The organism is Methanococcoides sp. NM1, assembly GCF_900774285.1.
Taxonomy (GTDB): Archaea; Halobacteriota; Methanosarcinia; order Methanosarcinales; family Methanosarcinaceae; genus Methanococcoides; species Methanococcoides vulcani.
The window spans coordinates 115343-173013 of sequence record NZ_CAAGTW010000004.1; the positions used below are offsets into that span (position 1 = coordinate 115343).

A 57671-nucleotide genomic window follows, 5' to 3' on the forward strand; every position below is an offset into this window, starting at 1 on the left:
GACTTGAGGTCAGCCTTGCATATGCTATCTGGTCAGGGATCGGTACATTGAGCATTACTGCGATCGGCATCTTCTACTTTGATGAAACACTGACTGCCCTTAAAGTAGGGTCTATTGCCCTTATCATCATAGGTGTAATCGGGCTTAACTTAAGTAGCGGGATGCACTAAAAAGGTAAAAGGTTCAGCTCTTTCTCAAGGACTCCACAGGATCAAGCTTTGAAGCTTTATTCACAGGATAGACACCTGCGATCAGACCGACAACAACAGCAATAGCTGAGAACAGGGATAAATAATATTAAAAGAATAAATGATATCAAAGGGATATTATGGGTAAAATAGTTCATGTGGGTTCCAGAAAAGCAGGTGTTGCTCCCGGAACATTGATTCATATTGGGAAAAAGCAGCTAACAGAGCCCAAAATAACTGTTATTGATTATAATGCAGATAATTTCCAGGAACTGGTAGCAGAAAATATCGAGGAAGTATATCCATTTAAGGATAGTGAAAACGTTTCCTGGATCAATATTCACGGAGTACATCAGGTCGACCTGATCGAAAAGATAGGTATTCATTTTGGAATACACTCCCTTGTACTTGAAGACATCGTCCATACTGATCAACGACCTAAAGTAGAATTCTTCGATTCCTATATCTATATAGTTCTGAAGATGCTACAATATGATAAGGACAAAGAAGAACTTATAGCTGAACAGGTAAGTATTATCCTCGGCTCTAATTTTGTTATTTCGTATCAGGAAGTTATCGAGGATACTTTCGATCCGGTAAGAGATCGATTAAGGTCCTCAAAGGGCCGTATTCGAAAACAAGGTCCTGATTATTTGGCTTATGCACTTCTGGATTCTATAGTTGACAACTATTTTGTTATGCTTGAAAAAATAGGTGAAAATATCGACGCACTTGATGACGAGCTATTAGATAAACCTACACCAAAAACGCTTGAGGACATCCATCACCTAAAGAAAGAACTGATCTTTTTAAGAAAATTCATCTGGCCTTTAAGGGAAGTTGTTAGCAGTTTACAAAGGGAAGAGTCATTTTTTATCAAAGAGTCAACATCAATTTTCCTAAAAGACGTCTATGATCATATAATTCAGGTAATGGATACAATTGAATCATACAGGGACATCCTCTCCACGATGCTCGACCTTTACCTTTCGACTGCAAGCAACAAAATGAACGAGATAATGAAAGTACTTACTATCATAGCGACTATCTTTATTCCCCTCACTTTTATTGCAGGAATATATGGAATGAACTTTGAATATATGCCAGAGCTGAAATGGCATTTGGGATATCCTGTGATCTGGGCACTAATGATAACTGTAGCTCTTGTGATGCTTGCTTATTTCAGAAAGCTAAAATGGATCTGAAGAAATATTAAAACTGGATTCAAGTTGGCAATGCGATCATGCCCAGATAAATTCCCCAGATACCACTGGCAATCATAGTTACTGAGATCGCACCCAAGAACAGACCGAATAACCTGGTAAGTACCAGCATTCCATTATATCCCATTTTTTTGTGTATTCTCCTCGAAAAGAGAAATGTTACCATGGCTATTGAATAGGTCAGTACTGTTGCGAGTATTATCAGAAACTTTTGCTGAACCACTTCAGCAGTTTCTGTAAGAATTATAACGGTTGTAATGGTAGCAGGACCTGTTAGAATAGGCATTGCGATGGGGAAGATCCAGATATCTTCACGATCCGCGGATGCATCTATCTCTTTATCAGTAATGCTTTCTCTTGAAATCTTGGCCTGCATCATATCAAAAGCTATCGTGAAAAGTAACAGTCCACCTGCAACTTTCAGTGAATCAAGACTGATCCCAAGAATATCAAGAATAATGTTTCCCGTGAAAATGAAGAATATGGCAATAACAAATGCCAACAAAACAGATTTCTTTGCGATCACGTTCTTTGCATCTAGAGTGAGGCCATTGGTCAGCGTTATAAAAGTAATTACTCCGGTAATAGGGCTTACAATAATAAATAAAGTGATAAAAGAATAGATAAAATACCCGATAAGGTCCATTAATTAGTAAAAGGCATAGTATTTTAAAAAGTATGCGATTGAGTAATGCTCTTTGGATTAATAGAGTTAAGGACCTCTTCATTTAATAAATTTTTCTTTGTTAACACTATTAACATAAAGTTTAAGTTGTATGCTATTTATTATTACAAAAATTAAAATTAGTATTAATAGATAAGTTAAATAGATTATAACATAGCATTAGATTGTTACAGATGATCATGCCAATAGAACCTTAAAAGAAGAAAAAACTTAACCATACCGGGGAATAAACCTAAAACTTCGGGTTCTGTGCATGAAGATCATTTGTAACATCATATCAGTGGTGTTAACAAAATGAAAATAAAAACATATAGTGGAATACTAATTATCCTCGTACTGATACTGTCCTGCATCGGTGCAGGTTGCCTTTCGAGTTCCGGGCAGTCAACAGAAGACAATATAGAAGTGCAGACCATTACCGATGGACTTGGCAGGGAAGTAACGGTTCCCGTTAATCCTGAAAGGATCGTCTGTCAGGGACCAGGGGCATTAAGATATATTTGCTATCTTAATGCACAGGATGCAGTTGTTGGTGTGGAAGACATTGAATTGAGAAAAGATGAGAATAGAAGACCCTATGCTATTGCCAATCCTCAGTTCCAGGATATGCCCCTGATCGGTGAATACAGGGGTAATACTGACCCAGAAAAGATCGTTACTGTTGATCCGGATGTGATTTTCTGGACATACGTCCAGTCAGCTGATGATGCAGATAAACTCCAGGCAAAGACAGGGATCCCTGTTGTAGCTCTTAATTATGGAGACCTTGGGGCCTATCGCAATGATATGTACCTGTCACTGCGTATCATGGCAGAAGTAATGGGGAAGGAAGAGAGAGCTGAAGAGGTTATTGGGTTTTTCGATATGACCATTGAAGACCTCGAGTCCCGGACATCAGATATTCCTGAAGACGAAAAGATATCGGTCTATGTTGGCGGTATAGCATACCGAGGTCCACACGGATTCCAGTCAACAGAACCCTCTTACCCGCCATTTGCCCTGATCAATGCAAAGAATCTAGCAGCTTCACTTGGGACCGAACATGCTGATGTGTCAAAGGAAGCTATCATTGAATGGGATCCGGAGATCATTTTTGTTGACCTTTCAACATACCAGACGACACCTTCAGCAGTAGATGAGCTGAAAACTGATCCTGCCTATACATCCTTGACAGCTGTAAAGAACGGGAACGTCTATGGAGTACTACCTTACAACTGGTACACCACAAACCATGGTTCAGTCCTTGCTGCAGCTTACTACTCAGGAGAAGTTATCTATCCTGAAAGGTTCCAGGACATCGAACCTTCCGACAAGGCAGATGAGATCTATGTATTCCTCCTTGGGGAACCAGCTTATGAAAACCTGAGATCCGGATTCAGTGCCGGATTCGGCCAGATCGAACTTGATGAATAAAGATCGAATTGAGCCTGAAGAATATCGGAGGAAAATATGGAATTTATAGAAGGTAAAATGGATGAGCTAAAGGAAGATACACTTCCTTTGGCCTATACAGGTTACATCAGAAAGAAGATCTCCTTCATGATCATCTCATCGATCCTTCTGTTCCTGTTACTCATCTATTCCATAGCCGTAGGTGCTGCAAATATTTCTTTCACAGATGTTATGGCTGCACTGTTCGGCTACGATGTTGGAAATGTTTCCACCATCATATGGAATATACGCCTTCCTAGAGCACTGACAGCCATCGTTTCAGGCATAGGACTATCGGTTGCAGGTGTAGCACTCCAGTCCATCCTGCGAAACCCGCTTGGATCGCCTTACACACTGGGAATATCACATGCTGCTGCATTCGGTGCAGCATTCTCAGTGATCGTTCTTGGCAGCGGCAGTATGCGAAGCACAGGAGCAGATGCGGTCATGCTTAACAACCCCTATATGACAACGGCGGTTGCTTTCTGTTTCTCTATGATAGCTACATTCATCCTGATAGCTATCGCAAGATACAGGAGTGCTTCCCCGGAAGTTATGATTCTCACAGGAGTTGCACTGGCATCACTTTTTACTGCAGGTACAATGTTCCTTCAGTATTTTGCAGATGATGTTCAGCTTGCAGCGGTCGTTTTCTGGACCTTCGGGGACGTTGGTCGGGCCGATTGGGGAGATCTTGGAATACTAACAGCCGTAACGATACCTTCAATGGTCTATTTCCTGCTCAACCGCTGGAACTACAATGCGATAGACGCAGGAGATGAAACAGCTAAAGGGCTTGGTGTTAATGTCGAAAAAGTTCGTCTTTGGGGCATGCTGGTAGCATCCCTTATGACCGCTTTTGTCGTGGCGTTCCTGGGTGTGATCGGTTTTGTCGGGCTGGCCTGTCCGCATATTGCACGCAAGTTCGTAGGTGATGAACAAAGATTCCTCCTGCCGGCATCCTGCCTTACAGGTGGCCTGCTGTTACTTAGTGCAGACACCGCTGCACGTCTTATGCTCGCACCCCACGAACTCCCGGTAGCTATACTGACCGCTTTTATGGGTGCTCCGCTATTCCTTTACTTGCTTATCAGGGGGTATCAGCACTAATGTTGAACGTAGAAGGGCTTGGGTTTAACTATAAGACCAGAAAAGTACTCGAACAGATCAACTTCGGTCTAAAACCCGGAGAGGTCCTTGCTATCCTTGGTCCCAACGGTGTTGGAAAATCGACACTTCTCAGATGCATCAACACCATACATCCGCCTGCCACAGGAACTATTTTTGTTGATGGTGAGGAGGTCCTTTCTCTTGAAAAGCATGAGGTCGCAAAGAGAATCGGTTATGTTCCACAACGTTCTGAAGCCGGAAAGCTAACTGCCTATGATGCCATCCTGCTTGGAAGGAAACCGCATATTGGCTGGAACATTAAAGAAAAAGATCACAAGATCGTCGAGTCCATCATTATGAAGCTGGGACTTGATAAACTTGCACTCAGGTACATCAATGAAATGAGTGGCGGAGAACTTCAAAGGGTTGCAATAGCAAGAGCACTCGTTCAGGAACCAAAGCTGTTGCTTCTTGACGAGCCGACCAGCAGTCTTGACCTTAAGAAACAGCTGGAGATACTGCGTACTATCAGGCAGGTTGTGAAAGATAACAGAGTGTCTGCCGTCATAACAATGCATGACATTAATCTTGCACTCCGATTCGCTGACAGGTATATTTTTCTGAAGGATGGAAATATCTTCGCTCATGGGGGACACGAGATAGTTGTGTCTGAGACTATTGAACAGGTATACGGTGTTTCTGCAACTGTAGAAGAATTGAATGGATTTCGTATAGTTGTACCAAATGAAGAATAAAGCGTAATAGTAATTAATTACTTGACGGAGAAAATTCATTGGCATTGTGGTCAGGCCACAGGATCTAGTTTCGAAGCACGTCTTGCAGGATAGACTCCTGCAATGAGGTTCAGGATAAAAGCAAACCCGGCAGCATAAACGAAATTGATGGCTTCTATTAACGGAAGAAGATAGCAGAAAATAAGGATAATGGATGTAAAAGGAAGTTAAATCACACCCATCCACCCTTTTATCAGCTATTGATCAATAAACAATACTCTTAGCAGAAGCACACTCGGTCTGGGTTGCACAGATGTGGTTTTTGATATTAAATCCCAGAAGGAAAGAACCAACGCAATACTTTTTGTCGCGAATCTGTGCTCTTGATCTTATGTATTCATCCGCAAACATGGAAGGTGAAGCCATAAGAGCATCGGAGATCCCGGGAATATGTTCTATGTAAGGAAATGGTTTTGGATTGACGACCATACAGACAGAATCAGCACAGGATCTTATTTTTACAAATTTATCAAGTGCTATTACGATGTTTCCAAGAACACAGTAACCTGAATGTTCCTGATACTCCTGAAGCTTGACAGGATCAGTTACGTCCCCACCTATGATCTGATCACCATGCATCAGCTTGATATTGTTTGCTGGCCATTCAAAGTATTTATTCGTCATGAACGCTATCATCACATCACAATCAAGGACCTGTTTTACCCCCAGGTTCTTCTTTTTACCGAAAAGAACTGATTTGACCTTTTCGTCCTTCTTTTCAAGTTTAATAATATTCATTCGGTCTACAGCATTAAGAAATAATATTTGCTCAATGCCTTTTGTGGAATCTAGCTCCACAATTACCTTGTCCATTGTATCTTCGTATGAAATACGATTAACCCCCCATAAAATGAATTGTAGTTTATTAAAAAACACAAATCAATGTATATTGTTATAATTCAATGTTATTTAAGTTTACTTTTATTAGCATTAGAATGGCATAAAAATTTAAAATATAAAATATAAAATTCCCGATAATATTTTGTCAAAAAGAGAAACGATCAGAAAAAAGACAAAACTGAAAATGAAGAGAAGAATAGAAAAAACTGGTGGAAATATTACTCCACCTTTTTAACAATACTTTGTTTGCTCAAAAGAAGATTGTATGCATCTTTAGCTTCGTTGTATTTAACAAGAACGTTATGCAGCTCAAGAACATTTCCATAACTTTCCTCTTTGAGAAGCGCATTTTCATAAACAACATTATGCGAAGGTAATACAGCATATACCTGTTTTTTTGAAGTTCCATCACATACCTTATAGACGGAGTATTTATTATCACCAAGATCTCCTGACATAAGGGAACAAACAACATTGATGCGCTTGCCAACATACTTTTTCATATCTGACAATCTGGCAAATTTCGCTTTTAGTGGTACCTTGTAGCTTACTTTTGACAAATTGTCCTTTCTCATTATAGCATATGAATATTTGATATCAGTGTTAAGATACCTGAAAGGCTCCTCGCATTCCGCAAGTTTTGACATAAGGAGAGGTGGCTTGATATCCTCTTTCTGCTCAAAGCTCCAGCACTCGTCGGGATTACAGCCTCTGCACCAGATAAAGGAACATGGACTATATATCCCAAGACCAAGATGCTTAAGAGCAAGGGTCAGCTTCCTGAACTCGGTTGAATTTACCCTATCTGCAGGTTCGATAAGAAGAATGTTGCCATCGTCTGTGAGCTTCTCGGACAGTTTTTTAACAAGCTCTGCCTTCTGCTCAATTGTAAGCTCCCGGATCTCATTGAGAACATTGGAAAATACCATTAGGTCGATCTTGTCAGGAATATCCTCGGGCTTAAGGTCCACGATATTAGCCTTAATGGGTTTTTCCACGGATACCCTTGCTTTGTTCTTTGCATATTCCGGTACGATGGAATCATATGCCCCGATGTTCTCATCGTAGAGTTCAACGCTATGGATAGCTGCTTCTGCCACGTCAAGTCGCTTGTAGAAGTCAATAATAGAAAGCGGGACTGTACCCGGACCGGTGCCTATGTCAAGGATCTTCATCCTGGTCTTCAACATGCCCTCAAGTGCCATGCTGTAGAGGATATGTTCGAACTGTACGAAATAGACCGGAAACTGATAAGCAAGATAGGCAAGGATGCTATAGCCTTTCTCATAAGAGATATTCCTGGACTTCCCAGATTTCCAGTAGGAATTCTTCTGGGCTACTACCGCTTTTCTTATTTTTTCCAGAACCAGAGGGTCATCCCAGTCCTTTGTCGTCTTATATTTGATGTACTGCTCAATGGTCTTCTGGAGTTGTTGTGATACAACAGGAGACCTGAAGAATGACCTGGTTCTTCCCTGCTCCTCAACTGTAAGCTCCAGCTTTTCCTTACTGAGAGCGCGGGTCATCCTGAAATCTTCATCCTGGGGAGTTGCATTGATCTTAAGATCGAATAAGAATGGTGATACGGCTTTATAGATGTCCTGTGTCGACATCTCTTCTTCTATGTAGTCCTTTATCTCCGATAGCATGAACTCTTTTTTCATGCGTGAAACGTACTTCAGTACGGAGAGTATATTATTTTTGGGCATCTTTTGAGAGGAAGGATCGCAAGTAATTAAAGCATTTTGGGAAAAGAAGAAAAAAGAACAGAAATGAAGAATTGGATGGAATAAAAGTTCATCGAGATCTCAAGATGATATGATATCCTTCGAACTTCTTCCACCGATACTTAAGGATAAAGATCAGCTCCTTGCAAGGGAGTATTCGGCAAGCACCTTCAGGTATTCATCATCCACTTCCATCAGTGCTGTCTGAAACATGGCCACATGGATCATTTCTTCTCTTGCGACATCAAGAAGTATCGCTCTGAGCTCGTCATCGTCGGTTAGGGAAGCCATTTGTTCATAAAGGTTGATAGCATCAAGTTCGGCTATCATGGAAAGTCTCATGAGCTCCTTGTCAATATATTCCTTATTTACTATAACCTGCTAATTTCACTTCTCGAAAATCCGCATCAACCCAAAAGTATTTACTTTAATAGTATCTTTAGCGTCATCAATCGGATATGTTGAAAGTAAAAAAAGCATCCGATAAATGGAGCCCGTGGTAATTATCGCATCAATAACCTGATTTATTTGATCCGGATCTTAAATAGCCACAGGTCCCCTTCATACATTCTATGTTATTTCTATGGCGATGTTACCATCTTTCGATCTCGTGCTTCATAAATCAAAAAATGAATAGATTTAAAGACTTGATCTAATGACAACTGAACATAAAATAAAAATAAAAACATACTTTGAAGAATCATTCTTGAGCGATCTTAAAGCAGGTTTCATAACTGCGGTCGTAGCGCTTCCACTTGCAATTGCATTTGCGCTGGCATCCGGGGTAGAACCTGTAATGGGACTTTATACTGCAATAATTGCAGGTGTTCTTGTATCCTCTTTTGGAGGTTCGCGATACTCTATATCGGGGCCAACAGGTGCTATGACCGTTATCATCCTCTCAACGGTCAATACTCATGGTGTAGAAGGGTTATTGCTTGCAGGATTATTAGCAGGTATCTTCCAGATACTGTTCGGCATAATGAATCTGGGTAAAGTGGTAAAATATATCCCATTGCCCGTAATCTCCGGATTTACAAGTGGTATCGGTGTACTGATATTGATAGGCCAGTTATCCAACTCTATTGGTCTTGTGCTGCCTGCCCGTGAACATGTATGGGAAACCCTCTATGATATATTCGCAGGTATTGGGGTGGCAAACATTACAGCTGTCCTCATCTTTGCCGGTACCATTGTGCTGATGTTATTGCTTCCGAGGATACTATCCGGATCAAGATACCTGAACAACGTCCCGGCATCGATCGTAACATTGATTATTTCTGTCGTTCTTACGTATTACCTCCATCTTGAGGTTCCCATAGTAGGCGACATTCCTGGAAATATTCCGCAGTTTCACATGCTGGAGTTCGATCTTGAGCTCCTATACGCAGTTCTGCCTGCCGCCTTCACGATAGCTTTACTGGGAGCCATTGAATCGCTTCTTTGTGCTGTAGTTTGTGATGCAATGACGAATACAAAGCATAACAGTAACAGAGAACTCATCGGCCAGGGCATTGCAAACGTGCTTCTTCCTTTCTTTGCAGGTATCCCCGCAACAGCAGCAATTGCCAGAAGTGCGGTGAATATCAGGGAAGGTGCCAGAACACGTATGTCCGGAATAGTACACTCTCTGATATTATTCACAATACTCATATTCTTCGGACCAATTGCAAGGTACATACCAAAGGCATATCTTGCAGGTATTCTGATATTGGTTTCCATAAAAATGATCAACATCGAAGAGATAAAAACTACGATGAGGATCAGTAAAATGGATACTTTGGTCCTGATCTCGACCTTTGCACTGACCGTGCTGACCGACCTTGTATTTGCCATTCAGGCAGGAATGTTCCTTTCCATGATCCTGTTGTTCATACGGCTGACAAATATAATTGATATTCAGACCATGGAGAACTACGGCCCTTCAGAAGGAATCAATGCTACGATCCTTTCCGATCCCTATCTCCATGATAACGTAGCAGTCTACACAATAAACGGTCCGTTCTTCTTTGGTGCAATGAACGTATTCGAGCACAAGGTCGATGAACAGATAAAGATGAGTAAGCAGCATATCGTGATCAGAATGCGTTATGTTCCTTTTGTAGATACTACGGGTATTGAAAGGTTGAAGAGCTTTATTATGACCCGCAAGAAGATGGGGGAAATGGTCTATCTGACAAGTGTTCAGCCGGAAGTAATGACTGTTATCAACTCTGATGCGGCTCTTAATGAAATGATACAGGAGAAAGATGTCATCATATTCCAGAGGACACAGGAAGCTCTTGGTTACCTGAAATCCCTTGGAGAGGGTGAAAAGTGATCTTTCATCAGATAATTCAAGGATCATTATAATGTTGGATTTTTGATGTATATTTAATGTAAAACTATTAGGGTGGAATATGAAGAATCACCTCATTCCACCTGCTTTTTTATACTTGTCCGGGATGTCCTGAATATCCGGAAAGCTTGTAATTGTCATCACATTTTCACAGGTTTTCTCAAGGTCATCAACCCTTTTCTGATTATTTAATAACTTTAATATAATATTAAAACAAAAATCTATATTTCTAAAAGGGGGTATAGAGATGTTACAAAAGACAATCCTAATTTTATTATTATCAATATTCCTGATATCGTCCGGTTGCACGAGTTCCACGGAAGACCTTGCAGGGTCTGTGGATGAGATCTCTACGGCTGCAGCAGAGGCATCAGGCGCTATAGAAGAGATAGGATTCGAACTTAACGAACTTAACGAACCGAACGAACCTGTGGGAAACACTCCCTCTGATGTGGATGATGGTAAAGGAACACCTGCAATTGACGATTCAACATCTGATATGGAAGATCTTCGCATAGGCGCTTTCAACATACAGGTATTCGGTGTTACTAAGGCATCAAAACCTGATGTCATGATGGTACTTGCAGATATAGTTCGCACCTATGATATCATTGCTATTCAGGAGATCCGGGATTCATCGCAGACCGCACTTCCTGCACTTGTGGATCTGGTGAACAGTGATGGTTCACAATACGATTATGTTGTAAGTGAGCGCCTTGGAAGGACTTCCAGTAAGGAGCAATATGCCTATATCTATGACACCTCCGCTGTTGCACTTGCAGGTACACCTGAAACATATCCTGAGCCTGAAGGTACCGATCCGTTCCACAGGCAGCCATATATCAGCTCTTTCAAAGCTTTAGATGGTGATTATGATGCTGTCCTTATGGTGATCCATACAGATCCCGATGAGGCTAACGAGGAGATCAATGCTCTTGATGATGTACTTGAATATGCAAAACGGTCCTATCCTGATGAGGTGGATTTTGTCCTTATGGGTGATTTCAACGCTGATGGGAATTACTTTGATGAGGACTCTTCCAGTGATCTCGATGATCACTTCTGGCTGATCGATGATAGCTGGGATACTACCACTAAAAGTACTGATTATACTTACGACAGGATAGTGCTAACTGATGCTTCTGACCTTAGCGGGGAGCATGGTGTTTTCAGGTATGATCTTGAATATAGCCTTTCCGAAGAAATGACAGTTGCTGTGTCAGATCATTATCCGGTCTATATGGAGGTCAGCTGCTACGGGGATAGTGACCTGTGAATATCTGTGCTAGAAAATTTCAGGCTATTATCTGTGAGATATATGGTAAAGCAAAAAAGTGAGATAAAGGCAGAAGAAAAAAAAGTAACCGCTGGTAATAGATGGATCATTATTTCTAATGGTCTGCTTTACCAGACTTCTTTTTTATTAAGAAGTTAAAGGATCAACAATAAACTACCAATTTCTACAGAATTGGTCGTTTTTGGTAGTAATTCTTTTTTGAAAGTTACGCTGCTTTCTATTACGTTTAATACAAGAATACCTTCCTGTCTTATTGATCTTTGGGGAATTAATCTCTTCTGGCCATTATACAAGTAAGGAATTCATGATCATGCCTACAATGATCAGTACAATGGCACCTACTATCCAGAACTTAATGATCTCCATAATTGGTAATTTTATTGCTATCGGCTCTGCAATACTGCATTGTGGCATTGCCTGTGGAACAGCAGTTGAATTTGAAGATGTTGCTGCAGTTTTACTTCCTGATGCTTGTACAGCTGGCTGGCGTGTGGTCTGTTCCCTCACAGGAGTAGCCACTTTCTGCTCAGTCTGCTTTTTAACAACAACTGGTTCCGGTTTTGCTCTTGTAGGACTCTCTTCCGGGACACTGGCTGGTGTGGTTGGAATAGCTGGCTGATCTTCAGTTTCGTTTAGTTCTTCCACAACGACATTCGTTTCCTGTTGAGAGAATGATGCTGCACTTGTGCTGAAGCTCTCTTCCTCTTTTTTAGCTTCATTTTCCTTTGCTATCTCAAAAATAGCCCACTTCTCTTTGTTTGAATTGGATATTTCGCTGCCCGGGTCAGTTTCGGTTACAGGTGTTTCAAAGCCCATATTCCTGTTATTTTCAGGTGCTGAGAATGTGGATTCTTCCACGAATTTCTCTTCCTCTTCTACAGCCATGGTATCTGAGGTAAAGCTATCGGAACCAAATGCATTGTTCTCTGTATAGCTTCCGGGTTCCTGGCTGAACATACTGGATGAGCCTTCGATGTCATCTGCCCTTGCACGACTTCCCATAGCAGCATCTATCATACCAAGTTCTTCCTGTGTATCTGCCAGAAGTCTCAATGCCTGTACGTTTTCCGGCTCTATCAAGAGGCATTTCGTGAAGTACTGCACTTTTTTATCCAGGCTTTTTGTTTGCACACCAAGGTCGAACCAGTTCTTAGCGCTCTGGTCTTTTTGTTTATCCTTAAGCTTTTCAATAAAATCCATCTGATTACCTCTATAAGGGCAGCCCTCATGTCATCTCCACAGCTCATCTGCGAAAACACCTGCCCATTATAATAATATTTGAAAGCTATAAATATATGTGCCCTTATGACCGCTGATGTCCGGTTCATATGTGGTCTGCTTGACTCCCATTAATAAATAATCTCATTCTGACCTGTATTCTAAAAATGAAGTGGGTAACCCAGTTTCAAAATAAATACAAGCAATACAAACAAATATTAAGCCGGAGAAAATAATATAATATCCATAGCAGGCAGAGTACCTGTATCAGGAGATTTCTTGTGTTCGAGTTAAGCATAGCAATGCGTCATATCAACTCACGCCGGCGGCATACTCTATTCTCTCTTCTCGCCGTTGCACTGGCAGTTGCTACTATAGTTGTCCTCATGTCAATGGTCTCAGGAGTTCAGGAGGAACTTATCGAGATCACCATTGAGAACGCTCCACATATTGTTGTCAGCCCACAGTCAGATGCTGAAGAGGATCTCCATTTGTATAATTACCTGATGGATGTCATCATACAGAAAGAGGGGGTTGTTGCAGTGTCACCTTATCTTTCAGGTCAGGCGGCTTTGAAATATAAGGACAATGCAGAAGGCGTATTGCTCAAAGGTATAGAACCACATGCAGAAGAGCGCGTGATGCGTGTAGGCGACGACATTGTAGCAGGAAGTTTTGTAGATCTTTCCCTTACTGGACATGGTATTGTCCTTGGTGACGAACTTGCAGAGAACCTCGAAGTAGGTATCGGGGACAACGTCGAAGCTGTTTATCCGGGTTCTCCGACAAGATCATTCAAGGTTGTCGGTATTATCAATACCGGAACAGCCAGTGATGAAAGTCTCGCATATGCAAGGCTTGGGACCCTGCAGGATCTCTTCCGAAAGAACGGGGTTGTGACCTCTATTGGTGTCAGAGTGCTTGACCCTTATCAGGCAGAAGATATAGCGATTTTAATTGAGGATGAAATCGGGGCTGATGCGGTTAGCTGGACCGAGGCCAACAAGGCCATCCTCGACCTGCTCAACACACAGAAGGTGTTCGTATGGATATTCTATGCTCTTATCTATGTGATTGCAGGCTTTGGCATTGCTAATACCCTTATCACAGTAGTGATGGACAAGAAAAAAGAGATAGGTATGCTTAAAGCAATGGGAGTTTCCAGAAAAAGCATAACCTCGATATTCCTTTTTGAATCAGCCTTCCTTGGAGCATCCGGTGTGGTAGTGGGCTGTATAATAGGATATCTGGCATCTGTAGCGATTGGGGCTTATGAACTTGAGCTGCCAAGTGAGATGTATCTTGGCCTGACCACAATGCCAATGAAAATAGAAGCCATCAATTTCGTTTATGCTGCCGGATTTGCTTTTATATTGAACCTCATTGCAGGAGTTTATCCTGCAAGACGTGCTTCAAAACTAGATCCTGTGGAAGCAATTGAGAATGACTGATCTTGCTGGCTGAGATTTTGATGTATCTTATCTTTTGATTGTGATCTGTTTACTATATGGGTTAACGATTGTGGGTAATGATCGTGTGTTAATGATCGTAGGCTACTGACTATAGGCTAGTAATCGATCTTAACGGTTGGATATCGCATACACCGGGTCAAAACTTGCTGCTTTTCTGGCAGGATATAGTCCGGCCACAATGTTCAGTATAAATACTCCTATAACTACAAGTAAGACATCTGTAGCCCTTACTATGACCGGAATGGAGGTAAAGCCATATGTGTCGCCCATGCCCCCGATCTCTATATCGCCTATCATGGACGAAATTATGATCCCTGCAGAGGCTCCCAGGATCGCACCGGTCAGTCCCAGCAGTCCGCTTTCCAGAAGGAAGATCGTCCGTATGCTTGAAGGGGAAACTCCCATTGCCATCATGATCCCGATTTCCCTCATCTTTCCCATGACCATCATATTAAGTGTGCTCACAACACCAAATGATGCTATCAGTAGTAACAGGCCGTAGATTATGTAGTTCTCTGCAGTCTCTATTGCCATAGTCCTCAGTATCTCCGGGTTCGTCTCGGTCCATCCCTGTGCATTGTAGCCTTTCTGCTTGATCATTTCTGCGATTACCATGTCCTGGTGGATATCTTCTATCCTCAGTGACATTCCGTTTATCACATCAGTTGTATCAAAGAATTCCTGTGAGGTCTGGAGGGAAGTGTATGCAAGGGATGTGTCATATGGGGTTCCTGTGTCATAGATACCTACAACTTTCAGGGATATTGTCTTTGCATTTGGGAATGAAACATCAATAGTATCACCGAGTACAACTTCGAGCTCTTCTGCAAATTCATCTCCCAGAATAATGGATTTCCTTGAATACACCAATCCGAAAAGGTCTCCTTCAACGATATCATCTGACAGGTAGGAAACAGCGTCCTCCTCAGCTGGATCTATCCCTTTCAGTATAGCATTCCGGCTCAGTTCGTCATTACTAAAGGTCGCCGTCCCTATCAGGTACGGGGAGGCAGCCACCACACCCTCAATGTTGAGTATGTCTTTCAGGACATTGTTATGGAGGTGTATGTATTCCTCATCCTCTTCCGGTGATATGGTCACATGGGGTAGCTGGTCTATGGTCTTGTCATAGAGCTCATCTGTAAATCCTACCATGATGGCCTGTGAAACAGAAAGCACCATAACCGCTATGGCTATGGCTATGATGGATAATAACGTCTGCCTTCGTTTTGACTTGATATGTCTTACTGCAATAAAGAGTTCATAGCTCATTAGTTTCAGTTAAAAATAAACTCTAATGATATTTATATCAAATGCAGCAGGTCTTTAAGGCCTTTAATTCCTCACAGGATGTTCGTGATCTCTGATATGTAAGGGACCATGCGGAAGAACATTGAACCTGAAAGGATCAGAATGAACCAGATAAACGGCTCTCCGGCTGCAAAGAGGTAGCTCTTATGGTCTTTTCTTGACTTGTCGACCTTATCCAGATAGTTCTGGGCATAGAACATTACCGGTACGATCATCAATGCAGTGTATGGGAGGCTTCCGATATATGTTTCGTAAATAAGGAGTATGACCGTTATGAAATTGATAGCAATGAGGGTCATAAGGCCTTTCCTGTATCCGTAGATCGCAGGTAATGTCCGCAGCCCCTTTTTCTGGTCACCTTCAATGTCCCTTATGTCAAAAAGGATCTGTATCCCGATCATTCTCAGGAATATAAAAGCAGAGATGATCAGGGCTTCTGATGTTATTGGATATGAGTAGTAAATGAACATGACGTACACAAGTATGGCCCAGACCAGCGAGACAAAAATGTTCTTAAATGCCGTTATTTTTTTTGTCAGTCCCTTAAAATATGCCTGGTATGTTACTCCTAGTGTAAGGATCGCGAATCCTATCAGCATGTTCTGTATGTCACTATATAGCACGTAGATGATGGCTATAGAAATGATGGATCCATATAATATGTAGGTTATTGTCTTTGAATCGTTTTTCCGGAAATAATCTGCACGGGTTGAATTTGTTTTCTGGTCATCTTCTGTTCCATTGAAGTAATCGTACAGGTAGATTATGTAGAACATAAGGTATATTATGACTAGGAAATCCCATGTTACGGGGATAGCGAACAGGATCGAGCACATGAATGCAACACAGATTGCACCAAATGCAAAAAGATGTCCCCCATATATGAAATCACTCCACAGTTCCTTTATAGCACCTAAAGTTTCTCTACATATTCTGTCATTTTCTGTTATATAATCTACTTTGTTCATATTTCCCCTCTAAAAAACAATACATGTTCACGAAGTAGCAATATATGTTCATCAAATAAATTTTATGTAAACAAAAATATAATTTGTGGCATTATATTTCAAAAATATGAACTTGCAATGGGTTTTTAGAAAGGATATAAAAGCAGTATTTTTTCGTCCCCGTCTTTTTTATCGAAGGGCTGATAGGAAATAATTTAAAGATTGAATTCAATGACACCTGAAAAGGTGATTATCTCATGAAATACTGGCAGCCAAAATTTGAAACAATGGAGCACAATGAACTTCGGGAACTGCAACTTAAACGTTTAAAGAAAACGGCTGCTGCAGTCTATGATAATGTTCCTTTCTACAGGGAGAAGTTCGATTCTTTGGGCATAACTCCTGATGATATCAAGTCCGTGGATGACATTAAAAAACTGCCAACTACCCGAAAAACGGACCTTCGTGACAACTATCCTTTCGGTCTTTTTGCTGTTCCAAAAAAGGACATTGTTCGTATCCATGCATCTTCCGGTACAAGCGGCAAGCCTACTGTGGTCGGCTATACTGCCAATGATATCAACACCTGGGCAGACATGATGGCACGTAACTTCACAATGGTTGGGCTTGATGCAAATGATACTTTCCAGAATGCTGTTAACTACGGCCTTTTCACAGGTGGTATGGGCTTCCACTACGGCATTGAGAGGCTGGGTGCCATGGCAGTTCCAAGCGGAACAGGAAATACAGTCCGCCAGATCGAGATGATGGAGGATTTTGGTGTTACTGCTATCCACTGTACTCCTTCTTATGGCCTTTACCTTGCAGAAACAGTCAGGGAAATGGGTATCGTTGACAAATTATCATTACGTGTCGGCTGCTTCGGTGCAGAACCATGGTCTTCCAGTACAAGAAAGGAACTTGAATCTGCTTTTAATATTAAGGCATATGATTCCTATGGTCTTTCTGAAATGATGGGACCTGGCATCGGATTTGAATGCCAGGAGCAAGATGGTCTTCACATCTGGAGTGATCACTACATTGTAGAGATCCTTGATGAAAATGGTGAAGAGGTTGCAGAAGGCGAGAAAGGAGAAATTGTGCTCACTTCCCTTACAAAAGAAGCACTCCCTGTTATCAGGTATCGTACCGGAGATATTGCCAGGCGCCTGAAAAGTGAGTGTGCCTGTGGGCGTACCACTGACCGTATCTCAAGGATCCTTGGAAGAGCGGATGATATGCTCATTGTAAGGGGCATTAATGTATTCCCATCCCAGATCGAAAACGTAATTGTCAGGATCGAGAAGATCACTGACCAGTTCGAGATCTATCTTGACAGGAATAAGAAGAAACTGGATGAGATCACTGTAAAGGTCGAACTTGATGAAGATGCTTTCACCGACGATATACAGGATCTTGCAAAAGTCAGAAAGGTTGTAGAAGGCGAACTCAAAAGCGTCCTGAACATCAGGGCCAATGTGGAACTTGTGGAAAAGGGTACGATTCCCAGAAGCACAGGTAAGGCCAAGAGGGTCTTTGACAGAAGGGAAGCTATCTAAACCCTTCATATTCTTTTAGAGGTTCAAATATGCCACACGTTATGGAGATCCTTGGAAAAACGAGGGTTGTGGTCGAGGACGGAAAGGTTGTCGAAGTTGGAGAGCCACAGCTTCAATGGTGCCCTCTTTTTGAAAAAGCAAGAGGTATCAAAGAGATCACCTGCGAGGCTGTAAAGGAGAACATGGAGTTTCGCATAAAGGATTTCGGTCTTTTTACTGAAGATCGTAAACTTGAGATGGATGTTTTTGTGGGGTTTGGCGCTTCTGAAGTGATGATGACCGGCCTGAACCGTGACCTGCTGGATACTACAATAACCGTGTGCGATGGAGCCGGAACTGTAATTAGCAATAATCCAGCTCTTGTTCAGGGAATGGGTGCAAGGATATCTGGTCTCGTAGAGACCGAACCCATTGACAAGGTGATCAACGGTATCGAGGACAGGGGTGGCATCGTGCTCGATCCTTCAAGTGCAGCGATTGACCCTGTAGGCGGTGTTCTGAAAGCCAGTGATCTTGGCTTCAAGAGGATTGCAGTTACTGTGGTCGACCCTGATACTGCAAGGACCCTTCGTGAGATCGAGGAAGAGAATGACCTTGAGCTTATGATAATCGGTGCGCATACAACAGGTCTTGGCAAGGAAGAAGCTCTTGAGATCATCAAGCATCTCGACATTGTCACTTCCTGTGCTTCAAAGAACATAAGGGATGCAATAAGACCTCTGGCACAGGTAGGCACTGCTGTGCCTTTATTTGCACTTACTCAGAAAGGAAAGGAGCTTTTGCTTGAGCGTGCCAAGGAAGTAGAAAGCCCGATACTTGTAAACACAATGCCTTTACCAGTGCTTCCTGAAAAGAAGCAGCCGAAAGATCTGGTCTGATCCTTTCGGCAAAATATTTTTTGACGAGCCTTAACGACTACTTGCGAAACTAATGACAAAAAACTGACAAACATTGGATATCAGGTCTCGATATCAAATATCATAAGTGGTTATCTTCTCGTCCTTTGCATCAGAGATCGTTGCAGTTATCATCTTGAACTTTGGTACTCCTGTACCGTCGTCAGCGGACACAAGTGCATTTGACCATGGGCTGTTGGTCATGTAGGCAATACCTTCATGAGCTTCCTCATATTCGGATAGCTGAACAGAAATCACGATCCTTGCAAAGCTGTTCTTCAGGATAACGTTACTTTTCTCCTTGAATCCCATCTTCTTCATGTCATTTACATCTATCTTTATGACTGCTGAACGGTTGAGGTATTCCTCTCCGCCTCTTGAGGACTCAAGGGCAGTGTTCTGGAATATATCCCTGTAGGTTATGATCTTGAGATCATATTCAGGAGCTGCAAGAAATTGGCCAAATCCCATTATAATGCCTCCATGATGCGGCTAAGTATCTCTTCATCGCTCAAATTGTCAGTAGGTATCATTGGCTTGAACTCGACCTCAACACCGTCCATTCTTATAGCAGTGCCTCCACATTCAGCACCACTGGTAACAGAAGCTATTGCTACCTTTGCTTTTTTGGATGTCATTGTCATGCAGGGGTCTATTGTTATCACAGGGATGTCAAGAAGTTCTTTAGCAATACTTCCAGGCAGGCTAGACATTGGATCAGATCCTATTACAAGGACTGCATCCACACTTTTTGTTCTCAGTAATTCAACAATTGAGCATTGCGGACCATGTTCAACACCACTTTCCCGGAATCGTGCACGATTGACGTATCCCGTTTCTTCATGCAGGTTATGGTCAAATCCACGCATGTTGTACTGGCCCACCATTGGTATGAGGTGGAAATTAGAAACATCGTTGAGCTTGTTCATCAACTTGACAAGAGGTTCAATGTCAGAAAGGGAATAGATCAACCCAAGACCTACACAGATAACGCCGAACTTTGCTTTCTTTAATAGGTTTGCAAGTTCCAGTATCTTTTTTGGTCCCATTCCAAAGGATACTTTTGGGACTTTCCCTGACAATGCACTGACGAATGCATCAATAAGTTCTTCATCTGCCTGTGGAGGTATCTGGTAGAACTTATCCCCGCATATGATAGCAGTGTCCGATTTTCTCACATCGATGCAGATAGCGGTCCTGTCCTCTTCCCAGCCACGTTGCCTTTCTTTTCCGCGAGGGAAGTATGTGTATTTTGAAAGATGACGTGGATGTGAGTTCGAAGGGTCTGCACCCCAATAGACTATAACATCAGCATAGTCTTTCACTTCATCCAGTGTGCATGTCCTGATCCTCTCCCCAAGGATAGCCTCAATAACAGGTCCCTGGCAGAATGAAGATGTATCGTCAATGTATGCAGTTGTCCTCTTTGCAAGCTCTATAGCTTTTTTCTGGGCACCGGTGGTGGAATTGCCCATGCCGAATATCAGGGGATTGGTAGCATTTTTAAGTATGCTTGCTGCTTCTTTTATAGCGTCATCTATGTTGACATTGCTTCCATCAACTTTACACTCTGCGGGTTCAGCACACTCTTTGAGGCGGGCCACACCTTTTAAGCAGGCGTTGTTCACTTTTGAGAGTTTGTTATCAGTTACTTCTATTTCGATATCATCACAAAGAAGTGCACAACCTGTACAAACGTAATATTCCTGTTCCACTTATCTCACCACATTCTTCAGACGAACTCTATTGCTTTTGTCGGACATGTTACTATGCAGCCGTTGCACATTATCTTGTTCTTTCCAAAACGGCGGCACTGATTTACATTGGAGAGGCGCACAACACCATCCTCCACACGCAGGATGACATTTTCACTTGTAGGGGCTTTTCCTGAACCTGCACCATAAGGATCTTCTGCAACATTTACAGGGCAGGCGACCACACAATTACCACATCCGATGCATTTTTCCGTATGGACGATCATCCCGGATTCCGAGGCCTCGCCTGAAGGTGTTATCATCTGCGAGAGCTTCTCATAGTTTTCCTTGAACTTGTCCTCTTTCAGGGGCGGGCAGTCATCTATGGTAACTTCTCTTGAAAGAAGAGCAGCTCCAAAAGCCATGCATGTGGCTTTCCCACATTGCTTACAGTTCGTTTTTGGGAGAAGCTGATATATCTCCAATGCATTTGTCATAGGTTCACCTGATAAATATTCCCATATCCGTAAAAGATAATAAATATGTTCAATTTTAATCTTCGTCTGTATCTTCATCTTTCTTTCTGAAGAACAGGTCACAATGACAGGAACCATCGGATTCAATCTCATCCTTATGGTATATGCAGGGACAAATTATCTTTTTGTCTTCGATCTCATCGCCCGTTACTATCCTGCAGGGACAATAGTTCTTTCCATGAGTGTCCTTGTTCTTTGCTATTCCTTCCAGAACAAGCTCCCTCATTTCTTCATCAGGGTTAAGCATATAGCCTGCTTTATCTGCGTATCTGGAAGTCCATGCATGGACTTCATCTTTTGTAGTTTTACGTTCGCTCATAATTCTCACGTTGAATCGGGGGTTCTTAATACATCATTCCAAAAGACTTTCAAGTTTCTCTTTCAGCTTATCTTCTTCGACAAATCCAACTACGTTCGTCACCATGTCCCCACTCCTGAAGAATAAAAAGGTTGGTACGCCTATGATCTTGAACTGCTTTGCAATCTCAGGTGAGTTCTTGAGATTCATTTTTACGAACTTGATCTTTCCGTCATATTCTGCGGCTACCTTTTCAAATATCGGAGCCATTTTTCTGCATGGTGGGCATGTCTTTGTAAAGCAATCCACTACAACAGGTAAACCGGAGTTTACAACCTCATTCTCGAATGCAGCTGTATTTATCTCGTAGAGGTTCGTACTTATTTCCTCTACTGCCGGTTCGTTGCTTGCAGTTGCCTTTTCTTTCCCAAACAGGTTGCTGATAAAGTTTCCCAATCCCATATATTACACCTTCTTGCTTCAGATCCAAGTTTAAGATAAAGTTGTCTTACAAGTAAATTTGTCCACCATGTCTGATAGTAGCTCTGATATCATTAATATTTCACACTTTCTTCTATAGAATATAAATAAAGCATATCTGAAAGTACATATCTATTTCGATATTGATCCAATGGATGAGCTCATGACATTAAGTAGCAGGCACTCAAAATAATTTTTAAGAATTCTATATAGTTAGTATAGTAGTTATTCTAACATAAACATAACTACAAATTTACAGAAATCATTTTACGATTTTATTATAACCGATCATAAAAAAGTTTATAGCAGGTAATAACATAACTTAACAGGTTCATCATCATAATGCACTCTAATAATATGGGAGAGATGTATACGACACACGAAGAAGAAAAACTCATTGATATTGTTTTGGATTCAATATTATCAGGTGTTGTGATCATTGATAACAAAGATCATGTTATAGTTGATGTGAACGAAACAGCTGCTAAGATGATCGGGCTGGCAAAAGAAGATATTATTGGTAACGTGTGTCACAAGTATATCTGCCCTGCTGAGATCGGACAATGTCCTGTTTTTCATCCCTGGCAAAATATAGATCGATCGGAATGTGTGCTTTTAAACTATAAGGGCGAATCAATTCCGATTCTAAAGACTGTCAAGAAGATCAAGAAGGACGACCATCTATACTTGATCGAGAGCTTTATAGATATTTCAAAAATTAAAGAAACAAAAGAGGAACTTTTAGTAAAAGAAAAGGCTATCGATTCATCGATCAATGCTATTGCTCTTGCTGATCTTGAAGGGAATCTGACCTATGTTAATCATTCTTTCCTTGAATTATGGGGTTATGGTGATGAAAAAGAGGTTCTTGGGAAACCCTCTGTAGAATTCTGGCAGGATGAAAGTAAAGCAGAGGAAGTAAAAAATGCACTATTCTTTGAAGGTAGTTGGGTTGGAGAATTACTTGCCAGAAAAAAAGATGATACTGATTTTTTAGTAAATTTATCAGCTAACATGGCATCTAATGAATTCGGGAAACCGGTTTGTATGATGGCTTCGTTTGTGGATATCACTGACATCAAAAAGGCAAACTTGCTTATCAAGCGAAAGCTCGAAATTGAAGAAACCGTGGCATCGATCTCTTCTATGTTCATATCTCCTAAAAATATTGATCAGACTATTAACGTCGCTCTTGAGAAGATCTGTGAACTATGTGGATGCAGCAGAAGTTACATTTTCAGGTTCAGTAATGATGGAACAAGAATGAGCAATACTCATGAATACTGTCCGGAAGGCGTTTCTCCACAAAAAGGCAATCTTCAGGACCTACCGGTCGAGATGTTTCCCTGGTGGATGGGCAAACTCCATAATGGTGAAGCAATCCACATCAAAGACGTTTCATCGCTGACAGAAGAAGCATCTGCAGAAAAAGAGATCCTTGAGATGCAGGGTATAAGATCCCTGATAGTTTTGCCTCTCTATACGAATAGTGAACTTACAGGCTATCTTGGTCTGGACAATGTTCTGAATACAGGGGAGTGGGAAGAAGAAGATATCAACATTCTCTCTCTGGCATCTCAGATCACAGGGGCTGGTCTTGAACGCAGAAATGCTGAAGATATGCTTATGAATGCGAAAATTGCTGCTGAAGATGCTAATCTGGCCAAGACCGAATTTATTGCAAATATGAATCATGAACTGAGAACTCCTCTCAATTCGATCATCGGATTCTCGGATGTACTGTCAAGTGAAAACTTTGGTACCTTGAACGATACACAAAAAAAGTATCTGTCCAATGTTGTTGTAAATGGGCAACATCTTTTGAGAATAATTAATGATCTTCTTGATCTTTCAAAGATCGAAGCTGGTAAGATGGAGCTTTTCCCTGAAAAGTTTGTTATCCTCGATGCCATCAATGGAATAAAAGCGACAATGATGCCTCTTGCAAAGAAGAAGGACATTGACCTGAAATGCAACATAAATATAGGGAACCCCCTTATAGTGGCGGACGCATTGAAGTTCAAGCAGATTCTCTATAACCTTGTAAGTAACGCTATTAAGTTCACCGATCAGGGAGGGTCTGTGACAATAGGGGTGAACACATCTAATGAGCTGATTTCAGTTTTTGTAGAAGACACCGGTTTAGGTATCGCACAAAACGACCAGGGTAAACTTTTCAATCCTTTCAGTCAGGTGGATTCATCAAACTCAAGGGAATATGATGGCACAGGGCTTGGTCTTGCTCTTGTGAAAAATTATGTTGAGATGCATGGTGGCAAGGTCTGGGTTGAAAGCGAAGTTGGAAAAGGCAGTAAGTTCACTTTTACAATACCTGTTGAGAACCAGATCACCAGGGCATAATTCTGCTTTAATTAATTTTTTGATCCCAATCTATATTTTTTAATAAGTTTTAACGAATAAAGATCGATAGTATCTGTTTCATTTAAGTACTATCAGTATATTAGAAGACGACTATTATGTCAATGAGCGATATTTCCAGAAGACAGGCACAGTATGCAGGCTACATTTTTTTCGTTCTGGCTTCCGTAGCAGTGGCACTCCCATTGATGGTTCCACTTGGGTTTAAGGTGCTTATCCTTATACCAATAGCCTTTAGCATTGGAATGGTAGGTTTCTGGCTGGGTGGTTTCATCCACAAAAAGCTGCAGGATGAGTAATTTTAAACCTTAATAATATCACGTAATATTGCAGCATCAGATGAAGTCCGGTTCTTTAAGTTCAACATCAAGTACCGGAAGTTCAATAGGTTCCCCATCACCATTATAGCATTGCCAGCTGTTCTCATCATAAGGGGCACCTACAATGATGTGATAGCTTCCTGTTTTCCCAAAAAGTCGGAGGTCAGCGTTAGAAGGAGTTATGTTCGGTCCGGGGTGGCTATGTACCGATCCTACGGATGAGACGTTTGGCATCATGAATAACTTGATAACAGCATTCTGCTCGCTGGACTCGGTACCTGGAAGTATAAGGACCTCAGCGATCACGCCGTTCTCTACCTGTAAAAGTCCGGCGAATTCTTTTGGGGCCATGGACTTACTGACACTCAGGATGAACTCCAGCGTTTCACGTGCAATGCCATTTACTTTCATAATAGGAAATTGTTTTTGAAGATAATATAGTTTTGCTGAAGTTTAGTTCTGTAGTACTATCTGCAAAGGTCAGAAAAGCAGCAGATAGAGTCCTGCAGATATAATAGCACCTATGAAGGTGGCTACAAAATTGACACCACTGTTTGATAATAATCCTCTACTCTGGAGTGTAGCACCCAGAAGACTATCAACATTCGTGCCTAAGAAACCACCTGCAATTGTTATGACAAGGGCTGCAGTAACATTGTCAACCATGCCGAACATCACTGCCAGAATAGCAATTACAGCCGATCCGCCTATGGAGGAGAGTTCACCAAGCAGGGTAACACCTCCATCGATGCCGGTCCTGACAGGTTTCAAATTCGTTATCATCCTTGGCTTCTGGTTCGAGGTCGTACCTATCTCACTGGCAAGAGTATCTCCTGCAGCTGTTGCTACTGTTCCAAGGTAGGCAAAGATGATCAGTTCGCCATGTTGCGGGTAGATCCCGTATGCGATGGCCAGTATAAGGGCGGCTGTACTGTTGCTGAAAACATTCTCATATGTGCGCACACCACCCTTTGATTCTGCAATACCCAGTGATTCTTTCAATTTATACTTGTACTTGGTGAACATGCCTCCAAGTATGAAGAATGTCAACAGTAAAACGAACCAGTAGATATTGCTGAATGCGATGATGAGGACACCGATCAGGGTGGCGCTCAGGGATGCGGATATGTCTGCTATCTTTGCATAATAGGCAAGGTATCCTAAGAACAATGCGAACAGAAGGGCGAATATTATCTGTTGCGGGGGCACGGAATACCCAAACGAGAAGAAAAGCCACATTGCCATTCCTGCACCAAGTGGGATGGAAATATTCTCATCTATCCTGGAAGGTATGGATTCGAAAAGTGCGGCTGTTATTGAACCTATAACTGCTACAAAGAACACCAGATTGTAGGATATGCCCGGATCCTGCCAGTAGACTATCCATGCACCAGCGATCGATGCAACGATAACTCCTGTGATAAGCATTGAGATGCTTGATGGTATGAGATTCAGGCTGTTCGGGTCACCCTTGTATTTTTTTGAAGGATATTTATTCTTTGTAAGAGATGCATACTTTGACTTCATGTGGCAGCGAACGATAGTTGCAACACCTAAGCCCATGGTCGATATGGTAATCGTCTGTCCTATCACAAAGAGCGGATAGGTAGCAGAGAACAAGTTCAGCACAAAGCTTACCAGAAGCAGAATAAAGATCGAGACTACCAGATACTGTGGTGATCTTATCTTCAACATTGGCTCGAAAATTCTCAGTGTGCCAGGTCTGTCCTCAAGAAATCTCAGGGATAAAAGTAAAAAGAAGAACAGGCCGATAAGGATCTCCCAGCTGACGAATGGGAACAGCAGGAACATGAACATGAAAGAAAGGGATAGTAGCAACTGACCATGTGCCTGAGGTTCAGCCTGGATTATATGTTCCGGTATCAGTTTCATATTCATCGTTTTTGTTCAATATATTTATCGGGCATTTAAGTTTTATTTGTTTATATATGTTCTGAAACATCAAGATTCATTTTTTCAGCCAGATAATTGACAACCTCCACAAGATCATCGTACTTATTCTTTGCAGGGTTATCCAGGGGAGTTGGCATGTTATTCACTATTACAAGATCCCCGCCGTTATCAAGGGTGTACAACGGAAGCGAAGCAGCCGGCTGGACCACCAGCGAAGACCCCAGCACGATTATCAGGTCGGCCTTTGAGCTTTCGTCAATGGCTTTTTGGATCACTTCATGCTCAAGCATCTCCCCATAGAAGATCACATCCGGTTTGATGAGACCCCCACACTCATTGCACATGGGAATCTCTTCATTCTTAACAAGATCTGCAACGTATTCAAAGGAATATTTCTTTCCGCATGCAAGGCAGGTGTGGTTCCGTGATGAACCGTGAACCTCAATAACGTTAACTGATCCTGCTCGCTGGTGTAGCATGTCGATGTTCTGTGTGATGACCGCCTTGACGATCCCTCTCTTCTCAAGTTCTGAAAGAGCTTTGTGAATGATGTTCGGTTCCTTTTTGTCAAGCTCGTATATCAGTTCCCTGGAATGCGTGTAAAAATAAGACGGGTCCTTGTTGAAGTATTCTAGTGAAAAAATAAGGTCTGCATCGAACTTGTTGTATATGCCATCCTTTCCCCTGAAATCCGGGATGCCTGAGAGGGTGGATATTCCTGCACCTGTGAGGATCACGCAGTATTTTGAATTTTGCAGGAGGTTGAGGAGTTCTTGCATGAATAGAATGGATTTCTTATTGTATAAATATACCATTGAAAGTATCAGTTGATCGATATGGCCGAATGTTTGTTAAAAAAGTTCATATGTCATTGTCCTATTATCGCAAATTATGTGAACTCTGAATAAGCTTATCCAAAAAACAATGCCTTGTGAACAGCATCAATTGGATCAGCATAAAATGCAAGCTGGAACTTGCTCAACAGGTCAGCTGGCACAGTTCCAAGTTTTGATGTAGCTGATGCAGGAATCAACACTTTCTTGGCTCCGGCATCGAGGGAGACTTGTAGAAGTTCAGAGAGATTATCTATATTCAATATAGAGCCACCTATGGTCATAGTTCCGATGATGGCTGTCTGTTCCTGTATTGGTCTTTCTAATGCTCCTGAACACAGACTGATAAATGCAGCCAGCGATAAACCATCAGAGATCCCAACTCCATAGACATCCTGCAGACTCATGAAATAGTCAGTTTCTTTAGTGGAGATCGATTGGCTTATGGACTTGGCGTTGGCCTTGAAATAATTGATCGCTGTCTTTACGGATTCCTTTGCTTTTGAGTTTGAATTAAGGCCGGATGCTTCGTATTTGCCAGAACCCGATACAACCTGAAGTTCAGTCTTGTAGATGCCTATCTTTCCAGAATCCGTTGCAGCTACTGCATAGACCTGTCCGGGTTTTGTAAGACCTGGTGGTATTATTTTGTTTCCTCCACTCTCCGGGACGCTAATGAAATATTCTTCCATATCATCGTTGTCGATATAGGAGAAATTCACATCGAAGAACTCCATGCCTCCAATCTTTTTCAATTGTTCTTTTACCCTTCGCCTTCCCACAAGAGCATATTCAAGTATTTCCTGAGCATCTTCTTTCGATATATTCTCATCGGGATGGATAAGCTTTGCAAGTCCTGAAAAGGTTTTTTTGACCGCAATAACGTCCCTCTGGTTCAGGTTGTTTCCAACAGTGAAGTACTTGAATATTACATCACTGTAAGAACGTTTCCGCAGCTCTCTTAGGAATTCTGCCAGGTAATCAACGATGAAACCGTACCTGTCAGTGAAATGTTCCGGCCTGAACTTTGGAACTTCCCATCCTGGTAAGTAGTAGTGTATCCTGTCAAAGAATGCACTGTCATTGTTCATTGCCTCAGGGAATGGGGAGAAGAGATGAGATGTCTTAAGTAATGACGATATGCTCTGGTTCACATTACCCACAAATACAACGGATGCATTGGCGTTGATCTGGTCCTTGCCCCTTGCAAAGGAGCCGGAAGCCATGAAGTCCTTCAGTATCTGGATTCCATCCTTGTCCTTGAAGCGGATCCCTGCTACCTCGTCAAAGGCTACAACGTCCCAGAGTCCTACAAGGCCTACCTGTCGCGTGCCCATGTTGTAGAACAGGTTCGCAACTGTGGTCTGTCCTCCGGATATTAGTATGGAATTGGGGGATATTTCCTTGTAGACGTGGGATTTTCCTGTGCTGCGAGGTCCAAGCTCACAGAGATTATAGTTATTTTCTACAAGAGGTACAAGGCGCTCTAACAGATGCCATTTGGCAGGAGTTTCCAGTTGTGTTGGTTCCATACCTACGGACCTGAGAAGAATATCTATCCATTCATCTTTGGTAAAGTTCTTGCGTTGTTCGATAATTTCGGAGATATTAATGTTTGGGATCTGTATGGGTTTCAGGCTTGAAATTACAAAAGGAGACGGCACCATTTCTGCGCTGTATTCCATCTTGATTATACACCAGATACCACCGCCTAGGAGTTTATCGTATCTTGTGACATATTCCGGGTCTACCTGCACCTTTGACAGGCCAAGGTTGGAGAAGAGAGCCTCGTATATATCCCTTTTTTCGTTAAGTTTGACAGAGACCTTATCGATGATGGTGTAGTAGCCTGTTTCCCGGATCTTCGATTTTATCTTCTCTGCTTCATCGGGGCGGACGTAGTTGTCTGACAATATGCTTTTGACCTTCTTGACACCCTGCTGTATCAATTCTTCATCATCGGTGGCACAGTTGGCACCCAGAAGGTATTCCAGAACGTATACCGGGACATTGTGGCCTACCTTCACCAGTTTAGTCAGGTCCTTCCTGACAACTCTCCCCTGGAAATATAAGTTCAGTTTATCGTCAGTTCCAATGTCTGTGTCATTTGTCAGCATGATATCCGCTCAATGTATGCATTATTTCAAAAATCATCCACTATCAACAGGTCAACTTCAAAGGGCATGGGATCGATGATGTCCTTGTTGATCTCAGTGGGGTCTTCATCTATTAGTCTTACATAGTATATCTTGTTCTCAATATCACCGGTCAATGTGAGAGTCACTTTGTGCTGTCTGTCGGAGGCTTCATCGGATGTGTCTTCGGCAATGACAAGCTTCTCATCGCTTACCTTGAACTCATCACCGTCCCTGTCCCATAAAGCGACCTTGAACCTTCTTGGGAGTAACTTCTCAGTTACCTTGTCTGTCTGCAGGATATTTATTGAGAATGGACTGCTTGTTATCTTCCGGTTCGGATTGGTGATTATTGCACCTACTTTGCCGTGCTTTATACCTTTTCTGTCAAGATCGGCCGTTTGATTATATTTATACTTAATAAGTGGGATTACAATTTCCTGGGGAGCAGCTCCACCATGTACGAAATTCTTGTTGGGACCCTGCATCGTGAACCTGAGATCGGCCTGGGGAACGTATGCGAACATCTCATTTTCAGTTTCGGAGTTGACCACGTAGTTCATGTTGAACTTATGGACATTAATGAGATCGATGTTCTCTTCGCTTAAAATGAAACGCTTGCTTGATGCTATTATTTTATCCTTGTCAAAGCCGTTAGTTTCAACTTTATCGACACTCTCCAGTTCATCCCTCTGATAAATGAAACCGTGGTCTGCTGTGACTATAAGATTGTCTAATATCCGGAAATTTGTAAGTTTTTCAATGATATTTTTTACATCTGAAATTGTATCTTCAGCTGCATCGAATACGTCATGCTCTGATGCCGAGTGGTCGCCTCTGGCATCGATCTTATCATGGTATATGTAGAACAACCTTATGCCTTTGAATTTTTCACGGGCTTCATCTCTTTTTATGTCCATAAGGTCTTCGTAATTGATGACAATAGAGTCAGGTGTCATCTTCTCCAATATCTTGCCCCGGTTCGCTATTCCTTCTGTGCTGATGCCATCTGCAAAAACGCTCTGGTTTCTATATTCTAGTTTCTGATGAGGGAGCAGGCTTGCCATACCCAATTTGGTATATGATGGTATGGAGCCGGTCATGTACTTTAGCTCAACTGTGCCCCTAGTGTCCTTGTTAAGGACCTCCTGAAGCTCTGCAGCGACTTCATAGCGCATTGCATCAGATATGATGACTGCTATCTTGTCCTTGTCATTGCGGCTTATGATGTTCTTTATGTAGAGTTTGTAGAACTCATCCTGGCGGTCGATGAGTTCTATGTTCCATCGACTGTCCATTTCCTTGGATATGAGTTCACTCCATCTTGTAAGCAGTTTATCGAGGAGCCTATTATTGTAGAGTTTTTCAATGCCTTCTCTTGTTGTTTTTAGGCTCTCTTTTTGCTTGTCTTTGTCATAGTGATAATAGAACTTGCGATAGTAATGATCCATTAAGTAGTAACGTTCCGTATAGTTCCTGAAGAACCGGTTCAAGTTCTGGTCGCTGAGGTTCTCTTCACCAAACTCTTTTGCGAACTGATGTAATTTCACGGCATATTCCAGAGCACTGTAGAGATTCTCAAATTTGGGATACCAGTGTTTTGTCTTCCTGTTGGCTATCCAGTCAAGATAGTTATCAAAGTCCTCTTTGTCATTACCCAGTTCATCAACTAGCTTGCGGATGATACTTTTATCGAAGATGTCAAGGGATTCTGCTTCGAGGTACTCGGTCACATCGTACTTTGGGATCTCAGTGTTGAGGTACTTCTTCAACTTACTGTTATCTTCAAGCAATTGCTCGTAATACTTGTCAAAGACCGCTGAATCCTTTGAGTTATCCATCCAGCCTTTAATGAAGATCTCACACTCGTTGCTCAGGGAATTGCTGTAATCTTTGTACTTCTTGAGGTTGATGTCCGTATTCCTGGAGATGTGCGTGATCAAGAAGCTCAGGAATAATTTATTCAATGTGGGTTCTTCGGACTGATAGCCGAAATATCTTGTAACCAGGTCCCAGAACTCTTTGACCAACTCGAACCTGACAACATCCTCCCATACTGTATTGGAGGTCTCCTTCAGTGAGTTGATCAGTATCTTCCTTATGATCTCTTTGAGGTCAGTGGTAGTGGAGCCTGAAAGCACCCCCAGGAACCCAAGCAGGAACTCCTCATCCTTCCAGTCAGGCTGGTACATTCTCTTAAGTGGCACAACCCTCTTCTTGCTTGCAAAGAACTGCTGGTGCTTTTCCAGGAACCTGTCCAGGTCATATCCCACGATCTCAAACTCGCTCTTGATATCCGAGATTCTGCTGTTCTCAAACCTCGATGAATACAACTGAACGTCCACCAGCCAGTTCAACTCCGGCTCCCTTTCCCCTTCATTGGAATAAATAAGATAGCTGGACTCCGTATCATCCTTTTCCAGCATCTTCTTCGTAGCAAAGAAATTGTTGTTCAGGACATGCAGTTTAATTCCCCTCTCAACCAGAGCCTCCCCTATCTGTGCAAGCCCTTCCTCATCGGCGGTCCCGTCCTTATCATACCAGAAGACGATCTTCCTCTTCTCGAACTCGTCAAGTGTGTCGAATTTCTTAAGTATGCTCTGGGTAGTCTTTTCAGGGTTTAACATGGTTGAGCGTCCTTTGTCAAGTATCTAATTTCCCATCCATTTCCATGCAAATATTCTTCCTTATTTTTAATACTATCTTGATGTGCTGCAACACACAATAAATGAGTAGGCCGGGTCATACCAACATAGCACATTTTTAATGATGTTAAGGTAATGGAATTGGGAGAACTACTTGGTTTTTGTAAGTGGTTTAGGATTCTTCCCACATCATAGCCTCTTTTATGGTAGGTTTCTAAATAAAGAGTGGCTGTATGTGTTTCTCCTTTAACACTATGAACTGTAGCTATTTCTATTTCTATTTCTATACCAGAATCATCTACATAGGCATTTTGTTTGCTTTCACAATTCTCATCAGAGTTTTCAACAGGTTGATTATCAAAAAATGACTCTAAACTGCTAATATTTGGTATTTCAAAAAATCCCGAAAAATCATTTTCAATAAATCTTCTCAAATCATCTGTAATATCTGTTCCATTCTGAATTTTTAAACACCATTGCGTCAACTTTAGGTTGAATTGTTCATTAAATTCAATATCATTTTCTCTTATGTGTTTAAGAAATGAACTCACTGTATAATAGCGGGATTTTTCATTTTTTATATTATATGTTCTCAGAATTTTAAGTAAAGCTTCAATTATGGCATTACGATAAAAATCAACACCTTTAATCTTGATTTGCTCATCATCTGCTATTTTTAAATATTCACCTAGAGTAGCATAATTAGATTTATTAGTGGCTTTTTTTTGATAAGAAGGAAAATATGAAGGGATTGTCCTTTTTCCCTCTTTTACTTGTCCTACCCAACCGGCAGCTTTAAAGGTATTTTCATTACTTTGAAGTCCTTTTTCTTCAATTATTTCTGAAAAATAATGTATGACATCTCCGATTGTATCGTCATCATAAGTAATGACAATTGGAGAAATATTCTCTCTAGAAGTGTTTCCAATAATTTCATGAGGATCTTTGCAAACATGCTTAACGCATGAAGCTATGGATTCTGAAAACCTTTTGCTTCCATTAATACATAAACAGCTTTCGTCTATATCCCATACAGTTCCATCTATTGTGGTATCTTCATATATGGATTGATTAGAGTCACCTAATTTTTGTACAATTATATTTGTGTCATTAAAAATTAAATCAAATATTTTGTTTTGATGACAGCTTGTATCTTGCATTTCATCAAGGAAAACAAAAGCAAATCTTTCTGAAAATATGCTTTTTAAAGCTTCACTGTGGTTACGTAAGTACCAAAATGATAATGAATATGCATCATCAAAACAAAGAATCCCACTTTTTAATATATCGAGCTTAATCTTATACAGAGTTTTATATGTATGTGTGGTTCTAGTTTTTAGATTAGCTACATTTTCTAATAAATTAATATCTGAAGAACTAAATCTAATAGATTGCATAAATTGCACTGGATTATGCTGCCTATCTACCCAAGCTTTAGTTCTATAATTTAGATATGCGTATTTTTTATAAATGACGTCATTGTATACTTCATCATCTATGATATGAGGTTTATTGTTAACAAGCTCAACACATGCAGGAATGGCTAAAAATTTATCTACAAATGATTGTATTGTCCCGAAAAAATTAGGATACTCAAATAATATTTTTCCTTTCGAACCTAGCTTATCCTTTATTTCATTTATAGCTACATTCGTATGCGTTAATACGCATATTCCTTTGTTGCCTTCTAAAGGCATTTTTTGAGCTAAAATTGCTAGTTTAGCCAATAATGTAGTTGTTTTTCCACTACCAGGACAAGCTTGAATATCCTTTGATTCCATGCATTTTATGACATCTACTCTTTCGGTATCAAATGAAGCTCCTTCAGGTAAGAATATTTTTTCTGCATATTTAATATCTTCATCTAGAATAACAATCATTTGATCATTCCCCGGATGGAACTCTTCCTGGTGTAGCATATCTTATTGCATCTACTATGTATTTCAAATGAGTTGTATCATCGACCAAGATTTTTTTAATATCTTCTTTTGGATATTCACTTAATATTTTGGCGAAACATTGAGCTACAATGGCCTTGGATGTTGATTTAGACTTTGGTCTTGATTTCCTTAACATAATGTTATAATAAATCTCGAATGCTATCTGCTCATTATTCCAACCTTGCTCATTCCATTCCTTCAAGTTTTTTTCAACTTCTTCATTAACTTCGGTTTCTTTCTCTGGCGTCAAACCAATAGAATTACTATTCTCAATTTTTTGAGCATATAATACAGCCGTATAAAAATCTTTTTTCAAAACACTTAAGGCAATGACATATTCCAATGTCCAAAAAGGCGCTATAAAAGATTTAATAGGCATCACGTTATAGTAAAGCTCTTTTTTTTCAATACCTATTTTTATTCTTTCAGAGTATTCCCCTTCTGGATGATCTTTGTTAATTACCTCATAATAATTATCCGGTCTTACATCGCAATCAGTAATTATAGAAACTGGAATATCCATATTGATTTCAGCATCGTTTCTCTGAAAAATTCGAGAATATCTCAAAAAAGCAGTGCTACCTACATTAACAACAGAAACCCCATATCTTGATAATGATAAATCAATTATTTCTGCAATTGTAGGGATTAATATGTTTTCAGCATCTCCTTCTACAAGAATGACTCCTTCTGCAAAAAATAAATTAGCTTTTGTAGCATCTAAGAACCTTTCTAAAAATAAGTAATCTCCTTCTTCTAATTTGGTATATTTTGCCCCCATGTTGAAAGCTTTGCCATTTTTACAAATTATCAAATTTTGAAGTTCTATTTTAGATGCAAGGTTTGGACTATGACTTGTCAAAATTAATTGAATATTTTCTTCACTCTGTCCAATTTCAGTTTGTAGATAATTAATTAATCTAAGCTGAGCTTGAGGATGCAAATGAGCTTCAATTTCTTCAATTAAAGACAGTTTTAAACCATCATACATTTCTGTTTGCAGTAAGAGTAATTCTGTTGCAATAAATAATAGGTTATTAGAACCTAATCCTACCTTATCGCTCGATACGCTTAAGCTAAGTTTTTCTAGTATAGCTTTCAAACTCATATCAGAAATTGAAATATTTGATTTAAGAGAATGATTGATACTTGAAAAATGTTTTAATGAATCATTAATTTGGTTAAGTACCTGAGTTTTATGTATAGAATCGGATGTCGTTTCTTCCTGTCGTTCATCTGCACTAACCTCTTCAGTACCTACTTTATTATCACTATTTGAAGAATCTGTTAATTCAAGCACAAAATAATCTTCAATATTTTTATTTGCCTCACTAATAACCGTTTTTAATGGATGATTTTCTTTGTCTGCAAAATCCTTGTGTGAATGAAGAACCTGTGCTAACCTTGAATTTTTTCTGGGACTCAATTCTTGTTTTGCATCTCTTAAAGGTTTTAAGTATACGGCTCTTAACAAATCACGTGCTTTCTCATCCAACAATGACCCTTGATCTTCATGTCCTGCTTTGATATCACGATATATTCTACCATTTTCTCTTCGGCCTTTATATATAACTCTCAAAAAATATATGGAAGCATCATTTTCATCTTTCTCAAAATTCATCCATTCCAAAAATTTTGCAGCTTCTGAGGGTGTAAATCCTCTAAAAATACACTCTATTTTCATCTCTGTTGCTCTTTCCTCTTCTCCTGCATTATCAGGAATGAAAAAGTCTTCATCTTCCAATCTGTCATACTCATAACTTTGTGTGGAAACAACAAATTTGATGGCATCTACTATAGCAGTTTTTCCTGAATCATTTTCCCCCACCAATAGATTTAATCCTGGATTTAACTCAATATGCACTCCGGGTTCACTTTCAGCCCCACCAAATTTCCTAAAGTTCCAAATATTTAATTCTGATAAATAAATAAGTCTCCCTCCTCCTCATATTCCATCATATCTTCTCCACCAACCCATCAAACTTCCCATAATTAACCTTCACGCCATCATCCAGATCTATCTCGATATACTCATCAGCCCTGTTCTTCAACAACTCATCGTAATCCATGAGCTCCACGATCATCTTCCCCAACCGTGCCTTTTCCTGAGCATCCTTGCCGATATCTGACTGTATCATTTCTCTCTTCGCATCCAACTTTCCTTCAAGCTCCAGCAGGTAATCTGTCCTCATCATTGCAAGAGTATCAGACTTGTACCTGTGCATGTAAATGAGCGCATTGAAAGCCCTGCCTTTGCCTGAACTGAACATCCAGTAAATAGGTCGTTTCTTGTACATCTTCAGATGATCTTTGTAGAATGACTTCAGGAAATAGTCCCTTATCACAGCCTCAGAAGACTTTTTGCCGTTATTACCTAGAGCTTCTGCAATGAAATCTAGGTTCTCTGAAAGCTTCTCATTTCCAAATGTCATCTTGAGGAACTCCTTGAACCTATTCACAATGTCATCCTCGAAGTACTCATCCTCAAGTATAGGTATGATGTTATCGTCATCCGGCATGAAGCTCGGCTCTGGAACCTGCTTCACATAATCTTCTTTTTTTTCACCCTGATTCGCAAGCACCAAACCTGGCTTGTCCAGCGAATATCTCCCGAACATGCATCCTACAGCATAGGAGATGAACTCCTTTATTGTGTCTGTTTGTAGCAATGTTTCCAGTTCATCCTCGCTTTTATCTCTATTATAGCGGTAATGTGGGTTGCATATCAACGTTATCTCTGAAAGTGGCACTTCCGGTGTCAGCTCATCCTGCAAACCATAGGCTTCGATGAAAATACGGTTGTTCTCTTCCTCCAACTGCTGTATCTCCAGTGTCATCTCTCTCCAGTGGGAACGGATTTTGGTGTAGGTTTCGTGGAGGGATGGCTGGTGATGCTCTGGTTGTAGTAGGGGGGATGTGGTAAAATCCCAGGAGGTCTCGTAGGAATCCCAATCGGATTTTGAAACTTTCATACAACTTTGAGCAATTTCTACAGACTGTATTTTTTGTGAATTTACTATTGGAAGGCGACTCATAGGGCCTTCATGATAATCGAGGGTAGGTGACATAATCAACAAAAGAGCATTAACAACGCTTGTATTCGTGAGAGCTAATAAAAATAGCCGCTGCTCTTCCGAATCAGAAAAACATACAGACCCCTTACTTTCAAAAATCATCCCCTCTGGCAAATATCTCATTGACAGAGAGTTACTTGAAATGGTTGACCAAGTAATACCTGGTTGAAATATACGATTTAGATTAAAATTTGTGGCTCGAATTCTTCCTGTGCTGTGCTTTGTTGTTCTTAACTCGTAACCATCATTGAACCAATCGATAACATATTCATTATTTCCAAACCATTTCCTAAAAGGACCACCTTTACTTACAGGGAACCATCGCAAACCAGATTCTACAGACTCCTGCCTGGATTTGGACAAGAAACTTATATTATCCATTGATACTTCAGACCAATTTTTTAAGAACCGTTCATTATCTCCAGTAACAACTCCGTGTGTTGGTGAGCCAATCGAACCAAGAGATTTAGAATTTTCAAAAACTTCACGTATCCTATTGCTAACCCAGTAAGCAATCGGACTACCAGGAATCTTCTTAAAATCGGTCGCAGAGGCGCGGTAGAAGTTAGGAATTGGGGTGGTTGATGAATTGTTATTGGTCATGTTATGCTACCTTTTAAATGATCTCAATATTTCTGGCCTGGCTGACTGCCTCACGCAACCATGCATCTTTTTCTGCTTCACTGTTGCCATCCACAAGACGGATATAGGCTCCCTTGTAGTCTGGGTGTTGTGCATTCTCGATAACAAAAGCTGTGGTCGAAACGACCTCACCGCTGATACTATCAAAGGCTCGGGGTCCAAGATGTGCCATGGACAAGATGGTATGGTCATCCAAAATGCTTGCTCGGAGCTTCTCAAAGGATGAAAGGAACATCCAGCTCTGCATAGTGATCATAGCGACCATGCCTTTATGCATTGCAAGGTCAAGGTTACGATCAATGAACATGGCAAAGAAATCAGATTTGCTGTTGGGATAATTGTCCTTGGCAAAAGTTTTTAGCTTCGCATTCATCCCCTTACCGCCCATGTATGGTGGGTTGGCAACGACCACATGATACTTTGGACTGAGGTAATCTACCTGATGCAAAGCTTTCAGAACTTTTTGGTGAGTGCTGAAGACGGTAAGATTACTGGAAAGGTTTTTCTCACTTAGCACCTGCCGGATGTCCGATACGTTTGTGGCGTCTGGACGGATGAGAGAGCCGAAGTTGTCAGCCTCCTCGAACTGGCGCAGGGTAAGCTTCAGGTTGGTGGTGGATAGATTGCTTCCAATGGCTGCTAAGTATGACTGCAGCTCATCATCTTCAAAGGAGATTGTTTCCAACACGCATATATTGGGCTGGATTGGATTTTGGAAGAACTTGCGGTTCTTTCTCCTGGCTTTCATTGTAAGAGCAAAGGCCGCCAGTTCTCCTGCACGTTGTCTATCTCAATACCGAAGAGATTGTGGGTAAGTATCATCTCCGGGATCTCGGAGTGGTCATAGCCTTCCTCCTCGTAGATGGCATACAGCAGATCAAAAGCATAGACCAGCATGTGTCCCGAACCGCAGGCGGGGTCGCATAATCGTATATCCTCCGGTGAACTTAACTTAAGGAAATCTGTTTCAGGTTGTTCTGGCTTGATGTAGTAGTCCATCCGTTCGAACAGTCGGGAGTAGGGGCGGTTGAGCATCCATAAACGTCCCAGGGAGTTCTCCACAAGGTAGCGGACGATCCAGTGAGGTGTGAACAACTGGGTAGCTGCAGGGATGTTCTCTTTGCTTATCTTGACATTCTTCTTCAGCTTCTTGAAAACTTCATCTTTTCTGGGGGTAATGTAGTACTGGTATATCCAGCCGATGATCTCTACTTCCCTCCAATCGTCCTCGGGGATTATCTCATTAATATCCTTCACAATTGAATCGATATGAAGCAACTTCTCTGGGAACAGAAGTTCAGTGTAATCCTCTAGCTTCTCGAACATGAAAGGCATAGTACGGTTCAGGTAGTTGCACAGATGCAATATCAGGTACTTGTACAACTCTTCATCCTCGTTCTCAGCCTTCATGTTAAGAACTTTATCTGATTCAAGGTCCAGGAAATCCAGCTCTAGAGCATGGGTAATAATGGCAGGCTCGGTCCTGTCTGAATCATCGGAAGTGAACACATTCACAGAGATATAATCGTTAACCTCCATGAACTTCAGGGCAATAAAACGGTTGAACCAGGTATAAGTGACCTCTTCCATCACCTGCTCATAACCCTTATGATTTACTTCCTTTACCAATTGCTCTCTCTGTTCCTTGATATCCTTGTTATGGACCTTGCCACCTATAACAATAGAATCCGAATGTTCGGAATCTACAGGCATGATATCTTTTGGACGGATACCGTAGAATGCAGCCCTATCCTTCACTTCCTGGAGGAGCTTATTCCGCACCGTATCCGATAATTTTACAACACTTGCCTTATCCATGATCAGAACAACCTAACATCGTTTGTTTCAAGTATCTTTACCAGGGATGCTTTCAGTTCTTCGAGGTAAATGTCAAGTTCCTTTTCAGAAGTAATGGTGTCCTTTGACTTGAAAACTGAAATATCTTTAATGACTCTTGTAGAACGTACAGGAACGGTAACTTCACCAGAACCGGTTTCGGGTTCCTTTATAATCTGCAATTGCTTGCTGATTTTATCATAGGCCTGGCTTTCAAGAGAATCCAATGTCGTGTATTGTGCCTGCACGAACAAGCAATCCTCAGCCTGTGAGATACGTGTTTTTAGACCATAGAGCGGCTGCAGCACAGAATCCATGAACTCCGAAGTGAGTGATGTGTTTCCAGCCATCTCCTTTTCCAGTTCTGTAGTAATAGTCGCTATTTCATTGAATTTCTCTTCCTTAAGCTCAGAAAGAGTTTCTAAAAGGGCAGTTTCGACCTCATTCTCCAATGGTGGTAGTGACTTGATCTCAGAATAATGCTCCTTTGAACCCAGAATGGTTTCAATTTCCTGCACCCTGGATTTTGTTACCTCATCCATGAACTGCAGATCCCTTTTGAAATTATCGAGTTTCTTAAGGACCCTTCTGAATATCTCCACCTTATTGCTTTCGAAGAAAGAGATGACAGGTTCCACATCTTCACGTGACCGTATCAGTTCATCCCTTTCATCAGCAACAGTTTGAAGGAATAAGGAAGGGTCAGTTACTTTCAGGATACCTTTAAGGAAAGAAGCATAAGATTTTATCTCTTCTCTACCGGGGAATCTTTTTTCCTCTTCATATCTTCCCTCGATCAGTTCTGTCTTGATATGTTCTTCATTGAACAGGGAATATGTAAGATCAGAGAGCTCGTTCTCCTTGTCAGGGATATTTGTCTTCTCGAACACATCTCTCAGGACAGACCTGACCGTTTTGATAACTTCAACATTTGCCTTTTCTCTTATCTCAAGAACAAGCTTATCTGCGAAATCTTTCCTCGTAACATATCTTACGATCTCTTCTGCATTCGGTTTCTTGAGAATCAGGTATGTTTTCTGATATCTGAGCTTGATCTCATCCTTTGCAAACAGCGTAGCCACAAGGCCGGAGATCGTCATTTCATTCCAGCCATAGGGTTTGCGTCTGAACTTACCTTTGATATCCTGTAACACAACAACATCATTCTTTTGATGCCTTATGTTCAAATAGTCCAGCATTTCCCGAAGAGCAAGCTGATTCGTTTCAGAAGTCCCACCACCGAACTTCTCAAGGTCATCGTCCTGGAGTATTCTCAAGATCTCACTGTCACTTCCAATGTCCTTGGTCACATAGTCTGCTTTCTTGTAAACATTCTCAAAGAGCAGGTCAAGACCATCCTTGATCCTTTCTTTAGGATTCGTCTTCTCGATGCTTGTAACTTCCTTTCCATCAACGAATATCCTTGCCTCGGAAGCTCCCTCTTCCATTGACTTCTTCGCAGCTTCCCGAAGTTTACCCTCATCGATCCTTTTGCCACTGTGTATCTCCCTTACTTCTCCGATATTCGTATTGGAAGTGTTCTGTGTAAGGTACTTGTTTATCCGAAGGTAATCCCGTATCTGATTCACGAACTCAGCATCCTGTGGGAATACAAAAAGAAGAGTATCAGTGGAATCCACATTGCTTAAGTTTTCCCCACTCAACGATCTCTGCCCGCTTCCCCTCAATTCATCATTAGACAGAGAAGTCAGGAATTTGATGGTCAGGTCTGCGCCTGGTGTAGATTTAATCTTATCGTCAATGGACTTGTGGAACTTATAATCCTTATACTTAGCAGGACATATATTATCAAAAATGTACGAGAACATCTCATCAAGGATTCGATGGTTCTCAATATCGATGTTCTTTATCTCCCTGCTTATCTCCTGTTCTTCATTAGTTAGGAAATAATATCTGTCACTGGACTTGTTGATAAGGGTCTGTGCCTCTAAGCGCTGGAGTGATGCAGATATTATTTCTTTCAACTTTCTCTTGTCTTCATCGACCTGAGACATCGAAAGCACCACAAGGTTGTCCAGACTTGGTTGCAGCACATTCACATGCCTTATCATGAAAAGTATCTTCAGGATCTCACAATCTTCATCCTCAAGGTGATCATTATACCTTGCCTGTTCAATAGTACGTGTAATGATGGGGTCAAGAAAGCTTTCTATCGTATTATAGAATGTGGAAAATGGAACAAGTACACCAAGTTCGCTCTCAGCATACTTTTCACTCGCCTCCTTAAAAGCACTGAGCATGGATCGCTCACCCTTTGCAAGATGTTTTCCTGTAAAACCAGTCTCTCTGATCTTATCGAATACCTTCTGAAGTACAAAGAACTGATAAGGCACAAAGGGATAAACATTCACGAAATCCTCATCCCCCTTGTACAGCTTCATTTCAGCTCCACCGGGAGAGAAGGTAAGTAGGTTTTTCATTATCGTCTTTTTGTCCGTATAATAAGAGGTCAAAGACTCCTCATAAGCCCTTTTCTTTGCTAATATTCTTTTCTTTATTACCTCATCCACATTAGCACTGGAAAGGCTCAAACGTGTATCAAACCGTCCCTGGATCTTAGAGAAATCTTTACCTTTGACGTCCGCTTTCGTGACCGTATCAATATCTGCCTGAGATGTAACAACAACCCATGCCTTCCCCGCAAGCTTTGTCCCAAGCTCTTCAACAACGGTCTGCAGGTTCAGCATGAGCTCACTATTCTCACCAATGTACTGGCCAACCTCATCAATAAGGAAGATCACCTGATGGTCCTTACCCTTTGAATCACAGTACTTCTTCACTTTCTCAGCAAATTTCTCATTACTAAAACGATAGTTACTGCCATCGCTCTCAAACAGTCTTACAAGAGCATCTCTGCTTTGATACTCACAATTGACAAGAGCAGCTATAATATCATCCTGCTCGAACGCATAGGTATCCCGTTTCTCTTCCCAGGAATCACCATTTATCCGCTTGAACTCTTCCTTGAACTTTTCGTAAAGACCTTTGTTGGTCAGATCTTCTTCCATTTCAGCAATCCAAAGAACATCCCCGAAAAAGCCTCTATTTTCATTGAAAACCCTCATCAATATATTCACAATAAGTTCATTGCCTCGGTTAAGGGTGTTTGCCTTAGAATCAATGTTGAAAAGGATAACATCCTTTGTACCATGATTCACAGCTTTTTCAATGGTAGTAAATAACTGAGGATCATCTATTTTTTCCCTGAAGAATTCTAGGGCTGATTTACCCTTTACAACCCGGTTCTCCAGAAGGTAGGATATCATCTTGATAAAATGGGATTTACCCGAACCAAAGAAACCGGATACCCATACACCCACCTTATCCGTTGGAGTCTCCGTGGCATTGAAGTATCTATCAAAGAAAAGGTCAAGATGTTTCAATGATTCCCTTGTGACCACATATTCATCAAGTTCAGTATATACGTTCTCATCATCTTCCTGATCGACCTTAATAACACCATTTATCTCTCTCTTGATGTCTTTCAGGAAGATGTCTTGAATCTTCATCACATTTGTCATTTACTAAACATTCCTTAACTTTGAGAAACATTATCTGTATTTATAAGTCTAAAAGCGCGATAATAATTTGCATCCCTGATTTTTCCGAACAAACTAAGATCAAAACCACTGTACTTTCCGGGATAAAATGTAACAAGTGGTATATTACCAAGAAGAGGCTGTAGATTATTAAGAATAGTGTGAGAGCGAACTATCGGCCAGGCCTTACCTACGCCGTTCAAAAAGATTATTTGGAAACCGCTATTCTCATTCATTTTTTGCTGGATGGCACTTTTTAGAATATCGGGCTTTAACATCAATTTCATCTTTTTAAGTAATTCCTCAGATCCTTTGCTCTCTTCAAAAGCAATGATCTTTTCTGCAGATATTTTCTGATCTATTATCTCAAGACATATATTAAAAAGATCGATCTCAAGCACCTGGATTGAGTTTTTCTCTAAATTCGATATTATCTTTATGATAGTATCTCTGAGAAGTAATTCCTTCTCAGGAGGATAATCGAATATCCAAAAAGGGATTTCATTACCAAGGCCCTTTGACTTTAGAAAATCCTCTTTTTGTAGTTCTTCTTTTAATAATTCCAATCTCTCTTCCAGTTTCATAATCGAAGGGTAGTTATTTCTAAAATTATTTAAACATATCCTTTTTATTTAGATGGTTATCAAATTATGTTTATAGTTTGGTTCCATTCAAACGCTCTATTTTACCAGCACCAATATCATAGAAAAAGAATTCCACTCCATCCACAAGAGCACCATATCTCTTCAACCACTCTTCAGGAACACGCTTATCGTTTCCAAATATAAGGAACCTATGTTTTGCTTCTGTTTTTTCCAAAAGCCATACATGTTCTGCAATAGTCGCGAACTTTGCTGGTGGAAGGGATTTTCCACGGACCATTGTATAGAACTTCGCATCCCCTACAATTTCATTGTCAGCAGATATCATGTCAAAGATCTTAGGAACACCAGGATACTTGCCAGCAAACAAAGGTTTTGAATAGTATTTTGACATAAAAATGCGAGCTTTCTCTTCAAATTCAGCTGCAGAGATGGATACTTCTGTTGGCACATAATCTTCGGTTTGTTGAATTACTGCTAGTTTTTCTTTTTTGGCGAAAACAACTATCTGGTTTGTTAAGTCCACTCTTGTTTTCCAATCCATAGCCAACCATCCATCGAGAGCATGTGTATGTGAATCGGGATTATTGGCCCACCAAGCCTCATAAGTTCTTGCAGATTTGGGTAAAGAAAATCCTAAAATGCTTTCGACTTCATCGAAAGTGAGCTTCATGATCGTTTTTTCACTATTTTTTAAATGAATACCAAGTTTTGAATATTTACCCATTTAATTTACCCCATTAGATTGAAACTTATTGAGAATAATAACTCCACATCTTATCTTACTTTTCATTTTCATTCGTAAGTATCTAATTGAGTGAATCACTCCACCTCCCACCACTCACAGATCCCTTTAAAATAACAGAAATAACAATTCGTCTCCCCACCAACCTCAAAATGATCCTTTAAACCCTTTGCAAACACAGCATCGATCCTCTCCTCATCCACATCGATCATCTGGAGCCCCCCTGGACCTCGGGGTTGACGTAAAGGGACCTGCTTTTAACAGGAGCTTTCCGCCCATCTCCTTAACGGCCAGACAATAGAGCGCTATCTTGTCAGGTATCTCCAGATCATCTCTACTTTTTGATTTATTTAATCCCTCTCCCACCCGACTTTGTTCAATAACTCATCATTCTCTCCCTCTTTGAAATCAACAGATAAACTTCACCAAGAAGCAACAACACAATACACCCAATCGTTGTGTTGATAATTGCAGGATACTGGTATCCAAATCTTTCAGGGGAAGTGTGCTTTAGCAATATTCCTGAATAAGCCCAGACAATAACAAGCCCGTAGGCAACATCCCTGTTCTTCAGCATGGTCGCAAGGCCGATAACAAGTCCAATAGCAATTACTATAACAGTCCAAGAAGCGTCACTCAAAATAAGATCTTTCCAACCCCAGCTGACAAGAAGTACAGTAGCATTGGCAATGGTTGCTACTGTTATCCATCCGAAGTAAACGCTAAATGGAAGCCTGATAAAGAAATATTCGTTTTTAGAAAACTGTTCCCTGCTTGTCAACTGATTTATCAGGATCAGGCAGATGAGGATCACGACCATCAGCAACATGGATAATGGGATTATTTGATAGTGCCATGCGAAGATCCATGATGCATTGGCAAGGGAAGATACAGAGAACAGTATTCCGATCTTATACATGAGCTCGGTCCTATCAGTGGTTGTGTTTCCCTGAAAAATACCAAGCTGGTAAAGTGTGTACCCTGCCAGTAAGAGATATATGAGTCCCCAGATCGCAAAGGTCGCTCCTGCAGGGGCAAAAAGGTTGGGATAGGCGTCTGAGAGCTGGCCGGTGGTCATGTCATTGATGGGGAGTATGTTGGCCAGTGCATTGACAGTGATCATTATCAGGAACGTTACTGCTGTGATTATTTTGATTATTTGTTTCCTTTGATCGATGTTCATGATAGATTCAGTCCCCCATCAATGCAAATACAACTATTGATTTAATCTGTTAATATTTCTTTAAGTAATATTTTACAAAAGTCACAACTTGTTCTGCTGGAATTTCTGTCTTTCATGGTGATGAAAGTTGAAAAACAAAAAGTTCGGATTTGAAATAACTAATGAAAAAATAGATGAGAATATTGAGAAAAAGGATGGAGGCATCAAGTCAAAGCTCAAGAAACTTAAATTTATTCCAAATTTGACAGTTTCAACCCATTTCTAAAGAGAATGTCTTCAAGAACCTTATTTAGTAGTTTGATCTATAGCATATCCTATGATCTGCTTGCGAGTGAAAATTACTTGGTTAAAATAGTGTGATAAATATGAATGATAAAAACAACATTGTTGATATCGATAAATATTCTTTATTAGACCTGCTTGAGCCGGACAATGCCGAAATACTGGAACTTGAAAGTATTGAAGGTAAAGAAGATGAATATAGCATGTTCCTTGGTACATTTGAATTTACCATTGCCCATTACTACCACGATAATGACAAAAAAATAACTGATAAAGAAGTAGTTAATCTATTAAAAGATATAAAAGCAAATCTTGACAAGAAGATGAACTATTTCCAACATCTGCCTGGAGCATTGTTGATCGAGAATCTGATCGAAATATTTGACGAGGAAAATATCACCGTTCATGAATTTAATCTTGTGATAGACTACGTCCTTGAAGCTGTCGAGAATCGCTCATGGATGTCAGACAGACAGGCATACTTGAAATGGATCTGTTACTATATTGATATCACAATAGAACAAGAAGATCAACAATACAAAAAACGAGTCGAACGACTAGCAAAAATGTATGACATTCCTCCGGGAGCAGTTGATGATCTTTTAGAAAAATCCCCTGACTTTGTCATGGGAGAAGCACCCGACCCACTAACACTTAACAGTGAATTTATCGCAATGAATGATGATGAAAAGTATGAATACTTAGCAGAAAATGCACCCAATGACTTTAACCTGTTTCTGGCATATCTTTCTGAACTTGAGAGCAACGGAAATATCGATATTGCAATAAAACTTGCAAAAAGAGCAAGTAAGAGATTTGGTGAAATGTTCTCATTGCACCTGAAGATTGGAGAATATTTCCTGCATTTTGATCCAAACATCTCAAAAGGATACTATAATCGTGCAATTTCATCTCTGGAAAAAGTAGAACTGATCCCTGATGAAATGAAAAAAGATATAGTTGAATCCATCAAAGAGGACATTAGATTGTGCGATAAGATGCTTTCTGAAGATGATACATAATTCTAACGATCAACGGTAATTGGTATGAACGATTTTAATGATGATACTAAGATCATATTTTCAGATCTGCTTAAAAAAGACGAGACAGATACTCTGAAAATTAAAAGTATTGAAGGTAAAGAAGAGGAATACTCATTGTATCTTGGTGCAATCGAGGATACAATTGCTGAATATTACAATAACCGTAGCAAGGATCTGAAGGACAGAGATGTTATTGCCATATTAGTAAATATCTCAAATGATTATGATAATACGTTCAAATATAGCAATACTGAACTTGGTTTTGAGATTATCAGTAATTTAGTAGAGGCACTTGAATATGAACCGATCACTGCCCATGAACTTACTATGATCATCGATTATCTGCTCACATCAATTGAGAACAGGTCATGGATCCCGGATAAGCAGGCATATCTAAAGTGGATAAGTTATTTTTTGGGTCTTAATACAGAAGAAGAGGAAGCCCGCTATGTAAAGAAGATTAAACGATATATGAAGATGAGGGGAATTCCTGATAATATGGCTAAAGATCTTTTTGTCAAGATCGATGATCAGGACATAAACTACCATAAAAACTACCATGAGTTTGTATCTGATGATGGATACGAGATCGATTTTCAGAAAATATATACTCCAGAAGAAGAAGCTCGTATTGATGAATTTTTACTAAAAACTGACGAAGAGAAATTTGACTACCTGATCCAAAACAGTCCTGATAATGCTGATCTTCTCGTAACATACCTTTTTATTCTTGAAGAGAACGGAGATTCTGGAACTGCTCAGGAACTGGCGGAACAGTTCTGCAAAAAATGTGCAGACCCATTTGAGATATATGATGCTGTCGGAGACTTTATTTTAAAACTTGATTCTAACATTGCCAGAAAATATTATCAGAAGGCACTCTTATGCTTAAAGGATGAAAAGGACATCGAAGAATATGCAAAATTGGTATAATCAGAATAATCAAAAAGCGATCCATCTACACAAGTTCGCAGAATAATCGAAAATATTCAGAGATTCAATTCATAAAAACGGACACTTGACTTCAAACATTTCCCCGAGTTCACCAATTTTGCTTCAATTTGATAAAAAAATAGAAAAAATGGGTCAGCAAGTAACAGCAATTCCCTGGCTGACAGATGGGAGATTCATACTATTTGCTGAAATTTTATTCAAGGATTTATTTATTAATTTATTGGTTCTCTTTAACATCGTGTGGGTAATTTCAATTTCCCCGCCATCAAGAATATCATTGTATTTCTATACATTTCAGTCTTCAATCCATATGATCTCTTGAAAGCTGTCTTAATCTTGTTGTTCAATCCTTCGACAACCCCATTACTGATATCTCCTTTAATTGATTCCAAAATTCCATACGAATTTCTTTTTATCATCTTTGCCAATGTAATGATTTCTTTAATATTGCTATGAGTTCCCCAGTAGTGCCATTTTTCCAAATATTCCCTTGCAGCTCTTATGTTTTTGATTTCCCACAATCGTTTTAATGCAAGTTTGAACTTGTAAGCTTTAGCAGTCTTAGTATCTAAATCCTTGATGGATTTCATTTTAATGATTTCTCTATCAGTTAGATTTTCTGGATTCTTCAACCACATGAATCTTGTTTTACCAAGTTCTTTATTCGATTGATATTCACTTCTTCTAACTTTATCGATAGCATCATTCATCATTTTAACAATATGAAATTTATCAAAAACAACCTTCGCATTCGGGAAATATTCTTTTGCTCCACCTTTGAAAGCAGGAGACATATCCATTGATATGTATCTTATATTATCAGGATTTGTTTTTGTAGAGAGGAAATCTCTAAATTTCCTAAACCCATCCTTTCCCTTCCCATTTTCAATATGGATTATCCTATCCTTATTCAGATCATAGAACAAAGTAACATAACTGTGACCTTTCTTGACAGAAATCTCATCCACTCCAATTATATCAAGATTCGATAGATCAGTTTTCGCCATTGCTTCTTTAACATAATGACCAAGGATTCTCCACAATGAATCCTCATGAACATTTACCATATCAGCAATAGCAGACACAGTCATTTCCTTGGACATAGCAACAATTAATGCTTCAAAGAACAGGGTAAATCCAGTGTTTTGTCTTGTCCAAGGAACATTAGCAAGCTTGACACCATCTTCATTACATTTTGTTCGAGGAACCCTTGCATGAAGGTATGTTTCATAATGGAAGAAATCGAGATGTCTCCATACTTTTTCTTTTGTATCATGCAAATCACTCAATTTGTTGCAAACAGGACATGGAAATTTAGTACCCTTGGTAAAATCAAGGTAAATATCCATTCTCTTTTTAGAAGTATTGAGATCAATATTTTTTACGAACCAAGGAGATGACAATCCGAGTGCAATTTGAATGAGTTCTTTATCTTCCATAGAATTGAATTGGAAGATACAGATATTAAATTACCCACTCAATGTTGATGAGATCCAATTTATTTCTTTTAGATACTTCGATCTTCATAGATACATCTATGTTATTTTTTGTAATTTCTATCAAAGCATTAAAATGTTTAATATTATGGAGATCTGATTTTGAAAGATTAAATTTTTTAGATGCATCCAGGATTTCAACACCCATTATTTGCTTATCTTCACTAAAATCAATAATTATGCCATCTAAATCAATAGAATACTCATATTCCTTATCAGTGCCATAAAAGAAAACGCTATCACTCTGGGAGTCGTAATCGTACTTATTTGCTGTAAGTTCTTTCATTTATCTTTACGCCTCCGTTTCTCAGATTTCTCAATAAAAGCAGTTACCAAATTAACAATATTGTTCTTTCTAATACTTACGATAATTGTAAGATCGTAATCATCAGTTAATTCATAATGAAGTTTAAATTTGTTATCATCTTGCTTTGAAATTGTAACTGGCTTCTTATTGAGAAGCGTTTCATATAAGCCATTAATGTCCGGATTTATATGGCTTTTTGCGCTCATTTACCCTTTTCGCAAAATGTTCTGTGGAGTATAGATTACTTGCATTCATATTTAGTATACAAGAAAGTGCCTCATCTATATCCATGATCAATTCATCCAGCTGTTATCACTTGTGGATACCGTTTTTTATATTTAAAGTTTAGTCATCAATGTTTTAACTTTAATAAGATCGATTTGGATTAGTGTCTTAGTGTTTATTTTTGGATAATTGAAGCTATTAAAGCATTTGAAACATCCATCACTCCCCCTCCCACCACTCACAGATCCCCTTAAAATCACAATAATAACACTTCGGCTCCCCGTCAACCTTAAAATCATCCTTCAAGACCCTCTCGACCACAGCATTGATCCCATCCACCACAGCACTGATCCTCCCCTCATCCACATCGATCATCCGAAGCTCATGGACCTCGGGATTGACATAAAGGAGGCCTGCCTTTACCGGGAGCTTCCCATACATCTCCTTCACAGCCAGACAATACAGGGCTATCTGGACATCATCCTTCAGCTTGTTCTTTGAGAGGGTGGTTTTGCCGGTCTTGTAGTCGATAACAATGTATTCTCCATCAGGTGTCCTGTCGATCCTGTCGATCACTCCTCCGAAATGAGCACCGCTTAGTTCAAGATCGAACCATTCTTCCACTGCAACGGTCTCGTTCGGATTTTCCTCTTCAAAGCGAAACCAGAAATCCAGCATCTGCTTCATCTTGCCGTGTTCCTGTTTTTCCATGGTCATGGAAGGGTATGCTGCAGGGTCCCAGATGTCATCAAGCAGCTTCTCGGCCATGCCGATGTCAATAGAATCTCCCTTCATGTCCATCCGGGACAGTTGTTCATAGACAGAATGCACATCTGTACCGACTTGGAAATAGGCCTTCTGCGGAGTCGGTATGTTGAGCACTGTCCCGTACTTGAACTTCAGCGGGCAGTCCTGATATGTCTTGATCTTGGAAGCGGAGAACCTCATGTTCGGATCAACAAGTGGCGGTATATTGCCATCGATCAGATCCTCCAGTTCCTTTGGTTCTTTCGGATTGACCTGCAGAAAATCCTTTGCATCAAAAGCAGCCAGATTCCCTTCATCCTCGATCTCCCTCAACTGGGCGAGGACCACAAGGGATTCCAGGGCCTGCTTTAACTGGCCCTGCTTTGAATACATGCTGAGCATCCGGAGGTACCCGTCCTTTTTCTTCATCAGGGGTGAAACATCCTCAACCTCGCTCTTCCTTTCAAATTTATCTGCTTCGATATATTCTATCAGGGGATTTGACGTGTATTCAAGCTGTACAAGGAACTCACTTGGTGAAACCCCTCTCTTGTTGCCTTCATATTTCCCAGGGAACACCATGTACAGTTGTTCCTTTGCCCTTGTCATGGCAACGTAGGCCAACCTTCTTTCCTCCTCAAGATGCAGCACCTTTTCATCTACATCCCTTTGCCGACCTTTAGAGAGTGCTTTTGGCACTGTGAAGGCCTTTCTTCTGTATGTAAGAGGAAGATGCCTGGTAGCCATGTCGCAGACGAACACGACCTTCGCCTCTTTACCCTTGGACTGGTGTATCGTCATCACCTTAACAGTATCCTCATCGCTGGACACTCCCTCATCCAGGTCAAGCCCGAACACAAGTTCAAGGTCCTCCACCACAGTTTCAAGCTCACTGCCACCATCAACAAGTTCAAGGTCTTCCACAGTTCTGATAAGTGAATTGAGGATGGAAATATTCCTTCTGGATGCTGGTGTGTCTTCCTGCAGTTGTGTCCTGTAGAAGTCGGTCTTCTCGGATAGCAGGTATTTCACAGTATCAGATGGCAGGTGGTTCTTTTTGTATTCTATCAGTTCATTAAGGCGGGATACTATCGATCGGATCAGTCCCTTCTGGCTGATATCAAGTTCATCAAGATGGTAAAGTAACACAGAGTATATCCCGTTTCCTGCAGTGCTGTCATCCCTGCTGATCTTCAATGCCTGGAAATTGATCTTCTTCAGGTTGTGTTCGCTCACTCCTTCCCTTGACAGTATCTTTGCAAAGGCGATCCCGTTGTTGAAAGGATCAGCCACCACATGAAGGTATGCCATTGCTTCCCTGACCACCGGGAAACGGTTCAGCTGGAGGCTCCCGACAAATTCCACGGGGATCATCCTTTGTTTTAATGATTCACTGAACTTCTTGCCGTCAGCCCTTTTTCGGGTAAGTATGAAGATCTCTCCCGGTCGGACACCGTCATTGATCATGGTCGTGATCTCTTCAGCGACCCATTCTGCTTCACTTACATCATCAGGCGCTTTGACCACTTTTACCTCGTTCCTTTCACCATTGTGGGCTGTGAGATTCTTCTCCTGCCTCTGTGGATTGTTCGCGATAAGCTGCTGGGACAACTGTACGATCTGTGAACTTGACCTGTAGTTCTTTTCAAGCGGGATCTTCTCAAGGGATCTGTAGTATTCCTGCAATTGTTCTATGTTAGCAAGATATGCTCCTCTGAAACGGTAGATACACTGGTCATCGTCAGCGACACAGGTCAGGTTATTGCCATCAGCTATCAGGTGCACGAGAAACAGCTGTGCAAAATTTGTGTCCTGGAACTCATCCACAAGAACATAGTCATACCTGGACCTCACCATATTCCTGACAACATCATTTGTCTCAAGGAGGTTGCAGGCCATGGAGATCATATCGTCATAGTCAAGGAATCCATTGTCACTTTTGTACTGCTGGTAATGCTCATAGAACCTTGCAAGGTCGCTCAGCTTTAACAGGATATCCTTTTCCCCTTCGTCGATGCTCTCATCTTCCAGATTGCTACTAGCATATTCAGCCAGTTCTTTCGGAGAGACAAGATGGTCCTTCAACTGGGATACTCCTTCCAGCAAACTGGTAATAAGGTCGTATGGTTGTGGCGGGATTGCCAGGTTCAGGAAGCCGAACGAGTCGATGTTCTTGATACCCCAAACATGCGAATGTTCTTTTGAGATCAGCTTAGCATTCTGGTTTATGCTAAGGTAAAGGGAGAACTCACGTATCAGGTCATTACAGAATGAGTGGAATGTAGAAACTGTGATACCACTTCCAACGCCTATTTTCTTCTCTATCCTTTCCTGCATCTCTCCGGCTGCTTTTTCGGAGAAGGTTAGTGCAAGTATTTTTTCAGGGGATAGGCCTTTTTCGGTGAGGTCGACCACTTTTTCTGTGATGGTGAATGTTTTACCTGAGCCGGGACCTGCGAGGATTAGGAGAGGTCCATCGGTGTAGGTGACTGCCTTCAGCTGATCTTCGTTAAGTGTGGTGGATGCCAATTTTGAGTACCCCTGTGTCCTTTTTATTTGACGAATATTCTGTTAAAAGTTAAAGATTTGATTGATGTTATACTTTGTTATTTGTTTTTGGTGGATCTTCGGTGGAATATGGTCGGGTAATGACATTGGACTCTGGTAAGGTGCTCCACCTTTCACGCTCCTTGTCTGTCCCTCTCCCGTCCCGTCCGAGTCGAACGCTGTTCGACAGTCATTGAACGACAGTAAGGAGTAAAAATAATAGTTGATTTTGATTAAAAAAGAAAAAGGATGTCTTGATATTAGGCATTTCTTCTGCGACCTGCAATGAGTGCAGCTCCAATGATTCCACCTTTAACAGTATTTAGCATACCGTGTTTGTTCGTATGGTACATAACAATATTGTGTAGATTGCATGATGCAGGAATAACATTTATGTCCATAAACAACACAAAATAACTCTTGCATATTGATGGGAGGGGATAGTTAATTCGAACTACCAATAATAAACAAGCAGATAAGGCGTTACGGGAGTCTGAGACGAAGTATAGGCTGATCTTTGAAAATTCACCGCTGGGAATCTTCCACTTTGATAAAAATGGGATTGTAACTGAATGCAATGAAAGCCTTCTTAAGATCCTTGGTCTGCCGAAAGAAGAGGTCATCGGCTTTAACATGGAGATTTCCTTAAGGGATGAAAATATGCGGCTTGCTCTTGAGGCGGTCCTGGCAAGGAAGTCGGGACAGTACGAGGGGGAGTATAGTCCCACCACCGGCACCAAGATCACACCCATCAAAGCCGATTTCAGCCCGAACATATCTGAAGATGGTTCCCTGCAGGGCGGCATCTGTATTATTGAAGACATCACTAAGCGCAAGCGGGCAGAGGATGCACTTCAACGATACGCAGAGGAACTTGCAAACGCTAACGAGGAACTGAAATCCCTTGACAGGATGAAGGACGAGTTCCTATCGAACGTAAGCCATGAACTCAAAACGCCTCTTACCTGCATCAAGGGCTACGGTCAGATCTTATCTGATGAAACGTTAGGTTCAGTTAATGATCAGCAGAAAAAAACAGTCGATACGATCATGCGCAACTCAGAGCGGCTCAGGCGTCTTGTTGACTCTCTTCTATACATCAGTAAGGTGCAAGCCGGTACCATTGAATACGTATTTGAGCCGGTCCAGATCGTAGAAATCACAGACTACGTGGTTGCTGATATGCTTCCGCAGGTCAAGGAGAAGAATCTGACCATTGAAAAGTATGTACCTGACAGTTTACCTTCAATAAATGGGGATAAAGATAAATTGACCGATCTATTGGTCTACCTTGTTGACAATTCGATCAAATTCACACCATCGGGAGGCAGGATAACTGTGACTGCACAAGAGAAAGAGGACAATCTGCACATCAGTGTTGAAGATACCGGAATCGGTATTCCAAAAGAATTGATACCGAACCTGTTTCAGAGGTTCTACCAGATCGACGCCTCGATCAGGCGCAGGTATGGAGGCACAGGAGTGGGGCTGTACATCAGCAAGAACATTGTAGAAGCCCATAATGGGAAGATCTGGGTGGAGAGTGAGGAAGGTGGCGGGACAACGGTTCATGTGAATCTACCGAAGTGAAGACATGTGAGACGGGCAACCTACCAATATGCCAATGGATTGGCACGAAGCCAGTAGCAATGGTTCTATAATTCGTTTTTTGTGTATGATTCCATTCCTACTGTTACTAAATTCAACCATGAAATATGGGGATGTTTTAACCAAAGAGTTTAAACAGCAGTGAATGTACACCAAACTTTGATAACTGGAGTACATTAAAGACGTTAGAATTGTATCTAACATTATCTAAAGAGAATAAGGCAAAAGATGACATGAAGCCTGTTTATGTGGGGAAAAGAGATGATTCAGATCTGTTGAGAAAGAAGATCATTGACATGCCTTATACCGAATGGAAGAAGATGGGGTTCTAAGGGTACTTTGCATTACATGAAGCAGAATGCCAAGAGTGACAAGCCGTTTACTCTCAATGCTCATGTTAGGGAAAGGTTTGAAGGATGGGAATTGAATACCTTATGAGTTCTCCAAACTATCCTTCATCCTCATCTTCAGAGATTTCATACATCCTTCCAGTTCCACCATTTCAATAGTTCAGGATCATGATCCTTGTTTGAAGCATAGTACACAGCACAGCGAAATACATAGAGTACGCATCTATCGACATGCATTCCTTTTCGGGTGGAAAGCTTGAAGTAAAGCTCCTCGGGATCCTTTCCCTTCAAATCCTCAATTGAATGAATGCCCAGACCCCGTAGCTCCTGAGCCATCTTGCTCCCAACAGCTGGAATCTGTTCAAGATCATCTGGTTTCGATAGAGTCATTGTTCAAAAATTAACGAGAAATTATTAGTATCAAAGGCTCTCCGCAAATCCCAAAACATAACCATTACAATCTTTGATATAAAACTCCTCATTTTACTCATAATATCCCTTTGATATCATTTATTCTTCCAATAGTCTTTATTCCAGTTCTCAGCTACTTTTGATTGAAGCTCTTCCGGATAAGGCTGGAACAGGTTATTATCGATGCTGCTTGTTCTATCAGACCTCATTATATATGAATGCAATATCTCTATCAGCCTCTCATATCCAATGTTATTCATTTCATATTCTGATATAATCAACATCAGGAATGAGATTCCTTACGATCTTGCAAGGGATGATCTGTTCGAGTAACATTGACATTATAGAGTCATTTTCCATTTTGAACACACACGGCTGCCTGTTCATTAGAGTCGATCTATTTTCGTTGTGAGATCAAAAGGTTTTGCATAATATGGTGCGGTAGTTACAACTATATCAACAGCTGCTGCATATTTTGGTATGTCCTTAAATGCGATGCCACCAACTGCGATCTCAAGTTTTGGGTTGAGTTTGCGAAGCTCAGGTGCCACTTCTTTTAACTCCTCTGGAGTGTAGTGATCAAGAAGAAGAAGAAGTATGTCTGCAATAGGTGCATATTGGAAAACCTCTTCCATATTCTGAGACTGAACAAATTTATGCCATATGAATGTATTGATGGGGATAGCAATCCTTTTTTTGATTCGGTCTTATCGAAAAAATAGGTAAGTTTTAAAATAAAAATTATAATTTGAGGAACTTGTTTTGCTGGAATTGTACGCTTTGCCCGAAAAATCAATATGACCGAAAAATCGTGTTTTTGACCGAAAATTACCTTGAAATTTCCCGATACATTTTAATGCAGATTACAAGAGCATCACAAATTTTTTATACATACACTTCTACTAAAGATTATGAATAAAATAAAAACTTTGGAGATAGTTGCATTGTGCATAATTACATCACTTTTTCTAGGTGGTTGTATTGAAGATTCGACTGTAAACACAAAAACTACAATCAATGCAGATTCAATTGATGATTATGATATCTCAACTGCAAATAATGCTTTTGCTTTTGACATGTATTCAATGGTTAAAAATGAAGATGAAAATATCTTTTTTTCACCATATAGCATATTTACTGCAATGGCTATTTGTTATGATGGTGCTGAAGGTTCCACAAAAGAGCAGATTTCAAATGTGTTTTACTATTCTCTAAGCAAACCTGTTCTTGAAGAGAGTTCAAAAGAAATGATAGATACAATCAATTCTGCTAATGATGAATATGATCTAAAAACGGCCAATGCTCTCTGGATACGAAAGAATTACCCATTGAATGAACAATTTGCACATAACTTGAAGATTTACTATGGTGGAAATGCAACAAATGTAGATTTTAGAAATGAACCAGAAAAGTCTCAAGATATAATCAATGAATGGGTTTCAACAAATACCAATGGCAAGATCAAGGACTTAATTTCGGATGGAACGATAAACTCCGACACAGCCATGATCATTACAAATGCAATTTACTTTAAAGGAAAATGGATTAATGAGTTTGACATAGAAAATACTCAAAAGGAACTTTTCTATAATTCATCTTCAAATGAAGAAGGAACTCTCATAGATATGATGTACACAAGGCAGTATTTTAATTACGGTGAGAGCGAAGATGCAAAAATCGTCGAACTGCCTTATAAGGGCAATGATCTATGTATGTATATTGTTCTCCCTGAAAAAAATAACATTGGAGATTTTGAAAACATATTTAGACTTTCTGATTATAACAAACTCAAGTCATCTATGGAATCCGAAAAGGATGTGAGGATCTGGTTGCCTAAATTCAAGTTTGA

Annotated in this window: 52 protein-coding genes (2 of these 52 running past the window's edge); 18 read left to right on the forward strand and 34 right to left on the reverse strand. The window is 40.6% G+C overall.

Going from position 1 to position 57671, the window contains the following annotated elements; translation table 11 throughout:
* Together E7X56_RS05300 and corA are read left to right on the forward strand one after the other, a co-directional pair.
* Nucleotides 1–170: the 3' portion of a multidrug efflux SMR transporter gene (locus E7X56_RS05300; RefSeq protein WP_091689844.1), read on the forward strand. It extends 154 nt beyond the left edge of the window; the window shows 170 of its 324 coding nt (coding positions 155–324); its start codon lies beyond the left edge, outside the window; it ends in the stop codon at nucleotides 168–170.
* Between the two features lie 158 nt (nucleotides 171–328).
* Nucleotides 329–1393, forward strand: a complete 1065-nt coding sequence (gene corA / locus E7X56_RS05310; protein ID WP_135605550.1) for a magnesium/cobalt transporter CorA — start codon at nucleotides 329–331, stop codon at nucleotides 1391–1393.
* Nucleotides 1394–1412: 19 nt separating this feature from the next.
* On the opposite strand, the gene E7X56_RS05315 is transcribed toward corA, so the two are convergent.
* A complete protein-coding gene (locus tag E7X56_RS05315) occupies nucleotides 1413–2057 on the reverse strand; it encodes a MarC family protein (protein ID WP_135605552.1) in 645 nt (214 codons plus the stop codon).
* 333 nt (nucleotides 2058–2390) lie between these two features.
* On the opposite strand from E7X56_RS05315, the gene E7X56_RS05320 reads away from it, so the two are divergent.
* The 3 genes from E7X56_RS05320 to E7X56_RS05330 are packed head-to-tail and all read left to right on the forward strand — an operon-like array spanning nucleotide 2391 to nucleotide 5392.
* Nucleotides 2391–3509 carry an iron ABC transporter substrate-binding protein gene (locus tag E7X56_RS05320; RefSeq protein ID WP_135605554.1) on the forward strand — a complete coding sequence of 373 codons (1119 nt, stop codon included), beginning with the start codon at nucleotides 2391–2393 and terminating at the stop codon, nucleotides 3507–3509.
* A gap of 36 nt (nucleotides 3510–3545) precedes the next feature.
* The gene (locus E7X56_RS05325; protein WP_135605556.1) at nucleotides 3546–4637 is read left to right on the forward strand and encodes an iron ABC transporter permease; all 1092 of its coding nucleotides are present in this window, start codon (nucleotides 3546–3548) and stop codon (nucleotides 4635–4637) included.
* On the forward strand, nucleotides 4637–5392 hold the full coding sequence (locus E7X56_RS05330; protein ID WP_135605558.1) for an ABC transporter ATP-binding protein: 756 nt from the start codon (nucleotides 4637–4639) through the stop codon (nucleotides 5390–5392). Before E7X56_RS05325 ends, E7X56_RS05330 begins: the two co-directional genes overlap by 1 nt.
* 243 nt (nucleotides 5393–5635) lie before the next feature.
* On the opposite strand, the gene E7X56_RS05335 is transcribed toward E7X56_RS05330, so the two are convergent.
* From E7X56_RS05335 to E7X56_RS05345, 3 genes are all read right to left on the reverse strand, one after another.
* Nucleotides 5636–6244: a hypothetical protein gene (locus tag E7X56_RS05335; protein ID WP_135605560.1), complete on the reverse strand. Its 609-nt coding sequence runs from the start codon at nucleotides 6242–6244 to the stop codon at nucleotides 5636–5638.
* A 245-nt stretch (nucleotides 6245–6489) separates the two neighbouring features.
* Nucleotides 6490–7980 (reverse strand): small ribosomal subunit Rsm22 family protein, encoded by a 1491-nt coding sequence (locus E7X56_RS05340; RefSeq protein WP_135605563.1) that lies wholly within the window; start codon nucleotides 7978–7980, stop codon nucleotides 6490–6492.
* 153 nt (nucleotides 7981–8133) lie between these two features.
* A complete protein-coding gene (locus E7X56_RS05345; RefSeq protein WP_371413355.1) occupies nucleotides 8134–8373 on the reverse strand; it encodes a ferritin family protein in 240 nt (79 codons plus the stop codon).
* A gap of 331 nt (nucleotides 8374–8704) precedes the next feature.
* Here E7X56_RS05345 and E7X56_RS05350 point away from each other — a divergent pair, with 331 nt between their 5' ends.
* On the forward strand, nucleotides 8705–10318 hold the full coding sequence (locus E7X56_RS05350; RefSeq protein ID WP_244603412.1) for a SulP family inorganic anion transporter: 1614 nt from the start codon (nucleotides 8705–8707) through the stop codon (nucleotides 10316–10318).
* A 265-nt stretch (nucleotides 10319–10583) separates the two neighbouring features.
* Nucleotides 10584–11612: an endonuclease/exonuclease/phosphatase family protein gene (locus E7X56_RS05355; RefSeq protein ID WP_135605569.1), complete on the forward strand. Its 1029-nt coding sequence runs from the start codon at nucleotides 10584–10586 to the stop codon at nucleotides 11610–11612.
* Between the two features lie 306 nt (nucleotides 11613–11918).
* On the opposite strand, the gene E7X56_RS05360 is transcribed toward E7X56_RS05355, so the two are convergent.
* Nucleotides 11919–12833, reverse strand: coding sequence for a hypothetical protein (locus E7X56_RS05360; RefSeq protein WP_135605571.1), 915 nt, complete (start codon nucleotides 12831–12833; stop codon nucleotides 11919–11921).
* A 299-nt stretch (nucleotides 12834–13132) separates the two neighbouring features.
* On the opposite strand from E7X56_RS05360, the gene E7X56_RS05365 reads away from it, so the two are divergent.
* Nucleotides 13133–14302: an ABC transporter permease gene (locus tag E7X56_RS05365; RefSeq protein ID WP_135605573.1), complete on the forward strand. Its 1170-nt coding sequence runs from the start codon at nucleotides 13133–13135 to the stop codon at nucleotides 14300–14302.
* Between the two features lie 129 nt (nucleotides 14303–14431).
* Here the strand turns inward: E7X56_RS05365 and E7X56_RS05370 are convergent, their stop codons facing one another.
* Together E7X56_RS05370 and E7X56_RS05375 are read right to left on the reverse strand one after the other, a co-directional pair.
* Entirely contained in the window at nucleotides 14432–15595 is a 1164-nt protein-coding gene (locus E7X56_RS05370; protein ID WP_135605575.1) for an ABC transporter permease, read from the reverse strand.
* A gap of 71 nt (nucleotides 15596–15666) precedes the next feature.
* Nucleotides 15667–16602: a UbiA family prenyltransferase gene (locus E7X56_RS05375; RefSeq protein WP_135605577.1), complete on the reverse strand. Its 936-nt coding sequence runs from the start codon at nucleotides 16600–16602 to the stop codon at nucleotides 15667–15669.
* A gap of 236 nt (nucleotides 16603–16838) precedes the next feature.
* On the opposite strand from E7X56_RS05375, the gene E7X56_RS05380 reads away from it, so the two are divergent.
* On the forward strand, nucleotides 16839–18140 hold the full coding sequence (locus E7X56_RS05380) for a phenylacetate--CoA ligase family protein (RefSeq protein ID WP_135605579.1): 1302 nt from the start codon (nucleotides 16839–16841) through the stop codon (nucleotides 18138–18140).
* A 29-nt stretch (nucleotides 18141–18169) separates the two neighbouring features.
* Nucleotides 18170–19018: a methanogenesis marker 8 protein gene (locus E7X56_RS05385; protein WP_135605581.1), complete on the forward strand. Its 849-nt coding sequence runs from the start codon at nucleotides 18170–18172 to the stop codon at nucleotides 19016–19018.
* A 93-nt stretch (nucleotides 19019–19111) separates the two neighbouring features.
* Here E7X56_RS05385 and E7X56_RS05390 read toward each other — a convergent pair whose 3' ends face one another.
* The 5 genes from E7X56_RS05390 to E7X56_RS05410 are packed head-to-tail and all read right to left on the reverse strand — an operon-like array spanning nucleotide 19112 to nucleotide 22026.
* The gene (locus E7X56_RS05390; RefSeq protein WP_135605583.1) at nucleotides 19112–19507 is read right to left on the reverse strand and encodes a molybdopterin dinucleotide binding domain-containing protein; all 396 of its coding nucleotides are present in this window, start codon (nucleotides 19505–19507) and stop codon (nucleotides 19112–19114) included.
* On the reverse strand, nucleotides 19507–20751 hold the full coding sequence (locus E7X56_RS05395; protein WP_135605585.1) for a formylmethanofuran dehydrogenase subunit B: 1245 nt from the start codon (nucleotides 20749–20751) through the stop codon (nucleotides 19507–19509). The genes E7X56_RS05390 and E7X56_RS05395 overlap by 1 nt, the downstream gene beginning before the upstream one ends.
* Nucleotides 20752–20768: 17 nt before the next feature.
* Complete coding sequence (locus tag E7X56_RS05400; RefSeq protein WP_135605587.1) at nucleotides 20769–21227, reverse strand: (Fe-S)-binding protein; 459 nt, start codon at nucleotides 21225–21227, stop codon at nucleotides 20769–20771.
* 55 nt (nucleotides 21228–21282) lie between these two features.
* Nucleotides 21283–21585, reverse strand: a complete 303-nt coding sequence (locus tag E7X56_RS05405; RefSeq protein WP_135605589.1) for a ferredoxin-thioredoxin reductase catalytic domain-containing protein — start codon at nucleotides 21583–21585, stop codon at nucleotides 21283–21285.
* Between the two features lie 33 nt (nucleotides 21586–21618).
* The gene (locus tag E7X56_RS05410; protein ID WP_091689865.1) at nucleotides 21619–22026 is read right to left on the reverse strand and encodes a co-chaperone YbbN; all 408 of its coding nucleotides are present in this window, start codon (nucleotides 22024–22026) and stop codon (nucleotides 21619–21621) included.
* 375 nt (nucleotides 22027–22401) lie between these two features.
* On the opposite strand from E7X56_RS05410, the gene E7X56_RS05415 reads away from it, so the two are divergent.
* Complete coding sequence (locus E7X56_RS05415) at nucleotides 22402–24405, forward strand: ATP-binding protein (RefSeq protein ID WP_167879450.1); 2004 nt, start codon at nucleotides 22402–22404, stop codon at nucleotides 24403–24405.
* A gap of 116 nt (nucleotides 24406–24521) precedes the next feature.
* The gene (locus E7X56_RS05420) at nucleotides 24522–24722 is read left to right on the forward strand and encodes a hypothetical protein (protein WP_091689867.1); all 201 of its coding nucleotides are present in this window, start codon (nucleotides 24522–24524) and stop codon (nucleotides 24720–24722) included.
* 36 nt (nucleotides 24723–24758) lie between these two features.
* On the opposite strand, the gene E7X56_RS05425 is transcribed toward E7X56_RS05420, so the two are convergent.
* The 15 genes from E7X56_RS05425 to E7X56_RS05485 all read right to left on the reverse strand — a co-directional run bounded on the left by E7X56_RS05425 (nucleotide 24759) and on the right by E7X56_RS05485 (nucleotide 45852).
* Nucleotides 24759–25154, reverse strand: a complete 396-nt coding sequence (locus tag E7X56_RS05425; protein WP_135605595.1) for a Mov34/MPN/PAD-1 family protein — start codon at nucleotides 25152–25154, stop codon at nucleotides 24759–24761.
* A gap of 69 nt (nucleotides 25155–25223) precedes the next feature.
* Nucleotides 25224–26636 (reverse strand): TIGR00297 family protein, encoded by a 1413-nt coding sequence (locus tag E7X56_RS05430; RefSeq protein WP_135605597.1) that lies wholly within the window; start codon nucleotides 26634–26636, stop codon nucleotides 25224–25226.
* A 50-nt stretch (nucleotides 26637–26686) separates the two neighbouring features.
* On the reverse strand, nucleotides 26687–27436 hold the full coding sequence (locus E7X56_RS05435) for an NAD-dependent protein deacylase (protein WP_135605599.1): 750 nt from the start codon (nucleotides 27434–27436) through the stop codon (nucleotides 26687–26689).
* Nucleotides 27437–27567: 131 nt separating this feature from the next.
* Entirely contained in the window at nucleotides 27568–29607 is a 2040-nt protein-coding gene (gene brxL / locus E7X56_RS05440) for a protease Lon-related BREX system protein BrxL (RefSeq protein WP_135605601.1), read from the reverse strand.
* A gap of 26 nt (nucleotides 29608–29633) precedes the next feature.
* A complete protein-coding gene (gene pglZ, locus E7X56_RS05445) occupies nucleotides 29634–32252 on the reverse strand; it encodes a BREX-1 system phosphatase PglZ type A (RefSeq protein WP_135605603.1) in 2619 nt (872 codons plus the stop codon).
* Complete coding sequence (locus E7X56_RS05450; protein ID WP_167879451.1) at nucleotides 32246–34150, reverse strand: UvrD-helicase domain-containing protein; 1905 nt, start codon at nucleotides 34148–34150, stop codon at nucleotides 32246–32248. The genes pglZ and E7X56_RS05450 overlap by 7 nt, the downstream gene beginning before the upstream one ends.
* A 4-nt stretch (nucleotides 34151–34154) precedes the next feature.
* Nucleotides 34155–36140 (reverse strand): ATP-dependent endonuclease, encoded by a 1986-nt coding sequence (locus tag E7X56_RS05455; protein WP_135605608.1) that lies wholly within the window; start codon nucleotides 36138–36140, stop codon nucleotides 34155–34157.
* A gap of 25 nt (nucleotides 36141–36165) precedes the next feature.
* Nucleotides 36166–37887: a BREX-1 system adenine-specific DNA-methyltransferase PglX gene (gene pglX, locus E7X56_RS12070; protein ID WP_135605610.1), complete on the reverse strand. Its 1722-nt coding sequence runs from the start codon at nucleotides 37885–37887 to the stop codon at nucleotides 36166–36168.
* Nucleotides 37888–37900: 13 nt separating this feature from the next.
* A complete protein-coding gene (locus E7X56_RS12075) occupies nucleotides 37901–38674 on the reverse strand; it encodes an Eco57I restriction-modification methylase domain-containing protein (protein ID WP_244603413.1) in 774 nt (257 codons plus the stop codon).
* A complete protein-coding gene (locus E7X56_RS12080) occupies nucleotides 38671–39744 on the reverse strand; it encodes a BREX-1 system adenine-specific DNA-methyltransferase PglX (RefSeq protein ID WP_244603414.1) in 1074 nt (357 codons plus the stop codon). The genes E7X56_RS12075 and E7X56_RS12080 overlap by 4 nt, the downstream gene beginning before the upstream one ends.
* A gap of 2 nt (nucleotides 39745–39746) precedes the next feature.
* Entirely contained in the window at nucleotides 39747–43292 is a 3546-nt protein-coding gene (gene brxC / locus E7X56_RS05470) for a BREX system P-loop protein BrxC (RefSeq protein ID WP_244603415.1), read from the reverse strand.
* A 26-nt stretch (nucleotides 43293–43318) separates the two neighbouring features.
* The gene (locus tag E7X56_RS05475; RefSeq protein ID WP_135605614.1) at nucleotides 43319–43906 is read right to left on the reverse strand and encodes a DUF1788 domain-containing protein; all 588 of its coding nucleotides are present in this window, start codon (nucleotides 43904–43906) and stop codon (nucleotides 43319–43321) included.
* 70 nt (nucleotides 43907–43976) lie between these two features.
* Nucleotides 43977–44651, reverse strand: a complete 675-nt coding sequence (locus E7X56_RS05480; RefSeq protein WP_135605616.1) for a hypothetical protein — start codon at nucleotides 44649–44651, stop codon at nucleotides 43977–43979.
* A gap of 95 nt (nucleotides 44652–44746) precedes the next feature.
* Complete coding sequence (locus tag E7X56_RS12175; RefSeq protein WP_256360046.1) at nucleotides 44747–44881, reverse strand: hypothetical protein; 135 nt, start codon at nucleotides 44879–44881, stop codon at nucleotides 44747–44749.
* Between the two features lie 164 nt (nucleotides 44882–45045).
* Entirely contained in the window at nucleotides 45046–45852 is an 807-nt protein-coding gene (locus E7X56_RS05485; RefSeq protein ID WP_135605618.1) for a tryptophan-rich sensory protein, read from the reverse strand.
* Nucleotides 45853–45979: 127 nt separating this feature from the next.
* On the opposite strand from E7X56_RS05485, the gene E7X56_RS11745 reads away from it, so the two are divergent.
* The 3 genes from E7X56_RS11745 (at nucleotide 45980) to E7X56_RS05495 (ending at nucleotide 48110) form a co-directional block, all read left to right on the forward strand.
* A complete protein-coding gene (locus tag E7X56_RS11745) occupies nucleotides 45980–46117 on the forward strand; it encodes a hypothetical protein (RefSeq protein ID WP_167879452.1) in 138 nt (45 codons plus the stop codon).
* A 100-nt stretch (nucleotides 46118–46217) separates the two neighbouring features.
* On the forward strand, nucleotides 46218–47156 hold the full coding sequence (locus E7X56_RS05490; RefSeq protein WP_135605620.1) for a hypothetical protein: 939 nt from the start codon (nucleotides 46218–46220) through the stop codon (nucleotides 47154–47156).
* A 24-nt stretch (nucleotides 47157–47180) separates the two neighbouring features.
* Entirely contained in the window at nucleotides 47181–48110 is a 930-nt protein-coding gene (locus tag E7X56_RS05495; protein WP_135605622.1) for a hypothetical protein, read from the forward strand.
* A 251-nt stretch (nucleotides 48111–48361) separates the two neighbouring features.
* Here E7X56_RS05495 and E7X56_RS05500 read toward each other — a convergent pair whose 3' ends face one another.
* The 5 genes from E7X56_RS05500 to E7X56_RS11750 all read right to left on the reverse strand — a co-directional run bounded on the left by E7X56_RS05500 (nucleotide 48362) and on the right by E7X56_RS11750 (nucleotide 53854).
* Nucleotides 48362–49570 carry an ISL3 family transposase gene (locus E7X56_RS05500; RefSeq protein ID WP_135605624.1) on the reverse strand — a complete coding sequence of 403 codons (1209 nt, stop codon included), beginning with the start codon at nucleotides 49568–49570 and terminating at the stop codon, nucleotides 48362–48364.
* Between the two features lie 25 nt (nucleotides 49571–49595).
* The gene (locus E7X56_RS05505; RefSeq protein WP_135605626.1) at nucleotides 49596–49913 is read right to left on the reverse strand and encodes a DUF2283 domain-containing protein; all 318 of its coding nucleotides are present in this window, start codon (nucleotides 49911–49913) and stop codon (nucleotides 49596–49598) included.
* Entirely contained in the window at nucleotides 49910–50140 is a 231-nt protein-coding gene (locus tag E7X56_RS05510) for a hypothetical protein (protein WP_135605628.1), read from the reverse strand. Before E7X56_RS05510 ends, E7X56_RS05505 begins: the two co-directional genes overlap by 4 nt.
* A 238-nt stretch (nucleotides 50141–50378) precedes the next feature.
* Complete coding sequence (locus tag E7X56_RS05515; RefSeq protein WP_135605630.1) at nucleotides 50379–53435, reverse strand: ATP-dependent DNA helicase; 3057 nt, start codon at nucleotides 53433–53435, stop codon at nucleotides 50379–50381.
* 278 nt (nucleotides 53436–53713) lie between these two features.
* Entirely contained in the window at nucleotides 53714–53854 is a 141-nt protein-coding gene (locus tag E7X56_RS11750) for a hypothetical protein (protein WP_167879453.1), read from the reverse strand.
* Nucleotides 53855–53900: 46 nt separating this feature from the next.
* Here E7X56_RS11750 and E7X56_RS05520 point away from each other — a divergent pair, with 46 nt between their 5' ends.
* Together E7X56_RS05520 and E7X56_RS12085 are read left to right on the forward strand one after the other, a co-directional pair.
* Nucleotides 53901–55043 carry a PAS domain-containing sensor histidine kinase gene (locus tag E7X56_RS05520; RefSeq protein ID WP_135605632.1) on the forward strand — a complete coding sequence of 381 codons (1143 nt, stop codon included), beginning with the start codon at nucleotides 53901–53903 and terminating at the stop codon, nucleotides 55041–55043.
* A 209-nt stretch (nucleotides 55044–55252) separates the two neighbouring features.
* Nucleotides 55253–55393: a hypothetical protein gene (locus E7X56_RS12085; protein ID WP_244603416.1), complete on the forward strand. Its 141-nt coding sequence runs from the start codon at nucleotides 55253–55255 to the stop codon at nucleotides 55391–55393.
* 144 nt (nucleotides 55394–55537) lie between these two features.
* Here E7X56_RS12085 and E7X56_RS05530 read toward each other — a convergent pair whose 3' ends face one another.
* A complete protein-coding gene (locus E7X56_RS05530) occupies nucleotides 55538–55801 on the reverse strand; it encodes a helix-hairpin-helix domain-containing protein (protein WP_135605634.1) in 264 nt (87 codons plus the stop codon).
* A gap of 407 nt (nucleotides 55802–56208) precedes the next feature.
* Entirely contained in the window at nucleotides 56209–56457 is a 249-nt protein-coding gene (locus tag E7X56_RS05540) for a hypothetical protein (RefSeq protein WP_244603417.1), read from the reverse strand.
* 276 nt (nucleotides 56458–56733) lie between these two features.
* Here E7X56_RS05540 and E7X56_RS05545 point away from each other — a divergent pair, with 276 nt between their 5' ends.
* Nucleotides 56734–57671 carry the 5' portion of a serpin family protein gene (locus E7X56_RS05545; RefSeq protein WP_135605638.1) on the forward strand. It continues 343 nt past the right edge of the window, so the window shows 938 of its 1281 coding nt (coding positions 1–938); the start codon lies at nucleotides 56734–56736; the stop codon falls past the right edge of the window.

What these genes read in the sequence shown, in the direction of transcription:
- corA (WP_135605550.1), top strand. Translation starts at nt 329, where the DNA reads ATGGGTAAAATAGTTCATGTGGGTTCCAGAAAAGCAGGTGTTGCTCCC.
- E7X56_RS05315 (WP_135605552.1), bottom strand. Translation starts at nt 2,057, where the DNA reads ATGGACCTTATCGGGTATTTTATCTATTCTTTTATCACTTTATTTATT.
- E7X56_RS05320 (WP_135605554.1), top strand. Translation starts at nt 2,391, where the DNA reads ATGAAAATAAAAACATATAGTGGAATACTAATTATCCTCGTACTGATA.
- E7X56_RS05325 (WP_135605556.1), top strand. Translation starts at nt 3,546, where the DNA reads ATGGAATTTATAGAAGGTAAAATGGATGAGCTAAAGGAAGATACACTT.
- E7X56_RS05330 (WP_135605558.1), top strand. Translation starts at nt 4,637, where the DNA reads ATGTTGAACGTAGAAGGGCTTGGGTTTAACTATAAGACCAGAAAAGTA.
- E7X56_RS05335 (WP_135605560.1), bottom strand. Translation starts at nt 6,244, where the DNA reads ATGGACAAGGTAATTGTGGAGCTAGATTCCACAAAAGGCATTGAGCAA.
- E7X56_RS05340 (WP_135605563.1), bottom strand. Translation starts at nt 7,980, where the DNA reads ATGCCCAAAAATAATATACTCTCCGTACTGAAGTACGTTTCACGCATG.
- E7X56_RS05355 (WP_135605569.1), top strand. Translation starts at nt 10,584, where the DNA reads ATGTTACAAAAGACAATCCTAATTTTATTATTATCAATATTCCTGATA.
- E7X56_RS05360 (WP_135605571.1), bottom strand. Translation starts at nt 12,833, where the DNA reads ATGGATTTTATTGAAAAGCTTAAGGATAAACAAAAAGACCAGAGCGCT.
- E7X56_RS05370 (WP_135605575.1), bottom strand. Translation starts at nt 15,595, where the DNA reads ATGAGCTATGAACTCTTTATTGCAGTAAGACATATCAAGTCAAAACGA.
- E7X56_RS05375 (WP_135605577.1), bottom strand. Translation starts at nt 16,602, where the DNA reads ATGAACAAAGTAGATTATATAACAGAAAATGACAGAATATGTAGAGAA.
- E7X56_RS05380 (WP_135605579.1), top strand. Translation starts at nt 16,839, where the DNA reads ATGAAATACTGGCAGCCAAAATTTGAAACAATGGAGCACAATGAACTT.
- E7X56_RS05385 (WP_135605581.1), top strand. Translation starts at nt 18,170, where the DNA reads ATGCCACACGTTATGGAGATCCTTGGAAAAACGAGGGTTGTGGTCGAG.
- E7X56_RS05390 (WP_135605583.1), bottom strand. Translation starts at nt 19,507, where the DNA reads ATGGGATTTGGCCAATTTCTTGCAGCTCCTGAATATGATCTCAAGATC.
- E7X56_RS05400 (WP_135605587.1), bottom strand. Translation starts at nt 21,227, where the DNA reads ATGACAAATGCATTGGAGATATATCAGCTTCTCCCAAAAACGAACTGT.
- E7X56_RS05405 (WP_135605589.1), bottom strand. Translation starts at nt 21,585, where the DNA reads ATGAGCGAACGTAAAACTACAAAAGATGAAGTCCATGCATGGACTTCC.
- E7X56_RS05410 (WP_091689865.1), bottom strand. Translation starts at nt 22,026, where the DNA reads ATGGGATTGGGAAACTTTATCAGCAACCTGTTTGGGAAAGAAAAGGCA.
- E7X56_RS05415 (WP_167879450.1), top strand. Translation starts at nt 22,402, where the DNA reads ATGGGAGAGATGTATACGACACACGAAGAAGAAAAACTCATTGATATT.
- E7X56_RS05420 (WP_091689867.1), top strand. Translation starts at nt 24,522, where the DNA reads ATGTCAATGAGCGATATTTCCAGAAGACAGGCACAGTATGCAGGCTAC.
- E7X56_RS05425 (WP_135605595.1), bottom strand. Translation starts at nt 25,154, where the DNA reads ATGAAAGTAAATGGCATTGCACGTGAAACGCTGGAGTTCATCCTGAGT.
- E7X56_RS05430 (WP_135605597.1), bottom strand. Translation starts at nt 26,636, where the DNA reads ATGAAACTGATACCGGAACATATAATCCAGGCTGAACCTCAGGCACAT.
- E7X56_RS05435 (WP_135605599.1), bottom strand. Translation starts at nt 27,436, where the DNA reads ATGCAAGAACTCCTCAACCTCCTGCAAAATTCAAAATACTGCGTGATC.
- brxL (WP_135605601.1), bottom strand. Translation starts at nt 29,607, where the DNA reads ATGCTGACAAATGACACAGACATTGGAACTGACGATAAACTGAACTTA.
- pglZ (WP_135605603.1), bottom strand. Translation starts at nt 32,252, where the DNA reads ATGTTAAACCCTGAAAAGACTACCCAGAGCATACTTAAGAAATTCGAC.
- E7X56_RS05450 (WP_167879451.1), bottom strand. Translation starts at nt 34,150, where the DNA reads ATGATTGTTATTCTAGATGAAGATATTAAATATGCAGAAAAAATATTC.
- pglX (WP_135605610.1), bottom strand. Translation starts at nt 37,887, where the DNA reads ATGACCAATAACAATTCATCAACCACCCCAATTCCTAACTTCTACCGC.
- E7X56_RS12075 (WP_244603413.1), bottom strand. Translation starts at nt 38,674, where the DNA reads ATGAAAGCCAGGAGAAAGAACCGCAAGTTCTTCCAAAATCCAATCCAG.
- E7X56_RS12080 (WP_244603414.1), bottom strand. Translation starts at nt 39,744, where the DNA reads ATGGATAAGGCAAGTGTTGTAAAATTATCGGATACGGTGCGGAATAAG.
- brxC (WP_244603415.1), bottom strand. Translation starts at nt 43,292, where the DNA reads ATGAAGATTCAAGACATCTTCCTGAAAGACATCAAGAGAGAGATAAAT.
- E7X56_RS05475 (WP_135605614.1), bottom strand. Translation starts at nt 43,906, where the DNA reads ATGAAACTGGAAGAGAGATTGGAATTATTAAAAGAAGAACTACAAAAA.
- E7X56_RS05480 (WP_135605616.1), bottom strand. Translation starts at nt 44,651, where the DNA reads ATGGGTAAATATTCAAAACTTGGTATTCATTTAAAAAATAGTGAAAAA.
- E7X56_RS12175 (WP_256360046.1), bottom strand. Translation starts at nt 44,881, where the DNA reads ATGATCGATGTGGATGAGGAGAGGATCGATGCTGTGTTTGCAAAGGGT.
- E7X56_RS05485 (WP_135605618.1), bottom strand. Translation starts at nt 45,852, where the DNA reads ATGAACATCGATCAAAGGAAACAAATAATCAAAATAATCACAGCAGTA.
- E7X56_RS05490 (WP_135605620.1), top strand. Translation starts at nt 46,218, where the DNA reads ATGAATGATAAAAACAACATTGTTGATATCGATAAATATTCTTTATTA.
- E7X56_RS05495 (WP_135605622.1), top strand. Translation starts at nt 47,181, where the DNA reads ATGAACGATTTTAATGATGATACTAAGATCATATTTTCAGATCTGCTT.
- E7X56_RS05500 (WP_135605624.1), bottom strand. Translation starts at nt 49,570, where the DNA reads ATGGAAGATAAAGAACTCATTCAAATTGCACTCGGATTGTCATCTCCT.
- E7X56_RS05505 (WP_135605626.1), bottom strand. Translation starts at nt 49,913, where the DNA reads ATGAAAGAACTTACAGCAAATAAGTACGATTACGACTCCCAGAGTGAT.
- E7X56_RS05510 (WP_135605628.1), bottom strand. Translation starts at nt 50,140, where the DNA reads ATGAGCGCAAAAAGCCATATAAATCCGGACATTAATGGCTTATATGAA.
- E7X56_RS11750 (WP_167879453.1), bottom strand. Translation starts at nt 53,854, where the DNA reads ATGGACATAAATGTTATTCCTGCATCATGCAATCTACACAATATTGTT.
- E7X56_RS05530 (WP_135605634.1), bottom strand. Translation starts at nt 55,801, where the DNA reads ATGACTCTATCGAAACCAGATGATCTTGAACAGATTCCAGCTGTTGGG.
- E7X56_RS05540 (WP_244603417.1), bottom strand. Translation starts at nt 56,457, where the DNA reads ATGGAAGAGGTTTTCCAATATGCACCTATTGCAGACATACTTCTTCTT.